Source organism: Streptomyces sp. NPDC007875, from assembly GCF_042868035.1.
In the GTDB taxonomy this organism is placed as follows: Bacteria; Actinomycetota; Actinomycetes; order Streptomycetales; family Streptomycetaceae; genus Streptomyces; species Streptomyces antimycoticus.
Window position 1 is genome coordinate 229,287 of record NZ_JBIADZ010000013.1, and the last position, 56,623, is coordinate 285,909.

The window sequence follows — 56,623 nt, forward strand, 5'->3', positions numbered from 1 at the left end:
CGGTCGTGCGCGGGAGGCCGTTGCTGGTCACGCAGCTCCGCCACGGCCGCCTCGAAGTCCTCGAGGGAGTCGAAGGCGCGGTAGACGGAGGCGAAGCGGAGGTAGGCGACGAGGTCGAGCTTCTGGAGCGGGCCGAGTATGGCGAGCCCGACGTCATGAGTGGACAGCTCGGCGCTGCCGGTGGCCCGGACCGCCTCCTCCACCTGCTGACCGAGCTTGGCGAGGGCGTCCTCGGTGACCGGACGGCCCTGGCACGCCTTGCGCACCCCGGAGATGACCTTGTCGCGACTGAAGGGCTCGGTGACCCCGCTGCGCTTGATCACCATCAGTGACGCGGTCTCCACGGTCGTGAAGCGACGCGAGCAGTCGGGGCACTGGCGGCGCCTGCGAATCGAGCAGCCGTCGTCGGTGGTGCGGCTGTCGACGACACGGCTGTCGGGGTGCCTGCAGAAGGGGCAGTGCATGACTCCGAACCCTCCCTCACCCTCAAGAACGGCGCATGCCTGAACATGCCTGACTAGCCCCGACCGGGCCGGGAGGCCCGCCGGAACGGCCACAAGCATAGGCGAAAACCTTGGCAGCGAATCCACCAGGACCACAACTTGTGGGTGGCTTGCATCCATCTAACCACTAGATCTGGTGGCTGGCACTCAACCGAGCCGGATGGCGTGTCACGACTGGGGGGCAGGCACGAGACTACGCGAGCCCCACGCGTCCCGGATTCACGGGGGTCGGGATGCAAGACTGGGGCCACCCCCACAGCGGCCGGATCAAACGGTCCATACACCTAACCCTGTGATCACGTCAGCCCATCTGCGAAATTTCACTCGAACGTGTGTTTGGCGCAACCTTTCGAAAGCAACTACCGTTGTCCAACTAGGGAGAACATCTCGAGAGGGGCCGTCGTGACCACCACCGCAGAGAGCGCCACCGTTACCGCCCAGGAGCGCTCCCAGAGCCGACTCGAACAGACACACACGATGAACCAGACCCACCCGATGAACGACGACGCCACGAATCCGGAAGGACAGAAGCCCACGCGCTCGCTACCAGGGCGACCTCCAGGCATCCGGGCGGACAGCTCAGGGCTGACCGACCGGCAGCGGCGCGTCATCGAGGTCATTCGCGACTCTGTGCAGCGGCGTGGCTACCCGCCGTCCATGCGGGAGATCGGCCAGGCGGTGGGCCTCTCCAGCACCTCGTCCGTCGCCCATCAGCTGATGGCTCTGGAGCGGAAGGGCTTTCTGCGGCGCGACCCCCATCGGCCCCGGGCCTACGAGGTCCGCGGCTCCGACCAACCCAGCGCCCAGCCCACGGACACCGCCGGCAAGCCCGCCGCCTCCTATGTGCCGCTGGTCGGCCGGATCGCGGCCGGTGGGCCGATCCTCGCCGAGGAGTCGGTCGAGGATGTTTTCCCGCTCCCCCGGCAGCTGGTCGGCGACGGTGAGCTCTTCGTGCTGAAGGTGGTCGGCGACTCCATGATCGAGGCCGCCATCTGCGACGGGGACTGGGTGACGGTGCGCCGTCAGCCCGTCGCCGAGAACGGTGACATCGTCGCCGCGATGCTCGACGGCGAGGCCACGGTGAAGCGCTTCAAGCGCGAGGACGGTCATGTGTGGCTCCTCCCGCACAACGCCGCCTACCAGCCGATTCCCGGCGACGAGGCCACCATTCTGGGCAAGGTGGTCGCGGTGCTGCGGCGCGTCTGAGCACACCGGATCGAGGTGCGCCCCGAGCGTGCCCCACGACCGGGCCCCGGGACCACTGCGCCGGTTCCGGGGCCCTGCTGTATGTGGTCACCTTCCACCATCGGGGCCCGTCGTGTGCGACGACCGTGGCGGCCCTGGGGCGCGACGCCTCGCCAGGCCGCCTGATCCTTGACCCGCTAGGCCTCCTGATCCTTGGCCCGCTAGGCCTCCTGGGCCTTGGCCGCCGCGTCGATGGCGGCCAGCGAGCGGCGCACCTGGTTGCGGTCGGTCGTGTACCAGAAGTCCGGCATGGACTTGCGGAGGAACGAGCCGTAGCGGGCCCGCTCGACCCGCGGATCCAGGACGGCGACGATGCCCCGGTCGTCCGAAGCGCGCACGAGCCGGCCCGCGCCCTGGGCCATCAGCAGCGCGGCATGGGTCGCGGCGACGGCCATGAAACCATTCCCCCCGGCCTCCTCCACTGCCTTCTGGCGGGCACTCATCAGAGGGTCGTCGGGGCGGGGGAAGGGCACCCGGTCCATCACCACCAACTGACAGCTGGGCCCCGGCACATCGACGCCCTGCCAGAGGGACAGCGTGCCGAACAGGCAGGTCCGGGCATCGGCGGCGAAGGCACGAATCAGCTCGCCCAGCGTCTCCTCGCCCTGGAGGAGGATGGGCGCATCGAGACGCCCGCGCAGCTCCTCCGCGGCCGTCTGGGCGGCGCGCATGGACGAGAACAGCCCGAGCGTGCGACCGCCCGCGGCCTCGACCAGCTCGGCGAGCTCATCGAGCATATCGGCGCGGCTGCCGTCGCGGCCGGGCTGGGCGAGATGCTTGGCGACGTAGAGGATCCCCTGCTTCGAGTAGTCGAAGGGCGAGCCGACGTCGAGGCCCTGCCAGCGCGGCGCGGTCTCCTCACCGCCCTCCGGATCCTGCGGGCTCTCGGGGGCGAGACCGAGTGAGGCCGCCACCCCGTTGAAATCCCCGCCCAGCTTGAGCGTGGCGGAGGTGAGGACGACGGACCGGTCCTCGAACAGCTTCTCCCGCAGCAGCCCCGACACGGAGAGCGGTGCGACCCGCAGCGAGGCGCCGAAGCGGTCGTGCCGCTCGTACCAGACCACGTCGTACTCGGAGCCCTCGACGATCCGCTCGGCCACTTGGTGGATGTTCTCCACGGAGCCCAGAGCCTGCTTGCGGATCGCGTCCTCGTCCTTGACCGAGGCGTCCCGCGTGGCGCCGAGCGCCGAGATCACCGTGCGGGCCGCGTCGCGCAGCGCCATCAGCACATAGCCGAGATCCTCGGGGATCTTCTCGAGGCGCCCGGGCAGGGCGAGCTCCATCAGCCGCTCGAAGCCCTCCGAGGCGGTCTGGAGGGCATCCGCCGCCTGTTGGTTGACCAGCTTCGCGGCACGCCGCACGGCGCGGTTGACCTGGCCGGGGGTGAGCTCCCCGCTGGCGACGCCGGTGACCCGGGAGACCAGCTCATGGGCCTCGTCGACGATCAGCACCTCATGGCTGGGCAGCACGGGGGCGCCCTCGATGGCGTCGATGGCGAGCAGGGCGTGATTGGTGACGACGACATCGGCGAGCTTGGCCCGCTCACGGGCGGCCTCGGCGAAGCACTCCGCGCCATAGGCGCATTTGGACGCGCCGAGGCACTCCCGGGAGGTGACCGACACCTGGGACCAGGCGCGGTCCGAGACACCGGGGCTCAGATCGTCCCGATCGCCCGTCTCGGTCTCGTCCGACCAGTCACGCAACCGCAGCAGGTCCTTGCCGAGCTTGCTGGTGGGCGTGGCGGCCTCGAACGGGTCGAAGAGGCCGGCTTCATCGGCGTCCTCCTGCGGGACGCCCTCGTGGAGCCGGTGCAGGCACAGATAGTTGGAGCGGCCCTTGAGCATGGCGAACTCGGGGCGGCGGCGCAGCAGCGGGTGCAGGGCCTCCACGGTGCGGGGCAGGTCTCGCTCGACGAGCTGCCGCTGCAGGGCGAGGGTCGCCGTGGCGACGACGACGCGCTCGCCGTGGGCGAGGGCGGGCACCAGATAGCCCAGGGACTTCCCGGTGCCGGTGCCGGCCTGAACCAGCAGGTGGGAGCTGTCGTCGATCGCCTCCGCCACGGCTTGGGCCATGGCGGTCTGACCAGGGCGCTCGGTGCCGCCGACGGTGGTTACGGCGGCGTGCAGCAGATCGGCGAGTGGAGGCGAGGACGATTCAGTCATAGGGCTGCCAGCCTACGGGGCGGCACCGACATCACTCCCGTCGGTGTGGTCGGTGACGGACGGTTTCGGCAAGCGCGGGGCAGGGGCGGATCCCCGCTTCCTGGGACGGACGGCCCCCGCTTTCGTGGGACGGCCGTCCTCGCTGCGTGGGAACCGGGACCGGGCGAGCGGTGTATCAACAGTGAAGTCTCGCATCGAAGCAGGCACATCACCGGGGGCACGGATGGTTGCGGAAATTCACAGGACGTGTCGCAGGGCACGGTCGCGCAGCATCAGCGCGACACGTTTGCCGGGGAGTTCCACTTCCGCGGAGAAGCGGAATCCGGCACCCAGGAAGGCTGCGACAGAGGGGGTGTTGCGGAGATCCGGTTCGGCCACGACCCGGGTGCAGGACGGACGGTGCTCGAGCACGAGGTCGGCGGCCGCGCGGAGCAGGATCGTCCCCAGGCCACGGCCACGATCGCCGACGCGGCCGATGAGCAAGTGGATACCCGTGTCGTGCGGCCGGGCCGGGTAGTACCGCGCGAGCGGGTCCAGATCGGCCCGGTACACCTCCCAATAGCTCATCGGGGCGCCGTCCAGGACGCCCAGACAGGGCACGCTGCGGCCGTCGCCGTCGAGCTGGTCCCCGAGGTGGCTCGCGGTGGTCTCGTCGGGGCCGTCGAGCTCCCAGAAGGCGGCGACGGAGGGGTCGTTCATCCATTGGGCGATGAGCCGCAGATCGCGCCCGATGCGGACCGGGACGAGCTGGAAGGTACCCAACGGGGTGCTGGTGGGCCGCCATTCGACGATGTGGTCGAGCAGATCCGCACGGCCGTCGGCCACCCGTCCGGTGGCGTCCAGGTCGATGAGTCGTGCGATGTCCTCTTCCTGGCGCAGCCGCATGTCGATGGTGTCGTCGGTGCTGGAGCTCGTACTGGAGTCGGTGTGCGGCACGGCGACGCTCTCCTCTCGGGGGTCTCGGCACGTCGTGAGGGACGTGAGGGTGAGGGGCGTGATCGCGGGTCGCGGAGTCAAGCCATGGGGGTAACAGCTGGGATGCCGGACGGAGCCACAGAAGTGACGAGGGGGTTGGCGATGGTCACGTAGACGGACTGGGTGTCCACCGGTCCCACGAGTTCGTCCAGGCCGCGCAGCCGCGTGAGCAGATTGGCCTTGCAGCGCAGGATGGGCGTCTCCAGGAGCCGGACGGGAAGGGGTGAGCGGGTCCTGCCGGGGCCGGACGCGGCCTCGGTGAGAAAGCGGCGGAACGCGGCCAGCAGGACGCGCTCGTCGACGAGTCGCTGGGACCCGAAGGCGCCGATCATTCCGAGGACGTTGTTGACACCCAGGTAGTAGGCGAACCGCTCGTCGGTGACCTCATCGGGGACGAAGGTGTCGCTGCGGCCGCCGATACCGGGCAGCCGGCGCTGGAGTTCGGCGTGCCGGGACGCGCGGAAGTAGTAGCCCTGGTTGTCCCGGTAACGGCCACCGATCGGCCAGCCGTCGGGGTCCAGCAGCACCAGGGTGTTCTGCTGGTGCGCCTCGAGGGCGATACCGGCTTCTCCGTCCAGCCAGAGCACGGGGCGTACGACCGTGTGCAGATAGCGCAGGAACCACTCCGCGCCGACGGCCGCGGTGGAACGGCCGGTGCGAGCGGCGAGCCGGGCGACGAGGTGGGCGAGCCGGGAGCGCATCACGGGCTGTCCGCGCCAGGGGCGCAGCGCCAGGAGTCCGGCGACGCAGACGGCGTCGTCGCCGGGGCCGAACGGGTTGTGCCGGATGACGACGTCGAGGCCGGTCACGGGTTCGCCATCCGGTCCGTCGACGGCGAGCCAGGCCGGGTCGCGGACGATGTCGAAGCCCGGGAATCCGGGGAAGGCGGCCCGCCACTGCTCGGCCAGTCCGCTGCGGAGCAGCCGGTGCACCTCGACACCGCGGCGGAGTTCCTTACGGAGGTTCTCACGACGGGAGTTGGTGATCCGCAGAGCGAGGGAGAGTTTCAGCATGGCAGGAGCGCCGGGCCGGTAGACGGTGCGGACCGAGGAGGTGGGGTGCCAGTGTCCGCCGGAGGGCCCGAGGTCGCGCAACAGGCCGGAGTCGAAGAGCGCGGCGGCTTCCGGGCGGTGCCGGATCTCGCGGGCCTGCCAGGGATGCAGCGGCAAGGGGACGGTCCCGTCAGGCAGTTGGAGGCCGCTGCCCGCCAGGGAGAGGGCGAGCCGCTCGGCGGGCACGGTCCGGCCGCGCTCCGTCCAGGCCGACTCGCAGGCCAGCACGGACCGGGCGACCGCGATCCAGTGAAGGGGGAAGGAGCCACGCGATTCCGGTGAGCAGACGGTGGATTCGCTGTCGGAGAGACCCTCGCGGCTCTTCGGCGTGGGATGCAGGGGGTGACCGAAGAGGAGGGACTGTTCCGCGTTGAGAAACGGGGTGCTCGTGCCGGGGTCGGCGGGCGCCGCGCGGCGGTGGGCGAGGAAGAGGGCGGTGCGTCGCACGGAGTCCGCGACACGGCCGACGAGTTCGGTGGCGTCCGCATCGGGGTCGTCCCGTCGTGCGCTGTACGCCGCCTCGCGGGTGAGCAGGGCCGCGAGGGTGACCGCCCCGACGGCGGGCGCGTCGTGGGGGCCGTGCTCCAGCAGCGGCGGGCCGAAGCGGTGCCAGCCGGTGGGCGACCAATAGCGCACAGGGACGAGGAGGACGGTTCCGCTGGCGGCGAGGGGGATGCGCAGGGTGTCCCCGTCAGGGCACGCGAGGCCGCTCTCGCGTACCCAGCAGCGCAGCAGGTTCTCGACGGCCGCACCGTCGGCCGAGATCTGCGGGTCGGGGTCGTCGAGCGGATCCACGCCGACCACACGGGCACGATCGGCGGGCGTTTCATGGCTGTCGCGGTCCTGCCGGGGAACGACCGTCGCGGGGAAGGGCGACCCCTGGGCGGGCAGTTGCGGCACGGGCGGCTCCTCCGCCGATGGCTCTGGCTCGGAGGGCTGGGGTGCTCTCGCTCCCGTACTCGCTGTCGCCGCGCTGACGAGCGGAGCCGTGGCGGGCGACACCGCCAGAGGCAGTGGCTCCATCGCCGGGGGCAGTGGCTCCTCCGCCAGGGGTGGCGGCACTGCCGCCTGGGATGGTGGCACCGCCGCCGGGGGAAGTGGCCCTGCCGCAGCGGGTGATGGCGCCGCCGCCGAGGGTGGCACCGCCGCCGAGGATGCCGGCGCTGCCGCCAGGGGTAGCGGCACCGCAGCGGGGGGTGTTGGCGGTGCTGAGGGCTCCGCCTGGTCTCCGGCGGCCGTCAGCGCGGTGAACGGTGCCCTGACCGTCGAGACCACCGCGGGTGGGGCGGGTGGTCTGGTCGTCCCGGCCGGGGGAGGCGCTGTGTGGGGCGGGTGTGGGAGGGGCGGCGGCGGGGGGCCGGGGCGGGCGGAGTCGCCGGAGTCGGTCAGGGCGCCGGGCACGGGCTGCGGTCGGGGAGACACGGGGGCTCCCCCGGGGGTGTGCGGCATGGTGGGTGCGGCGCGGGCATCACGGCGTTCACGTCCTGGGCCCGGCGCCTGCCTCCTTCGGTGGTGCGATGGCGGTGCGGTCGTACGGTGCGGGGCACGTCAGGGGTGGTTTCCGGCGAACGGTGGGGCGAATGGGCCAGCGGCGGGCGGGAGTCCACCGGGGCGGGAGCGGGTTCCGGAGGTGCGGATCGCCGCGTCCAAGGCGTCGGCGAGCCGGTCCAGAACGGCCTCTGTCTGCTCGTCGGTGATGGTGAGTGGAGGGAGGAGGCGGATCACCGCGTCGTGGCGTCCGCCGAGTTCGACGATGAGCCCGCGCCGCAGGCACTCCTGCTGGACGGCCGCCGCGAGCGCGGGATCGGCGGGCGGAGCCGTCGTACGCGTGACACCGGCATACGGCACTCCCCCGCCCAGGGCTTGGCGCGCGTCCCCGCCCAGGGCTCCGCGCGCGCCCTCGCCCTCGGCGCCCGTCAGCCAGGCTCCTTCGCACGGGGCCACTTGACCCGGAGCCACCTCGCTCGTGGATGCTCCGTACGGGGCTGCGCCGCCCGGGGTCCCCTCCCAGTCGGCGTCCACGACGGGCCCAACCCCCGCGCCGGGCCTGACCCGCGCTGCGGACCCGGCCTGCCCGGCCTCCGCCATGGCCCCGGCCTCCGCCATGGTCCCGGCCTCCGCGATGGCCTCCGCCTCCGCGGTGGGCCCGGCCTCCGGGGCGACCAGTTCCAGGCCGATCATGAGGCCGCGGCCGCGTACCTCCCCGATCTGCGGGCGTCCGGCGGCGAATCGGCGCAGCCGCTCCAGCATCCGTCGGCCGACGACCGCCGCCCGCTGGGAGAGGTGGTTCTCCCGGACATACGCGAGGGTGGCCGTGCCCGCGGCCATCGCCAGCTGGTTGCCGCGGAAGGTGCCCGCGTGAGCTCCGGGAGGCCAGACGTCGAGCTCCTCCCGGTAGAGCACGACGGCCAACGGCAGGCCCCCGCCGATGGCCTTCGACAGCACCATCACATCGGGCACCACCCCGCTGTGGTCGACCGCCCAGAAGGCCCCGGTGCGCCCGACGCCGGTCTGCACCTCGTCCGCGATGAGCGGGATGGAGCGGGCCGCGGTGATCTCGCGCATCCGGCGCAGCCAGCCGTCCGGTGCCGGGATCACCCCGCCCTCGCCCTGTACGGGTTCGAGGATCATCCCGGCCGGGTCGGGTGCCCCGCCCTTCGGGTCGTCGAGCAGCTTCTCGGCCCAGCGCGCCGAGAGTTCGGCACCGCGCTCCCCGCCGGCCCCGAACGGGCAGCGGTAGTCATACGGAAAGGGCAGCCGGGTCACACCGGCCGCCGGGGCCCCACCTGAGGCGGCCAGCGCACCGGCCGTCATGCCGTGGTAGGCCCCGGAGAAGGCGAGCAGGCCGTCGCGCCCCGTGGCGATCCGCACCAGCTTGAGGGCGGCCTCGACCGCGTCCGTGCCCGCCGGTCCGCAGAACTGCACCCGGGCGCTGGCGGCGAGTCCGGGCGGCAAGGTGGCGAACAGCTCGTCCGTGAAGGCGTCCTTGACCGGTGTGGCCAAATCCAGGACCTGCAGCGGCGCTTCCGAGTCCAGGACGGCCCGGATCGCTTCCAGCACCACCGGGTGGTTGTGCCCCAGGGCCAGCGCCCCGGCCCCGGCGAGACAGTCGAGATAGCGGCGGCCGTCGGCCCCTTCGACCGTCATTCCCCGGGCGCGTACCGGAACGATGGGCAGCGCTCGGGCATAGGTGCGGGCGGCCGACTCACGCAGCGCCTGGCGTCGCAGAATTCCCCGGGTGGCGCCACCGTCGTCGGAGACGGCGGACAGGGCCATCGGCGGGAGCTGGGTCACGGCCACGAGTCTCGGTCCTCCTGCTGCTGAACACCCTCCGGCTGTCCCCCGTACGTACCAACGACGCGTGAGGCTCTGGATCACGGGCTTGGCGAAGATCCTTGCGGCCGGGAACCAAGGACCCGCTCGCAGCCGTCGTAGGCGGCACCGGCATAGTGGGATACCACCCCATTGCCGGGGCGGTGCATGACAATTCCACATAGGCCGTAGAGCAGCTCAGTACCTCAGGGGGAGTTCCGCCCATGCCATCCTCACGCCGACCCGCACTGGCCGTGGCCGCCATAGCCTCGGTTCTGGCGCTCACCGCCACCGCGTGCGATTCCTCGGACGACAACACCGACGCCAGGCCGACCGCGTCGTCGGAGCAGGGCGTGGACGACATCAAGCTGCCCGACAACCTCAACGACAAGTTGAAGAACCTCGGCATCGATCTGGACCAGTGGAAGAACGGTGCCTGGAACAAGTGGGACCGGGACGACTGGCTGCGCGAGGCCGGTGACTTCATCAACCCGATCATCAAGGGTCTGTGGAAGCCGGACCGGATGCGCGACGCGCAGGAGCCCGACAAGCCGGTCGACGACAGCGACATCGCGGACGACCAGGGTGTGACCGACCCCGATCCGCAGCCTGTCCCGGCCAAGGAGGTCGCCAGCCCGTACAGCTCCAACGTCCCCTACGCGGGCAAGGTGTTCTTCGACGGCCCCGAGGGTTCGATGGTCTGCTCCGCGACCGTGGTCGAGGACCCGGCGCACCCCGGCAAGTCCAACCTGGTGTGGACGGCGGGCCACTGCGTCCACGCGGGCAAGGGCGGCGGCTGGTACAAGAACCTGATGTTCGTCCCCTCCTACAACGACGCGGGCAAGTCGCAGGCGGAGCTGGAGAACGCCACCAAGGAGGAGCTGGCTCCCAAGGGCGTCTGGTGGGCCGACTGGGCGCAGACCTCCTCGCAGTGGATCGACAGCGGCGCGGCCGTGGGCGGCAAGGGCGCCCCGTACGACTTCGCGGTGATGCATGTGAAGCCGGAGGTCAGCGGCGGCAAGTCGCTCGAGGAGATGGTGGGCGGCGCGCTGCCGGTCGACTTCAATGCCCCGGCGGTGAAGTCCATCGACGAGATCACGGCCACCGGCTACCCGGCCGCCCCGCCGTTCGACGGCCAGAAGATGAACCAGTGCGCGGACAAGCCGGGCCGGCTCTCCCTCGACGCCAAGCAGCCGACGATGTACCGCATCGGCTGCACCATGACCGCGGGTTCCTCCGGCGGTGGCTGGGTCGCCGAGGGTGCGGACGGCAAGCCCTCGCTGGTGTCCAACACCTCGATCGGCCCGTCCAACGCGACCTGGCTGGCGGGCCCGCACCTGGGCCCCGAGGCGAAGGGCGTCTACAACGCGGTCAGCAAGAAGTTCGCGAGCCAGTGACCGGCTGAGCCGGTAGCCGTCAGGCACCACACGACGAAGGGCCCGCCCCGGACTTCCGGGGGCGGGCCCTTCGTCGTATGCCTGTCGTGCCTTCGCCGTGTGCCGGTCGTGGCTAGTGCTGTCCGGCGGCCGCGGCCGGTACGAAACGCCGCAGCTCCGCCGCGAGCTCCTCGTGCACCCGCGCCTTGAGCAGCGTGCCCTCGGGGGTGTGCTCCTCGGAGAGCACCTCACCCTCGACGTGGGTGCGCGCGACCAGCTTGCCGTGGGTGTACGGCAGCAGCACCTCGATCTCGACCTGGGGCCGGGGCAGCTCCTCGTCGATCACCGCGAGCAGCTCGTCGATGCCCAGCCCGCTGCGAGCCGACACCGCCATGGCGCGCCGCTCCATGCGCAGCAACCGCTGCACCACCAGCGGATCGGCCAGATCCGCCTTGTTGATCACGACGATCTCGGGCACATCGACCGCGCCCACATCGCGGATCACCTCGCGCACGGCGGCCAGCTGCTCCTCCGGCGCCGGATGCGAGCCGTCCACCACATGGACGATCAGATCGGCATCGCCGACCTCCTCCATTGTGGAGCGGAACGCCTCCACCAGGTGGTGCGGCAGGTGCCGGACGAACCCGACGGTGTCCGCCAGGGTGTAGAGCCGCCCGCTGGGGGTCTCGGCCCGGCGCACGGTCGGGTCGAGGGTGGCGAACAGTGCGTTCTCCACCAGGACGCCCGCACCGGTGAGCCGGTTGAGCAGCGAGGACTTGCCCGCGTTGGTGTATCCGGCGATGGCGACGGAGGGGACCTTGTGGCGCCGGCGCTCCTGCCGCTTGATGTCGCGGCCAGTCTTCATCTCGGCGATCTCACGGCGCATCTTCGCCATCTTCTCGCGGATGCGGCGCCGGTCCGTCTCGATCTTGGTCTCACCGGGACCGCGGGTGGCCATACCGCCGCCCGAGGATCCGGAGCCACCGCCACCCATCTGCCGGGACAGCGACTGACCCCAGCCTCGCAGCCGCGGCAGCATGTACTGCATCTGGGCGAGCGAGACCTGCGCCTTGCCCTCTCGGGACTTGGCGTGCTGGGCGAAGATGTCGAGGATCAGGGCGGTCCTGTCGACCACCTTGACCTTGACCACGTCCTCGAGGTGGATCAGCTGGCCGGGGCTCAGCTCACCGTCGCAGACCACGGTGTCGGCACCGGACTCGACCACGATGTCGCGCAGTTCCTCGGCCTTGCCGGAGCCGATGTAGGTGGCGGGATCCGGCTTGTTGCGCCGCTGGATCACGCCGTCGAGCACCAAGGCGCCGGCGGTCTCGGCGAGCGCCGCGAGTTCCGCGAGGGAGTTCTCCGCGTCCTGCGCCGTGCCGGAGGTCCATACGCCGACCAGCACCACGCGCTCCAGGCGCAGCTGCCGGTACTCGACCTCGGTGATGTCCTCGAGCTCGGTGGACAGCCCCACCACACGCCGCAGCGCGGCACGCTCGGAGCGGTCGTACTGGTCGCCGTCACGCTCCTCGTCGATCTCGTGACTCCAGGCGACGTCCTCTTCCATCAGGGCGTCGGCCCGAAGGCTCTCGGCGGGTCGCTGCCGGTCCTGCGGAAGGGAAGAGGAGTGGGTCAAAGGAATCCTTACGTCGTGGAATACCGTCATTGTCGACAACGCGTGACGGGCCCGCGGGATTCCCCGCCGGGGCCGGCCGCGACGCCGACTCCTTGATGGTCGCACGCGGCGGCCGGGCCGTCACCCTGGTTTCACGGCCCATGGCACCGCGTAACGCACCGCATGCCGCCCCGCCCGGGCGCCCGGCAGCGCGGCGCCCTTCGTGCTCTCCTTCGCCGTCGGGCGCCAGTCGGGGTGTCCCGGCATCGGCGGCGTCTTCTTGCCGTACAGCCAGGGACGGAGGAATCCGCTCAGGTCGCGCCCCGCGACCTGGGAGGCCAGCCGGATGAAGTCGGCGGTCGAGGCCACTGCGTCGCGGTGGCGGAGCACCCATTCCCGTTCCAGCCGGTCGAAGGCGGTCCGGCCGATCCGCTGCCGCAGTGCGTACAGCACCAGCGCGCTGCCGTCGTAGACGACCGGGCGGAAGATGCCGATCTGCTGGCCGGAGTCGGCGGGCTTGGGGGCCGCGGGCGGCCCGCCCTCGGCCCGCCAGGCGTCGGACTGCTCGTACGCCTTGCGCATCCGCCGCTTCAGGCTCGCCTTACCGCGCTCCTCGGCGTACAGCGCCTCGTACCAGGTGGCGTGGCCCTCGTTGAGCCATAGATCGGACCAGCGGCGCGGGCTGACGCTGTCGCCGAACCACTGGTGCGCCAGCTCGTGCACCATGATCGATTCGATGTACCACCGCGGCAGCTCCTCGCTGGTGAACAGATCGCGCTCGAAGAGGGAGAGCGTCTGCGTCTCCAGCTCGAAGCCGGTGGTGGCGTGGGCGACCAGGACTCCGTAGTTCTCGAAGGGGTAGCGCCCGGCCTTCTTCTCCATCCAGGCCAGCTGTCCGGGAGTACGCGCGAGCCACTTCTCCAGCCGTGCGCGGTCCGCCGCCGGTACGACGTCGCGCACCGGCAGCCCATGGGGTCCGGTGCGGCGCGGCACGGCGGAGCGGCCGATGGAGATCTGCGCCAGTTCGGTGGCCATGGGGTGAGCGAGGCGGTACGTCCAGGTGGTCCGCGATCCCTTGCGGACGCGCTGCCCGGGAAGACCGCCCGCGACGACCGTGAGGCTCTTCGGGGCGGTGATCCGGAAGGTGAAGCGGGCCTTGTCGGCGGGGTGGTCGTTGCAGGGGAAGACCCGGTGGGCGGCGTTGGCCTGGTTGGCCATGACCAGCCCGTCGCTGGTGCGGACCCAGCCGCCGTTGGTGCCGCCCTGCGGATCGCTGGTGTGGTGGACGGTGACCCGGAAGGCGGCGCCCTTACGGAGCGGGGTGGTCGGCGTGACCACCAGGTCCTCACCGGCCGTCGCGAACCGGGCCCGCGCTCCGTCGACCCGCACCGAGTCCACGACGCCCTGGGCGAAGTCGAGGTTGACGGTGCGCAGGGGGGCGGTGGCGCGGGCGTCGATGGTGGTGACGGCGTCGAGCGGCCGGTCCTGGCGGCGGTAGTCGAACGCGATGTCGTACGCCGTGACGTCGTACCCGGGGTTGCCGAGCTCCGGGAAGAGGGGGTCCCCGATGCCCAGGGGCCCGGGGTGCGTGGACGATACCGGCCCCGCGGCGGAGGAGGGGCCGACCGCGAGGAAGACGGCGGCCATGGCCGCGGCCACCAGCGCGGTCCTGCGGCGCCCGGTGCGCGGCGGCCAGGGGCGGCGCCCCGAAGAAAACGTCATGCCCTACGGCTACCAGCGCCCCGGCACCGGCGCAGTCGCTCCCGGCTTTGATCCACCCGAAGGAGTTCAGGCGGCCCGGCGGCGCTCAGGAGCGCGCCGCGGCCATGCTGCGGCCCTCGCGTGTCACGTCATAGACCCCGGGGACGTTCCGCATGGCCCGCATCAGCGTCGGCAGCCTGCCCGCGTCGGGCAGCTGGAGCGTGTAGGTGTGCCGGACCCGCTGCTCACGGGGCGGTTCGACGGCGGCCGCGACCACCTCCGCGCCCTCGGCGGCAATGGCCTCGGTGAGATCCGCGAGCAGATGCGGTCTGCTGAACGCCTCCGCGAAGAGGGTCACGCGATAGTCGCCGCCTCCGTCTCCGTCGTCCTCGTCCGCCCAGCGCACCCCGACGGCCGTGCGTCCGGCCGCGATCATCCGCGCCACTCCGGGGCACCGCTCGCGGTGCACGGTGACGGCCCCGCCGCGGACCGCGAAGCCGGTGACCGCGTCGGGCGGCACGGGGGTGCAGCAGCGGGCGAGCCGTACGGTCGCGCCGGGCCGGTCGACGATGATGCCCGCCTCGGGGCGGACCGCCCCGGCCGTGGGGACGGCGGTCTCGCCACCCTGCGAGACCTGCGAGCCCTGCCCGTCCTGGCCGGAGAGGGTGGAGGCGGACTCCGCCTCCGGCTCCTGGGCCGCGTCCCGGGTCTCCTGCGGGGAAGGCTGCGGCGCCGGGTGGCCGGCCAGCCAGCGGTTGATGGCGATGCGGGCGGCCGGGGTGCGGGCGTGGTCGAGCCACTCCGGCGAGGGGCCGTGGGAGGCGGCGTCCCGGGTGTCGCCGGCCATCAGGAGCTGCAGGGTGTCGCCGTCGCGCAGCACCGTGCTCAGGGTCGCGATCCGGCCGTTGACCCGGGCGCCGATACAGGAGTGGGCGTCCTCGCCGTACAGGGCGTACGCGGCGTCCACACAGCTGGCGCCCGCGGGCAGGCCGAGCGTCCCGCCGTCGGAGCGGAAGACCGTGATCTCCCGGTCCTGGGCGAGGTCGTCGCGGAGCGAGGTCCAGAAGAGGTCGGGGTCCGGGGTGGCGCTCTGCCAGTCGAGCAGCCGGGACAGCCAGCCGGGGCGGGTCGGGTCGGCCCGCTCGCCCTCGGGGGCGTCGGCACCCTCCGTCGGGGTGTACGGATTGCCGAGGGCGATCACTCCGGCCTCCGCGACCCGGTGCATCTGCTGGGTGCGGATGAGGACCTCGGTGACCTCGCCGTCGCGCCCGGCCACGGCCGTGTGCAGCGACTGGTAGAGGTTGAACTTGGGGACAGCGATGAAGTCCTTGAACTCCGAGATCACCGGGGTGAAGCAGGTGTGCAGTTCGCCCAGGACCGCGTAGCAGTCCGCGTCGTCGGAGACGAGGACGAGGAGGCGGCCGAGGTCGGTGCCGGTCAGCTCGCCGCGCTTGAGCCCGACCCGGTGGACGGAGACGAAGTGCCGCGGCCGGACCAGGACTTCGGCGGTGATACCGGCCTCGTGGAGCACGCCCCGTACGTCCTCGGCGGCGCGGGCCAGCGGGTCGGGGCGCCCGGCGTGGGCCTGGAGGAGCTCGCGGGTCTGCGCGTACTCCTCGGGGTGGAGGATGGCGAAGACCAGGTCCTCCAGCTCGGTCTTGAGCGCCTGCACCCCGAGCCGCTCGGCGAGCGGGATCAGCACATCGCGGGTGACCTTGGCGATGCGCACCTGTTTCTCGGGGCGCATCACGCCGAGGGTGCGCATGTTGTGCAGCCGGTCGGCGAGTTTGATCGACATCACCCGGACGTCATTGCCCGTGGCCACGAGCATCTTGCGGAAGGTCTCGGGCTCGGCCGCCGCGCCGTAGTCGACCTTCTCCAACTTGGTGACGCCGTCGACGAGATAGCGGACCTCCTCGCCGAACTCCTCCCCCACCTGATCGAGGGTCACCTCGGTGTCCTCGACGGTGTCGTGGAGCAGCGAGGCGGTCAACGTCGTGGTCTCGGCGCCCAGTTCGGCGAGGATCAGCGTGACGGCCAGCGGATGGGTGATGTACGGCTCACCGCTCTTGCGCATCTGGCCGCGGTGGGAGGACTCGGCCAGGACATACGCCTTGCGGAGCACATCCAGATCGGCTCCGGGGTGATGTGCGCGGTGGACCTTGGCCACATGCTCGATCGCGTCCGGCAGCCGGCCGCGGGAGGCCGGCCCCAGCAGGGCCGCCCGGCTGAACCTGCGGAGATTGCGCAGGTCAATGCGGGGGATGCCGCGCCTGCGGCCGAACGGGGCCTGGTCGGTGGCCTCTGCGCTCATGGGCAACCTCCGGCGGCGTCGAGCGTCAACCGGCGTGGGTACTCCCCCGGAGCCGGTGCTTGATGCTATCGAGCCCATCACGCACGGCCGACCGGCTCTCGCCCAGAGTGAAACGGATCACCCATTCGAGGGAACTGTCAGCCGAGGTCCGTGCCCAGCCAAGCGGGATCCAGTTCCCCCTCGGCCACGATCACGGCAGGGCCGGTCATCTCCACCGTACCGTCCGGCCGTTCACTGATCACAAGGCGCCCTCCTGGGACGTCCACGGTGTACGTGACGGGGTCGCCGGTGACCGCCGGGTCGGCCCCGTCACGGCGCGCTGCGGCCACCATCACGGCGCAGGCGCCGGTGCCGCAGGAACGCGTCTCACCGGAGCCGCGCTCATGCACGCGCATCGCGACATGGCGCGGGCCGCGGTCGACGACGAACTCGACATTGGTGCCATGGGGGTACGCGGAGGCGGGACGCACGGCGGGCGCCGCGAGCAGATCACCGGCCTGGGCGAGGTCGTCGACGAAGGCGACCGCGTGCGGGTTGCCCATGTTCACGTTCCGCGCGGGCCAGCTGCGCTCACCGACGGTGACCGTGATCTCCGCCTCAGGGCCGGGCCCGGGCAGCGTGGCCGCGCCCATCACCACGGTGATCGGACCGTCGGGCCCCGCCGTGGCCTCGTCCGGCTGTGCGGCGTCACCGGCGTCCTTGGCGATGTGGACCCGGCGCACCCCGGCCCGGGTGGCGACCGCGAGATCGCCCGCCTCGGCGAGCCCGGCCCGCTGCAGATACCGGGCGAAGACCCGGACCCCGTTGCCGCACATCTCGGCGATGCTGCCGTCGCTGTTGCGGTAGTCCATGAACCACTCGGCCCGGTCGGCGATGGCCCGCGCCTCGGGATGTGCCGAGGACCGCACGACGCGGATCAGCCCGTCACCGCCGATACCGGCGCGGCGGTCGCAGATCCGGGCGACCGCGGCCGCGGACAGCTCCAGGCTGCCGTCCAGGTCGGGGACGATGACGAAGTCGTTCTCGGTGCCGTGACCCTTGAGGAAGGACAGCCGTGGTGCGGTGCTCATCCCTCGATCCTACGGGGGACCGCGTGCGCCGTCCCGCCGTGCCCGGGCGGTCGGCGCCGGGCGGGCCGCACGGCCGCGACGAGCGCATCGCCGCGAGGCGCCGTGCCGGGTGCCGTAAGGCCGCGAGGGTCCGCCGGAGGGGGCCTAGCGGAGGCGGGCCACCCGCCAGAAGGTGAGGGCGGCCAGCAGGGCCACGATCACCACGTAGAGGACGACGAAGCGCCAGTCCGGGCGGCGTCCGGAGCCTCTGGGCGGAAGGCCCGGCCACGTGTAGCCCACCCGGCGGGCGGCCATCAGGCCCCAGCCCGCCGCGCAGCAGCTCAGCAGCAGGCCGAGCATGGCCACGACCGCCCCTCCGTCGCCGAACTCGAAGGCGAGCGGGAAGGCGAACATCAGCGAGCCGAGGATGGCGAGGCCGACGATCGGGGCGATCTGCCAGATCCGCAGCCGACGCGGCGGGCGCAGCTCCCGGAAGGACTCCCCGGAGACGGATCCCGCGCCATCCGGGTCCTCGGAGCCGTCCTCGAGGGCCGGTGCGCCGGTCTCGTGAAGCGCTCCGGCCTCATCGGGGCCGTCGGGGGTCAGCGGTCCCGCGTCTCCGAGCGGCGATTGCTGCGATGCGTCGCGAGGGCCGGCCTCCATCGCCACACGCCCTCCCAACTCCAGACACCACGGCACGATCGGAGCTTGATGATGGCATGCCCGCCGGGGCCCGAATGACGAGCTGAGCGTCCCGATGCCATGACGTGATCAGGCTGTGACCGCCCGTTCAACCAACGCGAGCGCGCTCGCCAGGAGTTCCCCTCTGCGGTCGGCGGCTCCGCTGAGCCAGTGGACCCGGGGATCGCGGCGGAACCAGGAATCCTGGCGGCGCGCGAACCGCTTGGTGGCGCGCACGGTTTCGGCCCTCGCCTCCTCCTCGGTGCACTCCTCCGCGAGCGCGACGAGCACTTGCTGGTAGCCGAGGGCGCGGGAGGCGGTACGGCCGGAGCGCAGCCCGGCGGCCTCCAGCAGGCGGACCTCCTCGACCAGCCCGGCGTCCCACATCCGGTCCACCCGCAGGGCGATCCGCTCGTCCAGCTCGGGCCGCTCGACGTCGACGCCGATCTGGAGCGTGTCGTAGACCGCCTCATGGCCGGGCAGATTGGCGGTGAAGGGACGGCCCGTGATCTCGATGACCTCCAGCGCCCGGACCACTCTGCGGCCGTTGCTGGGCAGGATGGCGCGCGCCGCCTCGGGGTCGGCGGCGGCGAGCCGGGCGTGCAGGGCCCCGGAGCCCCGCTCCTCCAGCTCGGCCTCGAGCCGGGCCCGGACGGCGGGGTCGGTGCCCGGGAATTCGAGCGCGTCGATGGCCCCGCGGATGTAGAGGCCGGATCCGCCGACCAGGACGGGAGTGCGGCCCTCGTGGAGCAGACGGTCCATCTCGGCGCGGGCCAGCCGCTGGTACTCGGCGACGCTCGCGGTCTGGGTGACATCCCAGATGTCCAGCAGCCGGTGTGGCACCCCCTGCCGCTCGTCCTCCGTCAGCTTGGCAGTGCCGATGTCCATGCCCCGGTACAGCTGCATGGAGTCGGCGTTGACGACCTCGCCGTCGAGATGTCTGGCGAGTGCGACGCCCAGATCGGACTTTCCGGCCGCGGTGGGGCCGACGACGGCGATGACTCGCGGCGGGTGGCCTGCAGTATTCACCGGGCCAGTCTCGCAAACGCCGGGGGCCTCCTCGAATGAGCGACGTGACGGGGCACCGCCGGTTTCGTTGCCCGCTTGCGAGGTTCCGCGGGCCGGTTCAGCCAATCGGCCTCCGCGCGCGGCGCAAGGGAACGCTCCGAGCGGCACGGGATTTCGCCCGCACGAGTAAGGTATGGAGTGGATATGGGCGTGTTTTCCAGGTTTCGTCGCGATCGTCATGTGTCGAAGGAGGCGAGCCGCTCGTCCGAGAAGGCACCGTCCGCACAGGACGCCCAGGTCACGGCCGACGCCATGAGGGCGGAGGCCGCGTCCGGGACCGGCGGGGCTGAAACCGCGCGGGGCGGGAAGGAGAACCCGGCGGGTGAAGGCGCCGGGATCCCCAGGCAGCAGTCCGCGGCCGAGGCGGCCGACAGCGAGACCGGTGAGGGCGCCCGCACATAGGCAGCCGACGAGGGTAGGTGGCACATGGGCCTGATGGACAATCTCAAGGCCAAGGCCGGTCAGATGAAGGGCAAGGCCGGCAGCCTCGCGCAGCAGCACGAGGCCAGGATCGAGCGGGGCCTGGAGAAGGCGGCCAAGACGGTCGACACCAGGACCAAGGGCAAGTACAGCGCCAAGATCGAGACTGGCAGGGGCAAGGCGAAGGGCGCTCTCAACCGCCTCTCGCACATGGAAGAGGACAAGCCCAAGCGCAAGCGCGACGAATAAGGCCGGCCACCTCAAGACGGCGCCCAAGTCGGGGGCGGGCGACGCAGGGCCCAGACCGGCCGGCCCCGCCGGTACGCGGCCGTGGAGCAGACGCTCCACGGCCGCGAGCGGGCTATGACGACCAGCTCGCCACGAAATACCCCACGCCGTACGGCGCTTCGTCATACCGCAACTCCCCCTTCAGGGGCGCCCCCTCGGCCGCCCCCGCGAGCACCTGCAGCGGCGCGCGGCCCGCCGCCTTGAGCTCGTACGCCAACTCCTCGTCGAGCGCGGCCAGCGCCCCGGCATCGGCGGCCGCCAGCGCCCGCGCCACCTCGGCGTCGAACGGGGCCGCCCGCTCGTCGAGATAACCCGGCGCCTTCAGCGTGCGGCATGCGGTGCCGTCGCCCATCACCAGCAACGCGATCCGCTCCGCCCGCCCGGCGAGCTCCCTTCCAGTTTCAATACACCGCTCGGCCGCGAGAGGTTCCCCCACACCCAGCCCCTCGACGGGCACCGCCGGGTCCCACCCCGCGTGCTCCAGCAACCAGGCGGCGACCGCCAGCGACAGTGGCAGCGAGGGCTCCGGCGGTAGCGAGGGCGAGGGGCCCTGGCCCGCGGCATCGTCGCCGCCGGACGCCCCGTCCGCCGTCGGCGCGGCCAGCCGTACATCCACCTCCACGCCGAAGCCGCGGAACGATCCGGCCGCGCCCTGCGCATGCGGTCCGCGCCCGGCGCGCTCGGCGGGCCCCACCACGATCAGGCGCTCCGGACGCGCCGCCGCGAGGGCGCGGACGGCCTCGGCGCACGCCGCGCGCAGCCCGTCCAGCTCGGGAGCGGCTCCGGCGGCGACCTCGGGCACCAGCAGCGGCGGACACGGGCAGACGGCGGCGGCGATCAGCATGATCGTCAGCCTAGCCGGGCGCTCAGTCGCAGCCGCAGCCCGCGGCGGGCGCGGCCGGCAGCGACGGCGGGGCGCCCACCGTCGGCAGGCCCAGCATCACACCCGCGGGCTTCTTCTCCCCGGGTGCGTTCCGCCGCTCCCAGGCGTCTCCGGCGCGGGTGCGCCGCACGCCTCGGGCCGGGCCCTCGGCCAGCAGATGGTGCGGGGCGGCGTAGGTGATGTCGACGGTGACGACGTCGCCGGGGCGCACCGGCTCCTCGGGGCGCGCGAAGTGCACCAGGCGGTTGTCGGCGGCGCGGCCGGACAGCCGCCGCGTGGCGTCGTCCTTACGGCCTTCACCCTCGGCGACCAGCACCTCCAGCGTGCGGCCGACCTGCTTCTTGTTCTCCTCCCAGGAGATTTCCTCCTGGAGGGCGACCAGCCGTTCGTAACGCTCCTGGACGACCGCCTTGGGCACCTGGCCGTCCATCTCGGCGGCGGGCGTCCCGGGCCGCTTGGAGTACTGGAAGGTGAACGCCTGCGCGAATCGTGCCTCGCGCACCACGTGCAGCGTCTCCTCGAAGTCCTCCTCCGTCTCACCGGGGAAGCCCACGATGATGTCGGTCGAGATGGCGGCGTCCGGCATGGCGGCGCGCACCTTCTCGATGATGCCGAGGTAGCGCTCCTGCCGGTACGAGCGGCGCATTGCCTTGAGCACGGTGTCCGAGCCGGACTGCAGCGGCATGTGCAGCTGCGGCATCACGTTCTCCGTCTCGGCCATGGCGGAGATCACGTCGTCGGTGAAGTCGCGCGGATGCGGCGAGGTGAATCGGACCCGCTCCAGGCCCTCGACCTTCCCGCAGGCGCGCAGGAGCTTGCTGAACGCCTCGCGGTCGCCGATGTCGGAGCCGTAGGCGTTCACGTTCTGGCCGAGCAGGGTGATCTCGGTGACGCCCTCGGCGACCAGGGTTTCCACTTCGGCGAGGATGTCGCCGGGGCGGCGGTCCTTCTCCTTGCCGCGCAGCGCCGGGACGATGCAGAAGGTGCAGGTGTTGTTGCAGCCGACCGAGATGGAGACCCACGCGGCGTACGCGGACTCGCGCCGCGTCGGAAGGGTGGAGGGGAAGGCTTCCAGGGACTCGGCGATCTCGACCTGGGCTTCCTCCTGGACGCGGGCGCGCTCCAGCAGCACCGGCAGACTGCCGATGTTGTGGGTGCCGAAGACCACATCGACCCAGGGGGCCTTCTTGACGATGGTCTCGCGGTCCTTCTGGGCCAGACAGCCACCGACGGCGATCTGCATGCCCGGCCGCCGCGCCTTGATCGGTGCGAGCCGGCCGAGGTTGCCGTAGAGGCGATTGTCGGCGTTCTCCCGCACCGCGCAGGTGTTGAAGACGACGATGTCGGCCTCGCCCTCACCGGTGCCCTCGGGAGCGCGGACAAAGCCCGCCTCTTCCAGGAGGCCCGAGAGCCGCTCGGAGTCGTGGACATTCATCTGGCACCCGTAGGTGCGGATCTCGTAGCTCTTGGTTGCTTGAACGTCCACTGCCGGGCTCCGGTCGCTGCTGATGGTCACGCATCAAGGGTAGGCGCTCACAGAAGCCCCCCTGCCTGGCGGTGGGCGGGGCACCCCTCGGCACAATATGTTCCATGACACGGAACAGCTCCCAGGGCAATATGCTCGACAAGGCAGTGGCGGTCCTCGACTGCTTCCGGCCCGACGGCGGCGCGTTCCGTCTCACAGAACTGTCCGCATGTACGGGGCTGGCCAAGACCACCGTGTTCCGGCTCTGCGCCGATCTGGTCCGTCTCGGTCTGCTCGAACGTGACGCCGAGACCTACCGGCTCGGCGGCGCTCTGTTCGAGCTGGGCTCACTCGTCCCGCGCCGACGCGATCTGCGGGAGGCCGCGCTGCCGTTTCTGCAGGACCTCTTCGAGGCCACCCACGAGACGGTGCACCTCGGGGTGCGCGAGGGCCACGAGGTGGTCTACGTCGAGCGCATCCACGGCCACGACGCCCTTCGACTGCCGTCCCGTATCGGCGGCCGACTGCCCTTGACCTGCACCGGCGTCGGTAAGGCGCTTCTGGCGTTCTCGGGCTCCGAGCTGGTCGAGGACGTCCTGGCCACGTCTCTGCCCCGTCTCACCCCCCACTCGATCATCGATCCGGACCGGCTGCGCACGGCCATCGAGCAGGCCCAGGTCGCCGGTCTGGCCTATGAGGAGGAAGAGGCGGCTCCGGGGGTCAGCTGCATCGCCGCTCCCGTCTTCGACGGACCGACGGCGGTGGCGGCGCTGTCGGTGGCCGTGCCCCGCAGCCGCTTCCGGCCCGCGCAGCTGGCGCCGGCCGTACGGACCGCGACCCTGGGGCTGTCCAGGGCCCTGCGCTCCGGCAGGTGACCGAATGCCCGGCAGGATCCGCGGCTCGCCCCTCCCCTCCCGGAAGCGGGGCTGGCAGGATCCTCGCCATGGCCGTCACCCTTCCGCGCCTGGACCGGCGCCGTGCCCTGCAGTCCGCCGCCGCGGGCCTCGTCGCCCTGGGGCTGCTGCTGTGGTGGCTGCTGGCGACAGGCGGCGGCCCCTCGCCCAGCGGCCGGGCGACCTTCGCGACCGGGGTCTCCACCGGGGTCTACGACACCTATGGCCGGATGCTCGAGCGGGACCTCGCCCGGGACCTCCCCGATGTCGATGTGCGGCTGGAACAGACCAGGGGATCCCCCGACAACGTCGAACGGCTGGCCCGGGGCAGGGCCACCTTCGCCATCGCCGCCACCGACGCCGTCGCCGCCTACCAGGGCGAGGGCGCCGGGCGGCTGCGGGCCTGCGCCCGGCTGTACGACGACTACATGCAGCTCGTCGTACCGAGGGGCTCGTCCGTGCGATCGGCCCGCGACCTGAAGCATCTGCGGGTGGGCGTGGGCGACGACGGCTCGGGCGTGCAGCTGATCACCCGGGCGCTGATCAAGGCCGCCGGGCTCGACTTCGACCGGGACATCCGGGCCGAGCGGGTCGGTATCGACGCCATGCCGAGGCTGCTGCGGCAAGGCAAGCTCGACGCGTTCTTCTGGTCGGGCGGGCTGCCGACCACCGCGGTGCGCACCCTGGCCCACGCCTACCCCATCCGGCTCGTCCAGCTCGGCGACCTCACCGGCCCGCTGCACCGGCAGGGCGGGGTGACGCGCTACTACCGGGCGGCCACCGTGCCCGCCGACGCGTACGAGGAGATACGCAGGCCGGAGCCGGTCAAGACGATCGCCGTACCGAACCTCCTGGTCACCACGGACCGAGTGGACCCCGATCTGGCGGAGGGCGTCACCCGCACGGTGATAGAGAACCGGGACCGCATCGGGGCGAAGGTGCACGCCGCGCAGAAGGTGGACCTGCGGACCGCCGTCTTCACCGATCCGCTCGCCCTCCACAAGGGCGCGGCACGCTATTACCGCTCGGTCAAGCCGTAGCCGGACTACGTCCGAGGTCGGCCGAGAAACGGCCGAGGCCCCGCCGGAGGTCCGGCAGGATCCTCATATGACAGTGAAGAACGGCAGGCGGTGGAACAACAACATCCACTACCACCCCCGTATCCTCGGCGCGGTCCCCGACGGCGCCCAGCGCGCCCTCGACGTCGGCTGCGGCGAGGGCATGCTCGCCCACGAACTGCGGCGGGCCGTGCCGCACGTCACCGCCATCGACCTCGACGCGGCCAGCATCGAGCTGGGACGCGCGTACCGGGACGATGTCGACTACATCCTCGGCGACTTCCTGAGCCATCCCTTCGAGCCCGCCTCGTTCGACGTCATCTCGTCGGTGGCCGCCCTGCACCACATGGACGGCGCCACCGGGCTGGCCCGGATGCGCGACCTGCTGCGGCCCGGCGGTGTCCTGGCCGTCGTCGGCCTCGCCCGTAACACCCTGCCCAAAGACCTGCCGCACATCCTCGCCGGTGTGGCCGTCGGTACCGTCCACCGCGCCAGGAAAGGGCTGTGGCACCACCCGTCGCCGATCGTGTGGCCGCCGCCGGTGACATACCCGGAGATGCGGGCGATGGCCGCCGAGATCCTGCCCGGCTCGCTGTACCGCCGTCATCTCCTGTGGCGCTACAGCATCATCTGGCGCAAGCCGCGGGGCTGAGCTGCCTTCTGGGATGCTGCGCCGCCCGTCCTTACGGTCCCCCTCACGGCCTTACGGTCTTCACGTTCTCACCGGGCCCGGTCCCTCCACCTGTTCACTCGGCCCGGTGCGCGGGACGGTGATGGTCACGCGCAGCCCGCGAGGCTCGTTGGGGGCGTAATCGATCGTGCCCCCGCCCGCCGCGAGCAGAGCGCGGGTGATGGACAGGCCCAGGCCCGAGCCCGAGATGTTCTGGTGACGGCTGCTGCGCCAGAAGCGGTCGCCGACCCGGGCGAGTTCGTCCTCGGTGAGGCCCGGGCCGCCGTCGGCGACGACGATCGCGACGGTGTCGCCGTCCGTGCGCGCCGAGACCTCCACATGCGCCCCCTCGGGCGTGAACTTCAGGGCGTTGTCGACGACGGCGTCCAGCGCGCTGGACAGGGCCACCGGGTCGGCCCAGCCGGTGATGGCCGCGGGGCCCGTGTAGGCGAGCCCGACCTCCTCCCGCTCGGCCACCAGAAGCCAGGCGTCCACCCGGTCGGTCGCCAGCTCCGCGATGTCGGTGAGCCGCAGATCGGCGGCGGAGTGCTCGGCCAGCGCGAGGTCGAGCAGATCGTCCAGGACGCTGGCCAGGCGCTTGCCCTCCGCGCGCACCGAAGCGATCTCCTCATGGCCGTCCGGCAGCTCCAGCGCCAGCAGCTCGATGCGCAGCAACAACGCGGAGAGGGGATTGCGCAGCTGGTGGGAGGCGTCGGCGACGAACGCCCGCTGCTGCTCCAGGACTTGTTCGACGTTGTCGGCCATCTCGTTGAACGAGCGGGCGAGCCGCCGCAGTTCCGGGGGCCCCGAGGCGGCCGCGACACGTGACTGCATCCGCCCGGTCGCGATGTCGTGGGTGGCGGTGTCCAGGACGCGCACGGGCCGCAGCACCCATCCGGTCAGCCGGAAGGCGGCCCCCACGGCCAGCAGCATCGCGGCGCCTTCGCCCGCGCCGATGACCAGCCAACCGTGCAGGGTCCGCGACCGCATCTGGCCGGTGGGCGAGTCGGTGACGACGACGGCCACCACGTCCCCGTCGCGGACGACGGGGGAGGCGACGGTGAGCCTGCCCCGCTGCCAGGGCCACACCTGGGGCGGATCGTGGCTGCGGCGCCCGGCGAGGGCCTCGTCGAACGCCCGGGCGCTCTCGCCCGTGTCCGGCAGCCGCCAGCTGCCGGGCGCCTCGGCCATGGGCGGCGCGTCCCGGTCCCGGTAGAAGACCCCGGCCCGGATGCCGTACAGATCGTGGTAGCGCTTCAGCTCGGCGCGCAGGGTGTCCAGCCGTTCGTCCCCCTCGGCGCCGACCGCCCCCGTCGGCCCGGCGGTGACGAACTGGGCGAGCGCGGCGAAGCGCGCGGTGTCGTCGATCCGGTCGACGACCACCCGCTGCTGCTCCCGGGCGGCCACGCTCCCGGCGAGCGGGAAGCCGAGCGCGAGCAGCACGCCCGCCATAAGGACGATGAGAAGCGGGAGGAGTCGGGTGCGCACCTAGGGAGTCCCGGTCGCTCAGGGGGCCGGGGCGACGAGGCGGTAGCCCACCCCGCGCACCGTCTCGATCAGGGCGGGCATCCGCAGTTTGGAGCGCAGGGAGGCGACATGGACCTCCAGGGTGCGCCCCGTCCCCTCCCAACTGGTGCGCCAGACCTCGCTGATGATCTGCTCCCGGCGGAAGACGACACCGGGGCGCTGGGCGAGCAGGGCGAGCAGATCGAACTCCTTACGGGTGAGCGAGACGGTCGTGCCGTTGACCGAGACCTGGCGGGTGGGCAGCTCGATGGTCACCGGGCCGAGCCGCAGCGGCGGATGGGGTCCGTCCGGGCCCTCGTCGGCACCATGGCCCGTGTCCTGGGCGGCGGTGCGGCGGCTGACGGCGTGGATGCGGGCGAGCAGCTCCATGGTGTCGTACGGCTTGACCACATAGTCGTCGGCGCCGAGGTTGAGCCCGTGTATGCGCGAGCGCACATCAGCACGCGCGGTCACCATGATCACAGGTGTGGCGGTGCGCTTGCGGATCTTGCCGCACACCTCGAAACCGTCCTGGTCGGGCAGGCCGAGGTCGAGGAGTACGACGCCGAAGGGGGCGCCGGAGTCGGGCAGCAGCGCCTGTAGCGCCTCCTCGCCGCTGCGGGCGTGGGTGACCTCGAAACCGTGCCGGGAGAGGATGGCGGACAGGGCCGCGGCGACGTGGTTGTCGTCCTCGACGAGCAGCAATCTCACCAGCCCCTCCGCCACCTTCCCGTACCAGCGGAGACGCGCCTCGTACGCGCCCCCGTCACCATGGCTTCGAATTCGGCCACGAACATGGCCACACGGCATCCACCCCGATCGAGGGGCACCCGTCAAGACGCATTCGGTCACACACCGGTTTCCGTTATGCAGCCGGTACGGCGCGCGTCGTCTCGTTCACGCAGCGTGTCACGCCGCAGCCATATCGTTATCCTCAATTTCAGCTCAGATGTAATGACGCTGGTCGCAGCAGGTCACTACTGTCCTCCCAACCGAGGAGGACGGAGCGAGACGCCGATGAGCGAAGTATCGGTGACCAAGGACGCCGCACCAGTGGCGAACGCGTTGGTTGCGCTGTCAGGAGTCAACAAGCACTTCGGCGCGCTGCATGTGCTCCAGGACATCGACCTGACCATCAGCCGGGGCGAAGTGGTCGTCGTCATCGGGCCGTCCGGGTCCGGAAAGTCGACGCTGTGCCGCACGGTCAACCGGCTGGAGACGATCGACGCCGGGTCCATCACGATCGACGGCAAGCCGCTGCCCCAGGAGGGCAAGGAGCTCGCCCGGCTGCGCGCCGACGTCGGCATGGTCTTCCAGTCCTTCAACCTCTTCGCGCACAAGACGGTGCTCGAGAACGTGATGCTGGGCCAGGTCAAGGTCCGTAAGACGGACAAGAAGGCCGCCGAGGAGAAGGCCCGCACGCTGCTCGACCGGGTGGGCGTCGGCGCCCAGGCGGACAAGTACCCCGCCCAGCTCTCCGGCGGCCAGCAGCAGCGCGTGGCGATCGCGCGCGCCCTGGCCATGGACCCGAAGGTGATGCTCTTCGACGAGCCGACCTCGGCGCTGGACCCGGAGATGATCAACGAGGTGCTGGAGGTCATGCAGCAGCTCGCCAGGGACGGCATGACCATGGTCGTCGTCACCCACGAGATGGGCTTCGCCCGCTCCGCCGCGAACCGGGTGGTCTTCATGGCCGACGGCCGGATCGTCGAAGAGGCCGAGCCGGAGCAGTTCTTCAGCAACCCCCGCAGCGACCGGGCCAAGGACTTCCTGTCGAAGATCCTTCACCACTGAGTCCACGCCGGCCCGGCAGACCGCCGGCACGTTCGCCACTGCGTATCTGGACCACGTACTGAACACAGAGGGATGGGCACCATGAGGATTCGTAAGACGGCCGCGGCGGCCACGGTGGTTCTCGCGCTGGCCGCGACGGCGACCGCCTGTGGCGGCGAGAAGGGCACCGCCGGCGACAAGCCGAAGGGCGGCGAGGTCTTCAGCGGCGACTACACGGTCGCGAAGGACGTGAAGATCGACTCGTCGACCCTGAAGGCGGCGCAGAAGCGCGGCAAGATCGTCATCGGCGCCAAGGCCGACCAGCCCTTCCTCGGGTTCCAGGACACCGAGGGCAAGCGCTCCGGCTTCGACATCGAGATCGCCAAGATGGTCGCGGCCGACCTCGGCTTCTCCGCGGACAAGATCACCTTCAAGACGGTGGACTCCAACGTCCGCGAGACCTCGATCTCCAAGGGCCAGGTCGACTACTACGTCGGCACCTACACCATCAACGACGAGCGCAAGAAGCAGGTCGGCTTCGCGGGCCCGTACTACCAGGCCGGCGCCGACCTCCTGGTCCGCATGGAGGACAAGGGCAAGATCACCGGCCCGGACAGCATCAAGGGCAAGAAGGTCTGCTCGATCGTCGGCTCCACCCCGCTCCAGGAGATCAAGAAGCCGAAGTACGGCGCCAAGACCACCGAGCTGAGCAAGTACTCGCTCTGCGTCAAGCAGCTGCTCGACGGCCAGGTCGACGCGGTCACCACCGACGACGCGATCCTCAAGGGTTACGCCGCCCAGCGCTCGACCAAGCTGCACGTGGTCGGCAAGCCGTTCACCGAGGAGCCGTACGGCATCGGCATGAACAAGAACGACAAGGCGCTCCGCGACGCGATCAGCGACTCGCTCGAGAAGCACATCAAGAACGGCGACTACAAGAAGGCGTACGAAGGCACGCTCGGCAAGTCCGGCTCCTCCTACGTCGCCCCGAAGACCCCCCTGCCCCGCTACTGAGCAGGATTCCCCGTTCGCCTGGAAGCCGGTGCGCTCCGCACGCCGCTGACCTGACCGCTACCGCGGAGAATCGATGAACGTACTCCTCGATCATTTGCCCCAGTTCCGTGAGGGGTTCCTGGGAACCCTCTCCATCACGGCGGCCAGTGCGGCGCTGGCTCTCGTCCTGGGCATTGTCATAGCCGGCTTCCGGGTGTCGCCCATACCGCCGCTGCGGGCCTTCGGGACGGCGTGGGTCACCCTGCTGCGCAACACCCCGCTGACCCTGCTGTTCCTGATCGCGTTCTTCGTGATCCCGCAGATCTTCTTCCCCGGAACGAGCCCGTTCGTTCTCGCCATGGGGGCGCTGGGCTGCTACACGTCGTCCTTCGTCTGCGAGGCCGTGCGGTCCGGTATCAACACCGTGCCGCTCGGCCAGGCGGAGGCCGCCCGCAGCCTGGGAATGACCTTCTTCCAGACCCTCCGGCTGATCGTGCTCCCCCAGGCCACCCGGTCCGTGATTCCCCCCATGAGCAGCATCTTCATCGCGCTCACCAAGAACTCGGCCATCGCCGGGGCGTTCAGCAACACCGAACTGTTCAATGTCTCGAAGCTGCTGAGCGACAAGGGCTTCGCGATCGGCTGGATCTTCCTGTGGATCGCGCTGTGCTACCTGGTCATCACCTTCGCCATCAGCGGTCTCTTCCGACTGCTGGAGAGCCGCCTGGAGGTGGCCCGATGAGCTCGAGCGTCCTGTACGACGCCCCCGGCCCCAAGGCCCGCGTCCGGAACCGCATCTTCTCCATCGTCGGCGGCCTGGCCGTCCTCGGGCTGATCGCCTTCGCCGCGGTGCGGCTGAACGACAAGGGTCAGTTCGCGCCCGAGATGTGGGACATCTTCAACTACGCGGGCGTGCGGACCAGCATCCGCGACGGCGTGGTCACCACCTTGAAGGTGTTCGCGGTCGCGGCGGTCCTCTCGCTGGCCCTCGGTGTCCTGCTCGCCGTCGGCCGGCTCTCGGACCACAAGGCCGTCCGCTGGTTCGCGACCGGTTTCATCGAGCTCTTCCGGGCCGTCCCGCTGCTGATCACCATCTACGTGCTGTGGGTGCTCTTCCTGACCTACCGGTCGGACCTGGGCCTCAGCGGTGACAACACCGGCTTCTGGGCCCTGGTCATCGGCCTGACCGTCTACAACGGCTCGGTCCAGGCCGAGGTGTTGCGGGCGGGCATCAACTCGGTGCCCAGGGGCCAGCGCGAGGCCGCCTACGCCCTGGGCATGCGCAAGACCCAGGTCATGATGACGGTCCTGGTGCCGCAGGCCGTACGGGCGATGCTGCCGACCATCATCAGCCAGCTGGTGGTGACGCTGAAGGACACCTCCCTCGGCTATGTCATCACCTACCAGGAGCTGCTGTTCCAGCTTCAGCAGCTGGCCGGCAACATCGTCGTCAACGACGACAACCCCTACGTTCCGGTGATCATCGTCGGCGGCGCCATCTACATCGCGATGTGTCTGGCCCTCTCCGCCCTCGCCACCTGGATCGAGCGGCGCGGCCGGCGCGCCAAGACCGGCATCCGGGTCGCGGACGCGGGCCAGCCGCTGGCGGCCGCCGACGCGCTCGACGTCGTCGACCACTCCGCGGTCGCCGCCCCGGACGCGCCCACCGGCAAGACGAACTGAGGGGTCGTCCGGGAGGACCGGGCGGACGAGCGACCGGGCGACCGGGCGGAGGTCCGTCCGGGGGCCGGGCGGACGGGTGAAACCCTTACCAGGGCGGTGGCGCACGCGCCACCGCCCTTCGTCGCTTGACGCGGGCAGCGGCAGTGGGTTGCATGCTTTCTGTGATCGCTCACCGGGTTTCAACTGCCAATTTCCGTACGTCACGTACGACCCGCAGGGCCACAGGAACCGCACCGTGGACCCGGTGATCGTCGCCGGGGCGGGCCCGGTCGGCCTCACCCTGGCCCTCGCCCTGGCGCGCCTCGAGGTGCCCGTCATCCTGCTGGACGAGTCCACGGGCGGTGAGGAGAGCCGGCTGGCCCGCACCGTCGTGCTGCGCCCGGACGCCGCCGCCCTGCTGGAGCGGCTGGGCTGCCGGGTCACCGCCCGGACGCGGCCGTGGACCGGATGGCGCACGATGCGGCGGCGGCAGCTGGTACGGCAGATGGCCCTCACGCCCGGCAGCCTCTTCGGCGGCGAGCGCGACGCCGGCGGTCTCTTCGGCGGCGAGCGCGGCACCGGCGGCTGGGACGGCGGCCTTACGAAGGCCATGGACTCCCCCGGCGGTGACGGGCCGGAGGACGAGGCGGCACCGGCGCCGATGCCATCACCGGTGCATCTGCCCCAGCATGAGCTCACCCGGGCGCTGCGGGGCTCACTGGCCGCCATCGGCGACGAGGACCTCGTCCGCATCGTCTCCGGAAGCCGGATCGACAGCCTCGAGCAGGACGACCACGGGGTCGGGGTGCGCACCCGCGGCGCCCAGGCCACCTGGTGGCGGGGCAGCTATCTGGTGGGCTGCGACGGGCCGCGGTCCACCGTCCGCAAGCTCCTGGGCGTGCGCTTCCCGGGCCGTACGGCGGTGGAGCGGCACGCCGTCGCGGCGCTGCGCGCCGAACTCCCCTGGCCCGGCGAGGCCGTGCTGCACCGCTCGCCGCCCTGGCGCAGCATCGACGCGGAAGTGACCGCCCGGCCGCTGCCGCACAGCCTGTGGCGGGTCGACTGGCTGCTGCCGCCCGGCCGCGATCTCGTCACCCCCGATGCCCTGCTGGTGCGGGTGCGCGACACCCTCACGGGGTGGTGCGGGGATTCCGAGCCCCCCTATGAGCTCCTGGACACCGGCGTGCACACCGTGCACCACCGGCTCGCGCTGCGCTGGCGCGTGGGGCGCGCCTTCCTGGCCGGGGACGCCGCCCATCTGCTGGGCGCGCTCGGCACCCAGGGGCTCGAAGAAGGGCTGCGGGACGTCGACAACCTCGCCTGGAAATTGTCCCTGGCCTGGCACCACGGGGCCTCGGAGGCCCTGCTGGACAGCTATCAGGCGGAGCGGCGGGGAGCCGTGGGGGCCCGGCTGCGCGCCGCGGACCAGGCGCTGCCGCTGGTGCGGGCGGCCGGCGGCTGGCACGCGGTCCGGCGCACCGTGCGGCCCGGTGGGGCGCGCGGGCACGATGCGCTGCTCACCGACGGTCACCTCGGGCAGGGTCCGCTGGGCGCGCCGCCGGTCTACGACCGTTCGCCGCTGGCCCCGGCGGCACCGCCGGATGGCTCGATCACGGTGGGCACGCCGCCCGGGGCGCCGGTCGCCGATGTGCCGGTGACCGCGCCGGACGGCTCGGTCGTACGGCTGCGGGAGCGGCTCGGCCGGGAGCTGCTGGTGGTCCTGGTCGCCCCCGGCACCGGCGTGTGGGACCGCCGCCACTGGATGCGGGCCGGGCTGATGCCGCGGCTGGCGGCGGCCGTCGCGGCGCTGCCCTTGCGCACCGAGCTGCTGGTCGCCGAGGCGTATCCGGGGGCCCCGGCGCACACCGTGCTGCTGGTGCGGCCGGACGGCCATCTCGCCGCCGCGCTGTCCGGGGTGCGGCCGAGCGCGCTGTACGCGTGCGCGGACGCGGCCCGGGGCGGGAATGCGGCCAGGGGCGTACCGGCGGAGGCGAGCGCGCGGCAGTAGTGCGGGATCGACCGACGAGGCCGCGCCGGGGCGTGCCCGGGCGCGCGGTCGGGTTGTCTCCGGGCGCGCGGTCAGTCCCGGGGCGCGCGGTCCACGGCCGGGCGCGCGGTCCACGGCGGCGCGCGGTCCACGGCCGGGCGCGCGGCCCGCGGCCGGGCGCGCGGCCCGCGGCCGGGCGCGCGGCCCGCGGCCGGGCGCGCGGCCCGCGGCCGGGCGCGCGGCCCGCGGCCGGGCGCGCGGTCCGTGCCAGGGCGTGCGTGGTCCGGGCGCGAGCCGGTGAGGTTGACCTTCCTTTCCGGCGCATGATTCACTTCGCAGCGTGACTGACACCTGCTTGCCTCGCTTCTGGCGGAGGGTCCATCTGGACCTGGTCCGCTATGCGGGCTGTGTCTGTCGTCCGTCCTATTGATCCGCTTCTTTCCCGCGCGGTGCGGCCGCGCCCCTTTTGCGATCACTCAGGACGGTTCTCTGTGCCCGACGTACGCACTTCCACCCCCGGTCCCGTGCGCCCTTCCACGGACGTCATCACGGGCCCGGCATACGCCCCGGCCGCTCCGCCCAGCGCCGCGGAGCTGCTCGATTTCGCCCGCCGGACCGCCGCCGACGCCGAGCTCGTCGCCTCCCTTCCGCTCGACCCGGAGGGCCGCACCTGGCTACGCCTCGACGGGCCGGGCGGCAGCGAAGCCTGGCTGATCGGCTGGCCTCCGGGCACCGGCACCGGCTGGCACGACCACGGCGGCTCCCATGGCGCCTTCGTCGCGGCGGCGGGTGCGCTCAACGAGCAGTCACTCGCCGCGCGTCTGCCCACCGAGGGCTGGAAGACCCTTGAGCTGGCCGACGATGTGGACCGCGAGCGGCGGTTGCCCGCCGGGCAGGGCCGGGCTTTTGGACCGCATCATGTGCATGAGGTGATCAATCCGTCCGACACCGAGCACGCGGTGTCGGTGCACGCCTACTATCCGCCGCTGCCACTCATGCGGCGCTACAGCCGCACCGGTCAGACGCTGCGGCTGGAGCAGGTCGAGCGGCCCGAGGAGTGGGGATAACGCGATGGGCACGACCAAGCGGAGCGTGGACGAGCTGCTGGCCGAGGCCCGCGAGGAACTCGACCGGCTGGAGCCGCTCGATGCGGCGGCGGCGCAGGTCCAAGGCGCGCTGCTGGTGGACATACGGTACGCGGCGCTGCGGGAGCGCGACGGCACCATCCCGGGGGCGCTGATCGTCGAGCGGAACGAGCTGGAGTGGCGGCTCGACCCGCAGTGCGACCACCGGCTGCCCGAGGCCACCCATCACGATCTGCGGGTCGTGGTGGTGTGCAACGAGGGCTACGCGTCCAGCTTCGCCGCGGTCTCGCTGCGCCAGCTGGGCCTGGAGCGGGCGACCGATCTCATCGGCGGCTTCCAGGCATGGCGCGCGGCGGGGCTCCCGGTGCGCTAGCGCCAGCGCGGCTCGGAGGTCACACGGCTCTGGTGTCGCGTGACTCGGGTATAGCGCGGTCGTTTGTCTCGGATGCCGCGGCCGGACATCGCTCGTTCTCGGTAACCGGCTTCACCCGATTGACCCCCAGGGCCGTCACAGCCCACAGCCCCGCCGCGACGGGGCCGCTGGGGCTCAGAGGTCCGGGAGGTGGTGCTCCAGGAGGTCCGGGTCCTCTCCCTCCTCCTCCAGTGCGCGCCGCACCACCCGCAGCGCCAGCCCCTCGGAGTAGCCCTTGCGGGCCAGCATCCCGGCGAGACGGCGGATCCGCTTCTCCCGGTCGAGGCCACGGGTGGCCCTCAGCTTGCGCTCGACCAGCTCCTGCGCCGTCCGCTCCTCCTGATCGGCGTCGAGCTGTCCCACGGCGTCGTCGATCAGGGCTGAGTCCACGCCCTTGGTGCGCAGCTCACGGGCGAGCGCCCGCCGGGCGAGCCCCCGGCTGTGGTGCCGGGACTCCACCCATGCCTCGGCGAACGCCGCGTCGTCGATCAGACCGACGCCCTCGAACCGGGACAGCACCTCCTGCGCCGCGTCATCGGGGATGCCCCGGGTGCGCAGCGCGTCCGCGAGCTGCTTACGGGTGCGTGGGGTCCCGGTGAGCAGGCGCAGGCAGATCGCCCGCGCCTGCTCCTCCGGGCCGGGCGGCGGCCCCTGCTCGGCCCTCGACAAGGAGGGGGCGCCGCTGTCCGGACGGTCCGGGCGCTCCGGACGGCCTGGGCCGTCCGGCCATTCGGTCCGCCGTGTCATGGATCAGCTCTTGGCCGCGGCGGTCTTGGCCGCCTTCGCCCCGGACTTGGCCGCCGGGGCGGCCACGGCCTTCGCCGGTGCGGCGTCGGTCACGGCCGTGGCACCAGCCGCGTCCGTGGTGGGTGCCGCGGCCGCCGGGTCCTGGGGCCTCACCCCGATGCCGAGCTTTTCCTTGATCTTCTTCTCGATCTCATTGGCGAGATCGGGGTTGTCCTTCAGGAAGTTGCGGGCGTTCTCCTTGCCCTGGCCGAGCTGGTCGCCCTCGTAGGTGTACCAGGCACCGGACTTGCGGACGAAGCCATGCTCGACGCCCATGTCGATCAGACCGCCCTCGCGGCTGATGCCCTGGCCGTAGAGAATGTCGAACTCGGCCTGCTTGAAGGGCGGCGCGACCTTGTTCTTGACGACCTTGACGCGGGTGCGGTTGCCGACCGCGTCGGTGCCGTCCTTGAGGGTCTCGATGCGGCGGATGTCGATGCGCACCGACGCGTAGAACTTCAGCGCCCGGCCACCGGTCGTGGTCTCCGGGGAGCCGAACATCACGCCGATCTTCTCGCGGAGCTGGTTGATGAAGATCGCGGTGGTCTTGGACTGGTTGAGCGCGCTGGTGATCTTGCGGAGCGCCTGGCTCATCAGCCGGGCCTGGAGGCCGACGTGGGAGTCACCCATCTCGCCCTCGATCTCCGCGCGCGGCACCAGGGCGGCGACGGAGTCGATGACGATGAGGTCCAGGGCGCCGGAGCGGACCAGCATGTCCACGATCTCGAGCGCCTGCTCGCCGTTGTCCGGCTGGGACAGGATCAGGGAGTCGGTGTCCACGCCCAGCTTCTGCGCGTAGTCGGGGTCGAGGGCGTGCTCGGCGTCCACGAAGGCGACGGTGCCGCCGGCCCGCTGGGCATTGGCCACCGCGTGGAGGGTCAGGGTCGTCTTACCGGAGGACTCGGGGCCGTAGACCTCGACCACCCGGCCGCGCGGCAGACCGCCGACGCCGAGGGCGACGTCGAGAGCGGTCGACCCGGTGGGGATGACCTCGACCGGCTCGTTTGGCCGATCGCCCATGCGCATCACGGCGCCCTTGCCGAATTGCCGTTCAATCTGTGCGAGCGCGGCGTCGAGCGCCTTCTCGCGGTCGGTTCCTGCCATGGGTCCCACCCGGTTTGCTTGAGTCGATCGCTTCACGTCCATGACGCTAGCGCCTGCCACTGACAAGCGGCCCTGACGTCCTCGGCCTGTGGATAACCTGTCGGATCCCCATCAGAATGGATGTTCGATTTTTGTGTCAACTACGCCGCACCAACGCGGCGCGCATCCGCGCGAGGGCCGACATGCCGCGCCGCCGCGTGCGCCCGTGCACCCGCAGATCGTCGGTCACGTCATAGCGCTTGATGTACGCGCCGAGGAACGCCTGCAGCGTCGCGGTCGCCGGAATCGCGATCAGCGCGCCCACCGCGCCCAGCAGCGCGGTGCCCGCTATCACCGATCCGAAGGAGACGGCCGGGTGGATGTCCACCGTCCTGGCGGTGATCCTCGGCTGCAGCAGATAGTTCTCGAACTGCTGGTAGATCACGACGAAGATCAGGACCCACAGCGCGTACCAGGGGTCGATGGTGAACGCGATCAGCATCGGCAGCGCCCCGGCCAAATAGGTGCCGATGGTCGGGATGAACTGCGAGATCAGCCCCACCCAGACGGCGAGCGCCGGGGCGTAGGGCACGCCCAGGGCCTCCAGCAGGATGTAGTGGGCGATACCGGAGATCAGCGCCATCAGCCCGCGGGAGTAGATGTAGCCGCCGGTCTTGGCGACCGCGATCTCCCAGGCGCGCAACACCTCGACCTGCCGGGTCGGCGGCAGCACCGAGCACAGCGCGCGGCGCAGCCGGGGCCCGTCGGCGGCGAAGTAGAAGGCGAACAGGGTCACCGTCAGCGTCTTGAACAACCCGCCGAGCACCTGTGCGGAGACGTCCAGCACATTGTCGGCGCTGTTCTTGACGTAGCTCTGCAGCCAGTCGGAGTGCACCAGGCTGTCCTGGATCTCCAGCCGCGACAGATGCGTGTGGAACGTGTCGTTGATCCACTTGACGACATTGTCGAGGTACTGCGGGAAGTCCTGGACCATGGTGATGATCTGATCGGCGAGCATCGAGCCGAGCAGGGTGAAGAAGCCCGCGGTGCCGATGAGGATGGCGAGAAAGACCAGCCCCGTGGCCAGCCCCCGGCGCATGCCGCGGGCGGCCATCCGGTCCACGGCCGGTTCGATCGCGAGCGCCAGGAAGAACGCGATCAGGATGTTCAGCAGAAGCCCGGTCAGCTGATCGAAGGCCCAGGTCGCAAGGCGGTAACAGGCCACCAGCGCGAGTGCGAGCACCATGGCGCGTGGCAGCCAGCGCGGCATGCGCGCGGCGGATTGCGGGGAGTCCGAGGAGGCCCGAGCGGCGCTCGGGGTGTCGTCGGCGTCGGAGGAGAGGGTCTCTTCGGTCGGGGCCACGGAGCCAGTGTGGCCTACACCGGACGAAGAAATCCGGCCACCCCGGGAAGCTGGTGCCCCCGGAGCAGCCGGAGGGCCGCTCAGCGGCTGCTCTCGGGGATCTCCATCGCGGCGCAGACCGCGCGCCAGACGTCCTTGGCCTCCCAGCCGTCCGTCAGTGCCTCGTGCACCGTCCGGCCGCCGAGTTGCGACATCACATGATCGCGCGCGAAGGAGTCGGCGTACGCCTCGCCGAAGTGGTCCGCCATTCGCTGCCAGAAGTCCGTCAACCGCATGTGACCAGTATCGCGCTCCCGGGGTGCACCCAGGCGTGAGCCCCCTACCGACCGTCTCTCGCGGCCTACGGTCTGTCCATGGATCGATCCGCAAGCCTCTCCTCCTCGCTCTCCCTTCCCACGCCCGGGCCCGCCGAGCCGCCGCAGTCGGCCGTGTCCTCCGCGCTCTCCCGCGCCGAGCGGTTCGTCTGGCTGACCGCCCGCGTGCTGGAGCAGCGCAGATTCGCGTATCACTTCCTGGGCGGCGGCGCCGAGGCGGTCGAGACCGCGCTGGCCGCGTATCTGGGGACCGACGGGGGCTACGGCCATGCGCTGGAGCCGGATCTGCGCGGCCCGGTGAGCCAGCCACTGCATGCCGTGCACGCCTTACGCGTGCTCGACGGGATCGGGCGCTGCGGCGGGCAGCGGGTGGAGCGCCTGTGCCGCTATCTGACGTCCGTGTCCACCCCAGACGGCGCGCTGCCCGCCTGCCACCCCTCGCTGCGCGGCTATCCGGCGGCCCCCTGGGTCCCGTCGGCGGACGATCCGCGCAGTGATCTGCTGACCACCGGGCCGGTGGTGGGGCTGCTGCACCGCAACGAGGTGTGGCATGCGTGGCTCTTCCGGGCCACGGACTTCTGCTGGGCGGCGGTCGCCGCCCTGGGGGAGGGCGGCGCGACGACGCGTCCGTACGAGGTCGCGGCGGCCGTCGCCTTCCTCGACGGGGCGCCGGACCGGGCACGCGCCGAGGCGGCGGCCGAGCGGCTCGGCCGCCGGGTGCGGGAGGAGCGGCTGATCGTGCCGCCGACGGCCCCCGAGGGCGCCGAGGACCGCCCCCTGCCGCCGGGGCAGGGCCCCGGTGAGCCCCTCCAGGTGCACGACATCGCCCGTACGCCCGGCTCGCTGGCGCGCCGGTGGTTCACCGACGCCGAGGTGGAGCGGTCCCTGGACGTGCTCGTGGCCGCGCAGCAGGAGGACGGCGGCTGGCCGCCGCACCGGCGCCCATGGACGCCCGGGGCCACGCTGGAGTGGCGGTCGGTGACGACCATCGAGGCGCTGCTGACGCTGCGGGCTTACGGACGGCGGATCTGAGCGCGGGCGTCCGCCGCGGTCACAGGGCCCGGACGCCGGCCGTGACGACGACGGCCACGGCGACCACCACGAGGAAGGGGGCGCGGAGCACCAGCGCGAGCGCCGCCGCCCCCACGCCGGCCGCCCTCGCGTCCAGGAGGAGATGTTGGCCGTCGCTGAAGGTCTGCTGGGCGGTGAGGGCGGCCAGCAGGGCCACGGGCAGCAGCGCGGCCAGACGCCTGACGAGCGGGCGCTCCAGGACTCCGGCGGGCACCGAGAGGCCCAGCAGCTTGACGAGATAGCAGCCCGCCGCGGTGACGCCGATGGCGATCCAGATGGTCATCGGCGCTCACCCGGCTCCGTGCCTCGCGTCATGCGCCCGTGCACCGTAAGGACGGCGGGGGCGGCGAGCGCCGCCACCAGGACCGGGACCCCGGCGGGCAGCACCGGCTGGCACAGGAGCACCAGCAGGACGCCGAGACCGGCCACGGCCCGTTCGACGGTGCCGCTGAGCATGGGGGCCAGCAGGGCGAGGAAGACGGCGGGCCCGGCGGCGTCCAGGCCCCAGGCGTCGGTGTCGCCGAGCGCGGACGCCCCCAGGGCACCGATCAACGTGGTGAGGTTCCACAGGACGTACAGCGTCAGCCCGGTGACGGTGAAGCCGAGACGCGCGGTGCGCCGGTCGGGCTGGGCGAGGGCGACGGCGGAGGTCTCGTCGATGACCCAGTGGGCCGCCAGGGGGCGCACCGCGCGCGGCAGCCCGAGGAGTCCGGACAGCCGCAGCCCGTAGAAGGCGTTGCGCACCCCGAGGAAGAACGCCCCGGCGGCGGCGGTGAACGGATTGCCGCCCGCGGCCAGCGCGCCCACGAGGGCGAACTGCGACGCCCCGGTGAAGACGAGCAGGCTGAGCGCGCAGGTCTGCAGCAGGCCGAGCCCGGCGCCCGCAGACGTCACCCCGAAGGCGAAGCCGGAGAGCCCCACGGCGACACCGACGCCCAGGGCGTCGCGGACAACGGCCGAGTCCGCCGGAGGCGCGGCGGGATCGGTTCGTATCTCTATCTGTTCTGACACACCGCGCACGTTACGAGAGCGCTTCGGATCCGGTCTTGTACGTTCTTGCGCGCTCCCGCCGGTAGGCGCCCGGTGGCACCCCCACGATGCGGGTGAAGTGACGGTTCAGATGGGACTGGTCGGTGAAGCCGACGGCCACAGCCACCTCGGCGGGCGCGGTCCCGGCGTCCAGCAGCAGTCGGGCCCGGCGGACCCGGGCGTCGGTGAGCCAGGTGTGCGGCGGCATCCCGTAGACGGCGCGGAAGGCGCGCAGCAGGGCGAAGGGACCGGTGTCCAGCTCGGCCGCCAGCCGTTCCAGGGACGGCGGGTCGGCCATGCGCTCCTGGAGGATCGCGCGGGCGCGCGCCGCCCTTCGCGCACCCGCGGTGCGCGCCGTGCGCTCGGGGAGCGGGCCGCCATGGTCGCGCAGCAGCCGGGCGAGGGCGATGCGCAGCAGGCTGTCGGCGGCCAGCGCGTTGCCCTCCTCGGCGGCCCGGTGCACCGCGGTGACCAGCCGCGCGCCCTGGGGGTCGTCGACGGAGGGGATCCGGAATCCGGCCGTGCCACGGAGTGTGGTCGTCTCGGCGGCGACACCGGCGACCAGGTCCACGGCCGGATACAGCACGCTGTACGCCCACCCCTCGGGCGCCCCCGCCCGTCCGGTGTGCGGTACCTCCGGGTTGATGAGCGCGAGCCCGCCGGGCCCGGTGCGCTCGACGGCGCCGCGGTGGTGGAACTCCTCGACACCCTCAGTGATCGCGGCGATCACGAAGGCCTCATGGGTGTGCCATACGAAGGTCTTGTGGATGTAGCGGGCCCGCAGCAGATCGACGTCCGGAAGCTGGGGGTACCGCCAGTGCCGCGCGCTCTCCCGGTTGACCATGGCACCATTGTGCGCCCCGCCCGGGCCTCCTCTGACCTGCGACTCCGTCCATTGTCAGTGGTCCGGTGCACGATGGAGGGCATGGCAGGCTCGGCGCTCGACGCATTCTCCCCGGCCACCCGCGGGTGGTTCACGGGCGCCTTCACCGCGCCCACACCCGCGCAGGAGGGCGCGTGGCGGGCGATCGGCGAGGGCTCGGACGTCCTGGTGGTCGCCCCCACCGGCTCGGGCAAGACCCTGGCCGCCTTCCTGGCGGCCCTGGACAAGCTGGCCGGCGAGCCGCCGCCCGCCGAGGCGAAGAAGCGCTGCCGGGTGCTGTATGTCTCCCCGTTGAAGGCCCTGGCGGTGGACGTCGAGCGCAATCTCCGCAGCCCGCTGACCGGCATCCGCCAGGAGTCGGTGCGGCTGGGCAGGCCCGAGCCGGAGATCCGGGTGGGCACCCGCTCGGGCGACACCCCGGCCGCCGAGCGCCGCGCTCTGGCCACCCGCCCGCCGGACATCCTCATCACCACCCCCGAGTCACTGTTCCTGATGCTCACCTCCGCCACCCGGGAGGCGCTGCGCGGGGTGGAGACCGTGATCCTGGACGAGGTCCACGCCGTCGCGGGGACGAAGCGGGGCGCCCATCTCGCGCTGTCCCTGGAGCGCCTCGACGAGCTGCTCGATCGCCCCGCCCGGCGCATCGGCCTGTCCGCGACCGTGCGGCCGGTGGACGAGGTGGCGCGGTTCCTGTCGCCGCGGCGCAGGGTGGAGATCGTCCAGCCGCCGTCGGGCAAGGAGTTCGACCTGTCGGTGGTCGTGCCCGTGGAGGACCTGGGCGAGTTGGGCGGCTCCCCCGCCCAGGAGGGCGAGGCGGGCGAGCGGCCGTCGATCTGGCCCCATGTGGAGGAGCGGATCACCGATCTCGTCCAGGCCCATCGCTCCACCATCGTCTTCGCCAACTCCCGCCGGCTGGCCGAGCGGCTGTGCAACCGGCTGAACGAGATCGCCTACGAGCGGGCCACCGGTGAGGCCCTGCCCGAGGACCACTCCCCCGCCGAGCTGATGGCCGAGTCCGGTGCTGCCCGCGGCGCGCCCGCGCTGCTGGCCCGCGCGCACCACGGCTCGGTGTCCAAGGAGCAGCGGGCGCTGGTCGAGGAGGACCTCAAGGCCGGCCGTCTGCCCGCCGTCGTGGCCACCTCCAGCCTCGAGCTCGGCATCGACATGGGCGCGGTCGACCTGGTCGTCCAGGTCGAGTCACCGCCCTCGGTGGCCTCTGGTCTGCAGCGGGTGGGACGGGCCGGCCACCAGGTGGGCGCGGTCTCCACCGGCGTCGTCTTCCCGAAGTACCGCGGGGACCTGGTGCAGGCCGCGGTGGTCACCGAGCGGATGCGCGAGGGGGCCATCGAATCGCTGCGGGTGCCCGCCAACCCGCTGGACGTGCTCGCCCAGCAGCTGATCGCCATCACCGCCATGGACACCTGGGACGTGGACGAGCTCCTGGCCCTGATCCGCCGCGCCGCGCCGTTCGCCTCGCTCCCGGAGTCGGCGTACACCTCGGTCCTCGACATGCTCGCGGGCCGCTACCCCTCCGACGCCTTCGCGGAGCTGCGGCCGCGCCTGGTGTGGGACCGCGTCGCCCATACGGTCACGGGCCGCCCCGGGGCGCAGCGGCTCGCGGTGACCTCCGGCGGCACCATCCCCGACCGCGGGCTCTTCGGCGTCTTCCTGGCGGGAGCCGACCCCAAGAAGGGCGGCGGCAGGGTCGGCGAGCTCGACGAGGAGATGGTCTACGAGTCGCGGGTGGGCGATGTGTTCACCCTGGGCACCACCTCCTGGCGGATCGAGGACATCACCCGCGACCGGGTCCTGGTCTCCCCCGCCCCCGGCGTCCCCGGCCGGCTGCCGTTCTGGAAGGGCGACCAGCTCGGCCGCCCCCTGGAGCTGGGCCGCGCCCTGGGCGTGTTCCTGCGCGAGGTCGGCGCGCTGCAGCCCGAGGACGCCCGCCTGCGGTTGCTGGCCGCCGGTCTGGACGCCTGGGCCGCCGAGAACGTCATCGGGTATCTGGACGAGCAGCGCCGTGCCTGCGGGCATGTGCCGGACGACCGCACGATCGTGGTGGAGCGGTTCCGCGACGAGCTGGGAGACTGGCGGGTGGTGGTCCACTCCCCCTTCGGTGCGCAGGTCCACGCCCCCTGGGCGCTCGCCCTGGGCTCCCGTCTGTCCGAGCGGTACGGCATCGACGCCCAGGTCATGCACGCCGACGACGGCATCGTGCTGCGGCTGCCCGACGCCGATCTGATGGGTGTCGACCTCCTCGACGCCGACCCGATGCGCCAGGGCGTGGAGTACGACACCGACCAATCCCCGGTGGGTGCGGCCGATGTCGCGTTCGACAAGGGCGAGATCAACCAGATCGTCACCGACCAGGTCGGCGGCTCGGCGCTGTTCGCCTCCCGGTTCCGCGAATGTGCCGCCCGCGCGCTGCTGCTGCCCCGCCGCGACCCCGGCAAGCGCACTCCGCTGTGGCAGCAGCGCCAGCGCGCCGCCCAGCTCCTCCAGGTGGCGAGCGAGTTCGGTTCCTTCCCGATCGTCCTCGAAGCCGTCCGCGAATGCCTCCAGGACGTCTTCGACGTCCCCGGCCTCACCGAGCTGATGGGCGACATCGAGGCCCGCCGGGTCCGGCTGGTGGAGGTGACCACCCCCGAGCCGTCCCCCTTCGCCCGCTCGCTGCTCTTCGGCTATGTGGCGCAGTTCCTCTACGAGGGCGACTCCCCGCTCGCCGAGCGCCGCGCCGCAGCCCTCTCCCTCGACGCGCGGCTGCTGGCCGAGCTCCTGGGCCAGGCCGAGCTGCGCGAGCTGCTCGACGCCGACGTCCTGGCCGAGCTGGAGCACGAGCTGCAGTGGCTCACCGAGGACCGCCGGATCAAGGACGCCGAGGGCGTCGCCGACGTCCTAAGGCTGCTCGGCCCGCTCACCGCCGCCGAGTTGGCCCACCGCGGTGCCGAGCCCGGGTGGGCCGAAGACCTGGCCGGGGCCCGGCGCGCCATCCGGGTCCGGATCGCGGGCGAGGACCACTGGGCCGCGGTGGAGGACGCGGGGCGGCTGCGAGACGCACTCGGCACGGCGCTGCCGGTCGGCGTCCCCGAGGCGTTCACCGAACCGGTCAAGGACCCCCTGGGCGATCTGCTGGCCCGCTATGCCCGCACCCACGGCCCGTTCACCTCGACGCAGGCCGCCGCCCGCTTCGGCCTCGGCGCGGCCGTCACGGAGGGCGCCCTGCACCGCCTGGCCGCCGACGGCCGCGTCGTCCAGGGCGAATTCCATCCCTCGGGCATCGGCCAGGAATGGTGCGACGCCGCCGTGCTGCGCCGGCTGCGGCGCCGCTCCCTGGCCGCGCTGCGCCATGAGCTGGAGCCCGTCCCGCCCTCGGCGCTCGCCGCCTTCCTCCCGCAGTGGCAGCATCTGGGCACCCACAGCCTGCGCGGAATCGACGGGCTGGTGCGCGCGATCGAGCAGCTCCAGGGCGCTCCCGTGCCCGCCTCCGCCCTGGAGAAGCTGGTTCTGCCGTCCCGGGTGAGCGATTACTCTCCCACGATGCTGGACGAGCTCGCCGCCTCCGGGGAGGTCGTCTGGGCCGGGGCGGGAGCGCTGCCGGGGAAGGACGGCTGGGTCACCCTGCACCTGGCCGACACCGCCCCGCTGCTGCTCCACACCCCGCACCCCCTTGAGGCGGGCCCCCTCCACCAGGCCGTCCTCGACTCCCTGGCCGGGGGATACGGGCTGTTCTTCCGCCAAATCGCCGAGCAGGCCCGCGCCGCCGGGCACGAGTTCCAGGACCCCCAGCTCGCCGAGGCCCTGTGGGACCTGGTCTGGTCCGGCCGGGTCACCGGTGACACCCTCGCCCCGCTGCGCTCCCTGCTGGGTTCGGGCCGTACGGCGGGCTCCACCGCCCACCGCGCCAAGCGCACGGTCCCCCGAGGGCGCTACGGCGGCCTTACGGGCCGCACCGGCCGACCCGCGGCATCGCGCAACGGCCCGCCCACCGTCGCCGGGCGCTGGTCCCTGCTGCCGGAGCGCGAGCCCGAGCCCACCCACCGTGCCCACGCCCTGGCCCGCACCCTTCTCGACCGGCACGGCGTGGTCACCCGCGGAGCGGTCGCCGCCGAGGGGGTCGAGGGCGGCTTCTCCGCCGCCTATCGGGTGCTGTCCGCGTTCGAGGAGACCGGCCAGGCGCGCCGCGGCTATGTGGTCGAGGGGCTCGGCGCCGCCCAGTTCGCGATGGACGGCGCGGTGGACCGGCTGCGCGCGGTCAGCACGGCCCGCGACCGCACGGCGGCCCCCGCCTTCGACGGACAGCGGGGGCAGTCCCGGCGCGCGTTCGTGCTCGCCTCGGCCGACCCCGCCAATGCCTACGGCGCCGCGCTCCCCTGGCCCGATCCGCCCGCGGACGCGGGCCACCGGCCGGGCCGTAAGGCGGGAGCGATGGTGGTGCTCGTCGACGGAGAGCTGACGCTCTACATGGAGCGGGGCGGCAAGACCCTGCTCGCCTGGCCCTCGGGCGAGGCCGAGGCCGCCTCTCCCGAGGACGACGTCCGGCTGTGGACGGCGGTGGAGTCGCTGGCCGAGTCCGCCCGCGCGGGTACGCTCGGCTCCGTCACCGTCGAGCGCGTCAACGGCGTCCAGGCGCTCTCGTCCCCGATCGGCAAGCTCCTGGAATCGGCGGGCTTCCATCCGACCCCGCGGGGCTTCCGGCTGCGTCCCTGACCGAAAGCGCCCTCGGCTCCAGATGGCTCCCCCGCCCCACATGGCGTTCTCACCGCACGTGGCGCCCTCGCTCCCCTGGCGCCCTTGATCCGAAGGGGGCTCCGCACCGGACGGAGACGGAGCGCTCCCACCTGCCTGCTCTCACGGGCATCATGGATGCCATGCCCGAAGGAGACACCGTCTGGCAGACCGCACAGCGCCTACACCAGGCCCTCGCCGGTTCTCCGCTCACCCGCAGTGACCTGCGCGTCCCCCGCCTGGCGACCGCCGACCTCACCGGCCGCCAAGTCCTTGAGGTCGTCCCGCGCGGCAAACATCTGCTGACCCGTATCGAGGGCGGGCTGACCCTCCACTCCCATCTGCGGATGGACGGATCCTGGCAGGTGTACGGGCCGGACGAGCGATGGCGTGGCGGCCCGCACCACCAGATCCGGGCCATCCTCGCCACCGCCGCCCACACCGCCGTCGGCTACCGCCTCCCCGTCCTCGAACTGCTCCGCACCGGCGACGAGGACCGGGCCGTCGGCCATCTCGGCCCCGATCTCCTCGGCCCCGACTGGGATCCGGACGAGGCGCTGCGACGGCTGCTCGCCGACCCGTCCCGGCCCCTGGGCGAAGCGCTGCTGGACCAGCGGAACCTCGCCGGGATCGGCAATGTCTACAAGTCCGAGCTGTGCTTCGTGCTGCGTGTCTCACCCTGGCTGCCGATCGGCGAGGTGTCCTCCCCTGAGCGCCTGGTGGCCCACGCCAAGAAGCTTCTGGAGGCCAACAGGAACCGGCGCGCCCGAGTCACCACGGCGGAGCCGCGCCCCGACCGCCGACTGTGGGTGTACGGGCGCCCGGGACGGCCCTGCCTGCGCTGCGGTACGCCGGTGCGCGCCGCCGACCAGGGCCGTGCGGGTCAGGAGCGCTCGACCTTCTGGTGCCCGAGCTGCCAGGCGGGACCGCAGGGGCCCGCCCCGTCCTGACGCGGAGGGCCTCCCCTGCGGGCGCCGCCCCTTCTGGGCGAGGGACCGCAGTGCACCGGCAGCAGGCTCAGCCCCCAGCCGCCGACCGCTAACGCCCCCTCCACCGGCCCGGCCTCTCCCGGCTGTATCGCCAGCCGCAGCACGGACCACCACCAGACACCACCCAGAGCGAGCGCGAGCACCCACCGGACCGGCCTGAGGCCCTGGGCGTCGGCCCCTCCGACGGCTGCCATGACTGCCTCCTTCGGCGACGCTAGACGCCTGTTCGCATACGGCGGGAGGGCGCACAGGAAGCACGTCGGCGCGTGTCGGACACTCGCGATCCCCCCAGTGTGCCCAGCCGGGCCAAACCACGCACCCAGAGCGGGCTGCCGAGTCGAAACACCAGGTCGAAGGGGCAGAAAAGAAAATCGCCCGGCGTCGGGGCGGGCCGACCACCACGGTCGCCCACCCCGAAGCCAGGCTGTCATCCGCCCCGGCGCCCAGTCGGCCTCAACTCATCCGAGGCCCGGCTCGGCGCCTCGACCAGCGTCTCAGCCGACGCCTCAGGCCCGCCCGGCCCGGGTCAGCGCCTCAGGCTCGATGGCCGCCGTTCTCGGCCTGGAACATCCAGTGGTGCTTCTCCAGGTCACGGGTGAGCTCGATGAGAATGTCCTGGGTCACCGGGTCCGGTTCATCGGTCGCGCGGATCCGCTCCCGCATCCGCGCGATCACCGCTCCAAGGGCGTCCACGAGCGTGCGGATGGCCTGGGTGTCATCGGTCCAGCCGTCCTTGACCGTGTCGACACCGCTGGTCGCGGCGACCGTCTGAGCCCGTCCGTCCGGCGCCACCCCGAGCGCCGAGGCCCGCTCCGCCACCGTGTCGGCATGATCCCTGGTCGTCGCCACGACCTCGTCGAGCTGCAAATGGATCGTGCGGAATCGCGGGCCCACGACCGTCCAGTGGATCTGCTTGCCCACCAGATGGAGGTCGACGAGATCGACGAGGGCGCCTTGCAGCGCGTCAGCGACGACCTTGAGGTGTTCCTCCGGCAGCGGGCTCCTCACCACAGACATCCGGTTCCTCCTGTTCGACCGTTTGGCCCCTCTTGATTACCTCTCTTCATGTGGGGTGACCCGAATCCGGCCGGACAAACATCGAGGCCCCGGCCGGTATGGCTACCGGCCGGGGCCTCGAAGAGCTCTGGGCCCGCCCCTATGGACTCTGGGCCCGTCCGTAGGGATCGCGTATGCGTCCCAGGCCCGGTTGTGGGGCCTTCGCGGGCTCCGCGCGGGGCTCTCGCCCCGTCTGTGGCGTCAGGGCCCTCAGGCCGCCACCACGTCCACGGCTTCCTTGGGCGACTTGATGGTCACCCGCTCCTCCGGAACGCCCGTCACGGACGTCACAGAGACGGGATTGAGCACGGGCCGCATGGGCGCCGGGACCTTCTCGGTGGTGGACGCGGCCGACTCGGCCAGTTCGGCGAGCGACAGCTCGTCGCTGACCTCGCGCATGACCTGCGACATCCGCACCTCAAGGGCGTCGCAGATCGCCGACAGCAGCTCGGACGAGGCTTCCTTCTGGCCGCGCTCGACCTCTGACAGATAGCCGAGCGACACCCGGGCGGAGGAGGAAACCTCGCGCAGAGTACGGCCCTGGCGCTGGCGCTGCCGGCGCAGCACGTCACCCAGCAGGCGACGGAGCAGAATCATCGCTGGCTCCCTCCTCGGACCTCGGATCCGGATCCTTCACGCCCCACCGTACCGCCTCGGGCTGCGCCCGTGCGGGGAGCGATGTCGTGTTCACTCAGGGCTGCAAACATCAAAACTCGTCGTGTTGTTCCGTATCCTTTGCCCCTGCTGTCGCGATCAATTCGCTGAACAGCAGGTTGACTGCGGCACGGACGGTCTGTCCGCGAATTCCGGCACGGTCTCCTTCGAGCCGCAGCGGTGCCGCGGCCACCGCCTCCGAGGGCCCCGCGACCGCCACATGAACGGTGCCCACGGGCTGGCCGTCCTGCGGTGTGGGACCGGCCACACCGGTGGTGGCCACGCCCCAGTCCGCGCCCAGCGCACGCCGTACGCCGCGGGCCATCTGCCGGGCCACCTCGGCGTCGACCGCACCGCGCTCGGCCAGCAGCGCCCGGTCCACGCCCAGCACCTCGTGCTTGAGGTCGGTGGCGTACGCCGTCACCGAGCCGCGGAAGGAACGGGAGGCGCCGTCCACCGCGGTCAGCTCGGCCGCCACCAGACCCCCGGTGAGCGATTCGGCGACGGCCAGGGTCTGCCCGCGCCGCTCCAGCAGCGCCAGCACCTCGGCCGCCGTCCCGTCGCCGCTCACCTCGTGGCCTCCTCCGCCGCCCGGCCCGCCCGGCGCAGCACGATCGCCTGCCGGACGTAGTCGAGGCCGGTGGCCACGGTAAGGATCACGGCCACGGCCATCACCCAGAACCGCAGCGTGGCCAGCGGTCCGGTGAGCGCCAGGATGTACATCCCGACGGCGGTGCCCTGCGCGAGCGTCTTCAGCTTTCCGCCCCGGCTGGCCGGAATGACCCCGATCCGGATCACCCAGAACCGCATGAGTGTGATTCCGATCTCACGGAAGAGGATCACCCCCGTCACCCACCAGGGGAGGTCGGACAGGGCCGACAGGCAGATCAGGGCCGCGCCCATGATCGCCTTGTCCGCGATCGGATCGGCGATCTTCCCGAAGTCGGTGACCAGGTTGTACCGGCGGGCCAGATGACCGTCGAAGAGATCGGTGATCATGGCGATGGCGAACGCCGCCCACGCGACGGAGCGCCACGCCGGGTCGTACCCACCATTGTGCAGCATCAACAACACAAACCCGGGCACCAGGAGCAGCCGCACCATGGTGAGGATATTGGCGATGTTCCACAAACCGGCGGGCCTGACAGCGGCCGCCGGACGGCGGTGACCTCCCGCGGCGGAGGCCGGGACACCCGTCATCTGTCCGCCTTCCCGGTGGGCTCGCCGTCACCCTGACGCTCCAGCGGCTCAAGCGGCTCCGCGACGAGGTCCACTCCCTCCGTCGCGATCACCTTCGCTTCGACCATACGGCCCACCTCCGGCTCCCCGTCGGTGCGCAGCAGCGTCTGGCCGTCGGTCTCCGGCGCCTGGTGGGCGCCACGGCCCAGGACTGCCCCGGTGTCGTCGATCTCCTCCACCAGCACCTCGACGACCTCGCCGAGCCGCTCCTCCGCCCGCTGGGCGGTCAGCTCCTCCGCGAGCCGCGAGACGCGCTCCAGGCGCTCCGCGACCACCTCGGGGTCGACCTTGTTCTCGTAACCGGCGGCCTCGGTGCCGTCCTCGTCCGAATATCCGAAGACGCCGATGGCGTCCAGCCGCGCCTCGCTGAGGAAGCGCTCCAGCTCCGCCAGGTCGTCCTCGGTCTCGCCGGGGAAACCGACGATGAAGTTCGACCGGGCACCGGCCTGCGGCGCCTTGCCTCTGATCGTCTCGAGCAGCTCCAGGAACCGGTCGGTGTCGCCGAAGCGGCGCATGGCGCGCAGCACCCCGGGCGCCGAGTGCTGGAAGGACAGATCGAAGTACGGCGCGACCTTCTCGGTCGAGGTGAGCACGTCGATCAGCCCGGGACGCATCTCGGCGGGCTGCAGATAGCTGACCCGGATCCGCTCGATGCCATCCACCGCGGCCAGCTCCGGCAGCAGCGTCTCCAGCAGCCGGATGTCCCCGAGGTCCTTGCCGTACGAGGTGTTGTTCTCGGAGACCAGCATGATCTCCTTCACCCCCTGCTCGGCCAGCCAGCGGGTCTCGCCCAGCACATCGGAGGGGCGGCGCGAGATGAAGGAGCCGCGGAAGGACGGGATGGCGCAGAACGAGCAGCGCCGGTCGCAGCCGGAGGCCAACTTCACCGAGGCGACCGGGCTGCTGTCCAGTCTGCGGCGCAGCGGGGCCCGCGGCCCGGAGGCCGGGGCCACCCCCTCCGGCAGGTCCTCGGGCGCGGTGTCCTGGGCGTGGCCGGGCAGCGCCACCGAGGCGGCGTCCTGCCGCTCGGCCGGGCTGATCGGCAGCAGCTTGCGGCGGTCGCGAGGGGTGTGGGAGGCGTGGACGCCGCCGGCGAGGATGGTCCGCAGGCGGTCGGAGATGTCGGCGTAGTCGTCGAAGCCGAGCACCCCGTCGGCCTCGGGCAGCGCCTCCGCGAGCTCCTTGCCGTATCGCTCGGCCATGCAGCCGACGGCCACCACGGCCTGGGTGCGGCCGTGGTCCTTCAGGTCGTTCGCCTCCAGCAGGGCGTCGACCGAGTCCTTCTTGGCGGCCTCCACGAAGCCACAGGTGTTGACGACGGCGACGTCCGCCTCGGTGGCTTCCTCGACGAGCTCCCAGCCGTCCGCCGCCAAGCGGCCTGCGAGCTCCTCCGAGTCCACCTCGTTACGGGCGCAGCCAAGGGTGACAAGGGCGACGGTGCGGCGTTCGGGCATGGGGTCAGACTACTTCGTCCCCACGACAGCCCCCGCTGGCAGGGCTCCCGATCTTGCTGTGGCTCAGCCCGCTTCGGGGTCTCCCTTGGTGTAGCTCAGCCGCTGGACGGCCCCGCTGGTGCCCACGTTCTTCACTTCCTTGCCGTTCACGAACAGCTTGATCGCCCCGGCGTTGCCCAGCACCAGGTCGATGCGCCTGCTGTCGCTGAAGGTCTTGGAGTCGCCCTCGCGCAGCACGCCCTCCTCGATCAGCCGACCGTTGTGATTCTGGGCGGAGATCCAGCTCTGGCCGCCCTCGGCGGTCAGCTTGACGGTGACCTTGTCCGCCGGGACGCCCGCGATGGCGCTGTCGGACGGGTCGGGCTTGTTCGGGGTGGCGGGCTTGGAGGGGGCGGCGCTGTTGGTGGGCGCGGAGGCGCTGGGCTTGGGCGAGGCGGTGTCCTCGGCGACCGTCGAGCCGTCGCCGTTGCCGCCCCTGAAAAGAGTGAAGCCCACGAATCCGACGACGGCGACGATCGCCGCGACCATCGCGGCCGTCCAGTTGGGGCGCCGGGGCTCGGGGCGGATCCGCTCGGCCTCGAACAGCGGCGCCGGCGCGGTCGGCGTGGGCCGGCCGCCGTGTTCGGCGTCGAACTGTGCGATCAGGGACTCCGGATCGCAGCCCACGGCGCGCGCGAGCACACGGATGTGTCCGCGGGCGTAGACATCGCCGCCACAGCGCGAGAAATCGTCCTGCTCGATGCCCCGCACGATAGGGGTGCGCACCCGGGTGGAGGAGCTGACCTCTTCGACGGTCAGCCCCGCGGAGATACGGGCCTGCTGGAGGGCGCGACCGATGGAAACCCGGTCGTCTTCGGGGAAGTTGCCGTCTTCGGGAAGGTTGCCGATGGACACGGGGGCGCCTTTCGAGCGTGAGCCACCTGCTGGGGGTTCAGTCTAGGGGTGGGGCGAAAGGGTCGGGCAAGCGGGAGGACGGAGTTTGTCCGCCATCGGGATTGCCGTTCGATCACGATTCTGGGGTCTCACTCCGCCACCTCCCTCAACTTGACGTTTCGGTAGGGGAAACGGTTGCCCGCCAAACCCTTATGAGTGAGCCTTACCGCGGATCACGTCGAGCACGCCATCCAATTCATCCGGCTTGACGAGCACATCGCGCGCCTTGGATCCCTCGCTCGGGCCGACGACGCCCCGCGACTCCATGAGATCCATCAGCCGCCCCGCCTTGGCGAAACCCACCCGCAGCTTGCGCTGCAGCATCGAGGTCGAGCCGAACTGGGTGGAAACCACCAGCTCAGCGGCCTGGCAGAGCAGATCGAGATCATCGCCGATCTCCTCGTCGATCTCCTTCTTCTTCGACGAGCCGACCGTCACGTCGTCGCGGAAGACCGGTGCCATCTGCGCCTTGCAGTGCGCGACGACCGCCTCGACCTCGGCCTCGGTGACATAGGCGCCCTGCATCCGGGTGGGTTTGTTCGCGCCCATCGGCAGAAAGAGGCCATCGCCCTTGCCGATCAGCTTCTCGGCGCCGGGCTGGTCCAGGATGACGCGGCTGTCGGCCAGCGAGGACGTGGCGAAGGCGAGCCGTGAGGGCACATTGGCCTTGATCAGACCGGTGACGACGTCCACGGAGGGCCGCTGGGTGGCCAGCACCAGGTGGATACCGGCCGCGCGCGCCAGCTGCGTGATCCGCACGATCGAGTCCTCGACATCCCGCGGTGCGACCATCATCAAATCGGCCAGCTCGTCGACGATCACCAGCAGATACGGATAGGGCTTGAGCTCCCGCTCGCTCCCCTCGGGCTCCTTCACCTTCCCCTTGCGGACCGCCGCGTTGAAGTCGTCGATATGGCGGAAGCCGTACGCCGCGAGGTCGTCATAGCGAAGATCCATCTCGCGCACGACCCACTGGAGCGCCTCGGCGGCGCGCTTGGGGTTGGTGATGATCGGTGTGATCAGATGCGGAATGCCCTCGTAAGCGGTCAGCTCCACGCGCTTGGGGTCGACCAGCACCATCCGCACATCGTCCGGGGTGGCACGGGCCATGACCGACGTGATCAGGCAGTTGATGCAGGACGACTTGCCGGAACCGGTCGCGCCCGCCACCAGCACATGCGGCATGGTGGCCAGATTGGCCGCCACATAGCCGCCCTCGACGTCCTTGCCCAGCCCGACGAGCATCGGATGGTCGTCGCCGACGGAGTCCGCCGAGCGCAGCACATCGCCCAGGTTGACCATCTCGCGGTCGCTGTTGGGGATTTCGATGCCGACGGCCGACTTGCCGGGGATCGGGCTGATGATCCGCACATCGGGGCTGGCGACCGCGTAGGCGATGTTCTTGGTCAGCGCGGTGATCCGCTCGACCTTGACGGCCGGGCCCAGTTCCACCACGTAGCGGGTGACCGTCGGGCCGCGGGTGAAGCCGGTCACGGCGGCGTCCACCTTGAACTCCGTGAACACCTTCGTCAGCGAGTCCACGACCGCGTCGTTGGCCGCGCTGCGGGTCTTGCCGGGACCGCCGCGCTCCAGCAGCTCGAGCGAGGGCAGGGAGTAGGTGATGTCGCCGGAGAGCTGCAGCTGCTCGGCGCGCGGCGGCAGTGGCTCGCTCGTCTCGGTCACGGGCCGGGTGAGGTCGGGGACCTGGGCCGGGTCCGCCTCGCCGGCTCCGTCCGTACGGCCCTTCCCGCCCGCCGCCTTGCCCCTGGCGCCGCTCTTCCCGGCGGCGTTCCCGGCCTCCTTGTCGGCGTCGCGCGCGACCGGCGCCCCACCGCTCGCGGCACCGTCCTCACGCTCGCCCGAAATCCCGCTGCTGAGCCCGGCGACGAGCGGCGAGGGCTGCACACCGTGCAGCACGGCCCCGTCCAGCGAGGCGGCGGCCGCGGCCGCCACGTCCACCGCGTCCATGGGCCGGTCGAGCGGCGGCCCCGCGGACGACGAGCGGCGCGAGCGCCGGCGCTTGCGCAGCGCCTCCTCCTCGGCCCGCTCCGGGCCTCCGGCACCGTCCGGGTCCCCTTTGGCGAGCGAGGTCCTGCGAGCCCCTCTGGCGGGCGTCTCGCGCCATTCGTCGGCGTACTCCCCCGCGCCGTACCCGGCCTCCGACGCGTACGCGTCCTCGTCGTCCCGCACCAGGCCGAGCCGGACGCCCAACTGCCGCAGCCGCTGCGGAATGGCGGCGACCGGCGTCGCGGTGACCACCAGCAGCCCGAAGACGGTGAGCAGCATCAGCAGCGGTACGGCCAGCACGTCGCCCATCAGGTAGATCAGCGGCCGGGACACCGCCCAGCCGATCAGGCCGCCCGCGTCCTGTATCGCCTCGGTTCCCTGGCCGCGCCCCGGGGCGCCGCAGGCGATGTGGACCTGCCCCAGGATGCCGATGACGAGCGCCGAGAGCCCGATGACGATTCGCCCGTTGGCCTCCGGCCGCTCCGGGTGGAGGATCAGCCGGGCGGCGATGGTGCCCAGCAGTATCGGCACCACCAGGTCGAGACGGCCGAAGGCGCCGGTGACCAGCATCTCGACCAGGCTGCCGACCGGCCCGTCCAGATCTGACCAGGTGCCCGCCGCGACGATCAGGGCGAGGGCGAGCAGCAGCAGGGCACTGCCGTCCTTACGGTGGGCGGGGTCGAGTCCCTTGGCGCCGCGTCCTATGCCGCGGAACATCGCCGCGACGGCGCGCGCCATGCCCATCCACACGGCGCGCACCGCGCGGTACACGCCGCTGGTGGGATTTGGTGCGGGAGGCGGCGCCACCTTCTTCGCCGCGGCCTTCTTCGCGGGCGCGGCGGCCTTCTTGGCGGGTGCCTTCTTCGCGGGCGCCTTCTTGGCGGCCGCCTTCTTCGCAGCGCCTCCGGACTGCCCGGCGCGCTTCTTCGAGGTGCCCGCCGTGCTCTGGGAACCCTTGCCGGACGTACGAGAGGCCATGGAGGCGAGATTACCCGCGTCCGCCGTACGGAGCACGCATGGCGGGGGTATCAGGCGCCGCGGACGTCACACCGGTGCCACTGCACCATCGCGACGGTGAGGCAGCCGTGACGGCGCGTCAAAGTGCGGGTGACCGGTCGGCGATGACCGACCGACGATGACGGTGGGGTGACCGCTCAGTTCTGCGAGGGGACCTGGCCGGCCCCGCTGCCCGCACCCGGCTCCAGCGCGTCCAGCGCCCGCCGCAGACCGGTCAGCTTGCGCTCCAGATGGGCCGCGGTGGCCACGGCGGCGGCATCGGCCGACTCGTCCAGCTGCTTGGAGAGCGCCTCGGCCTGCTCCTCGACGGCGGCGAGCCGCGCGGACAGCTCAGCGAGCAGCCCCGCCGACTCCTTGGCCTCACCGGCGGCGGGCTGACCGCCCTCCAACTGCAGCCGCAGCAGCGACGCCTGCTCCCGCAGCTGGCAGTTCTTCATGTACAGATCCACGAAGACCGAGACCTTGGCTCTGAGCACCCAGGGGTCGAAGGGCTTGGAGATGTAGTCCACCGCGCCGGCCGCATAGCCCCGGAAGGTGTGATGGGGGCCGTGGTTGATCGCCGTGAGGAAAATGATCGGGATGTCGCGGGTCCGCTCCCGGCGCTTGATGTGCGCCGCGGTCTCGAATCCGTCCATGCCCGGCATCTGGACGTCCAGCAGAATCACCGCGAAGTCGTCCGTCAGCAGCGCCTTGAGCGCTTCCTCCCCTGACGATGCCCGCACCAGGGTCTGATCGAGCGCGGAGAGAATGGCCTCCAGCGCCAGCAGATTCTCCGGCCGGTCATCGACCAGGAGGATCTTGGCCTTCTGCACCATGCCCCGTCCTCCTCGTCCCGGCTTGGGGTCTCCCCAGCTCGAAGAGCTGGGGGAAGCACCGGGCGCCGCCCCAGGGGACGACTCCCTTGCGCCGCCCGTCCTTGTGCCGGTCATGGTAGCCGCACCCCGCTGTTCGCCACACCCTGTCACCGCGATGTCACTGTGCACGTAGCAGAAACGCGGTGGGAGACCAGAAGGTTCCCCGAATACCGCGTTCCCACACGTGTTCGGCGACACTCAGTCAACACCACGGCCGCCCCGAGCGTGCCGCGGGTCACTCAGTCGACATCCAGTGCTCCATCACCGTAAGAAGATGATCGGTGTCGACCGGCTTGGTGACGTAGTCCGACGCGCCCGCTTCGATGCTCTTCTCCCGGTCGCCCTTCATCGCCTTCGCGGTGAGGGCGATGATCGGCAGTCCGGCGAACTGGGGCATCCTGCGGATCGCGGCCGTCGTGGCGTAGCCGTCCATCTCCGGCATCATGATGTCCATCAGGACGAGCACGACGTCGTCGTGCTGCTCCAGGACCTCGATGCCCTCCCGGCCGTTCTCCGCGTAGAGGACCTGCAGCCCGTGCTGCTCCAGCACGCTGGTCAGCGCGAAGACATTACGGATGTCGTCGTCGACGATCAGCACCTTCTCGCCGTGGAAGCCACCCACCGGCTCCGGGGCCACCAGGTCCTGGCCGCCCAGCAGCCACGGCTCGGGGGCCTGCGACTGCCGTCCCGGGCGGCGGCCGGACGACCGGGCGCTCAGCTCCGCCTGCGGCCGTGCCTGCTCCTCGGCCCGCGACGCCTCCTGCTCGGCCCGCTGACGCCGCCGGAACAGCCCGGAGCCGCCACGGCCGCGCGCCGCCGAGGAAGCGCCGGAGGCGTCCTGTGCGCCCTCCTGCTCCGCCCCGGCCCCGTCCTCCGCGGTCTCCTCCGCGCCACTGGGGAGCGCCGCGATCGCCAGCGGGCCCGGCCCCGAGCTGCTCGGGGCGAGCTGCGGATAGCCCTGCGGGGGCAGCTCGCTGGGGTGCAGCGGCAGATAGAGCGTGAAGGTCGAGCCGCGGCC

50 protein-coding genes (2 of these 50 only partly in view) are annotated in these 56,623 nt (G+C 71.8%); 18 read left to right on the forward strand and 32 right to left on the reverse strand.

Features of this window, described 5'->3' with window-relative positions:
- On the reverse strand, positions 1-464 hold the 5' portion of the coding sequence (nrdR, locus tag ACFYOY_RS26875) for a transcriptional regulator NrdR (RefSeq protein ID WP_351879388.1). The gene continues 58 nt to the left of window position 1, outside the view; the window shows 464 of its 522 coding nt (coding positions 1-464); its start codon is at positions 462-464; its stop codon lies beyond the left edge, outside the window.
- Positions 465-905: 441 nt separating this feature from the next.
- Here nrdR and lexA point away from each other — a divergent pair, with 441 nt between their 5' ends.
- Positions 906-1,709, forward strand: coding sequence for a transcriptional repressor LexA (lexA, locus tag ACFYOY_RS26880; RefSeq protein WP_351879390.1), 804 nt, complete (start codon positions 906-908; stop codon positions 1,707-1,709).
- A gap of 200 nt (positions 1,710-1,909) precedes the next feature.
- Here the strand turns inward: lexA and ACFYOY_RS26885 are convergent, their stop codons facing one another.
- The 4 genes from ACFYOY_RS26885 to ACFYOY_RS26900 all read right to left on the reverse strand — a co-directional run bounded on the left by ACFYOY_RS26885 (position 1,910) and on the right by ACFYOY_RS26900 (position 9,213).
- A complete protein-coding gene (locus ACFYOY_RS26885) occupies positions 1,910-3,910 on the reverse strand; it encodes an ATP-dependent DNA helicase (RefSeq protein WP_388590117.1) in 2,001 nt (666 codons plus the stop codon).
- A 237-nt stretch (positions 3,911-4,147) separates the two neighbouring features.
- A complete protein-coding gene (locus tag ACFYOY_RS26890; protein WP_351879396.1) occupies positions 4,148-4,846 on the reverse strand; it encodes a GNAT family N-acetyltransferase in 699 nt (232 codons plus the stop codon).
- Positions 4,847-4,923: 77 nt separating this feature from the next.
- Positions 4,924-6,837, reverse strand: a complete 1,914-nt coding sequence (locus tag ACFYOY_RS26895; RefSeq protein WP_351879398.1) for an IucA/IucC family protein — start codon at positions 6,835-6,837, stop codon at positions 4,924-4,926.
- A gap of 648 nt (positions 6,838-7,485) precedes the next feature.
- Positions 7,486-9,213 carry a diaminobutyrate--2-oxoglutarate transaminase family protein gene (locus tag ACFYOY_RS26900; RefSeq protein WP_388590170.1) on the reverse strand — a complete coding sequence of 576 codons (1,728 nt, stop codon included), beginning with the start codon at positions 9,211-9,213 and terminating at the stop codon, positions 7,486-7,488.
- A gap of 260 nt (positions 9,214-9,473) precedes the next feature.
- Here ACFYOY_RS26900 and ACFYOY_RS26905 point away from each other — a divergent pair, with 260 nt between their 5' ends.
- Positions 9,474-10,646 (forward strand): hypothetical protein, encoded by a 1,173-nt coding sequence (locus ACFYOY_RS26905; protein WP_351879401.1) that lies wholly within the window; start codon positions 9,474-9,476, stop codon positions 10,644-10,646.
- A gap of 112 nt (positions 10,647-10,758) precedes the next feature.
- On the opposite strand, the gene hflX is transcribed toward ACFYOY_RS26905, so the two are convergent.
- The 6 genes from hflX to miaA all read right to left on the reverse strand — a co-directional run bounded on the left by hflX (position 10,759) and on the right by miaA (position 19,014).
- The gene (gene hflX / locus ACFYOY_RS26910) at positions 10,759-12,261 is read right to left on the reverse strand and encodes a GTPase HflX (protein WP_351879404.1); all 1,503 of its coding nucleotides are present in this window, start codon (positions 12,259-12,261) and stop codon (positions 10,759-10,761) included.
- A gap of 120 nt (positions 12,262-12,381) precedes the next feature.
- On the reverse strand, positions 12,382-13,962 hold the full coding sequence (locus tag ACFYOY_RS26915; protein ID WP_351879407.1) for a M1 family metallopeptidase: 1,581 nt from the start codon (positions 13,960-13,962) through the stop codon (positions 12,382-12,384).
- 85 nt (positions 13,963-14,047) lie between these two features.
- On the reverse strand, positions 14,048-16,255 hold the full coding sequence (locus ACFYOY_RS26920) for a RelA/SpoT family protein (protein WP_388590122.1): 2,208 nt from the start codon (positions 16,253-16,255) through the stop codon (positions 14,048-14,050).
- 137 nt (positions 16,256-16,392) lie between these two features.
- The gene (gene dapF / locus ACFYOY_RS26925) at positions 16,393-17,325 is read right to left on the reverse strand and encodes a diaminopimelate epimerase (RefSeq protein ID WP_351879413.1); all 933 of its coding nucleotides are present in this window, start codon (positions 17,323-17,325) and stop codon (positions 16,393-16,395) included.
- 144 nt (positions 17,326-17,469) lie between these two features.
- A complete protein-coding gene (locus tag ACFYOY_RS26930) occupies positions 17,470-17,967 on the reverse strand; it encodes a hypothetical protein (RefSeq protein ID WP_351879415.1) in 498 nt (165 codons plus the stop codon).
- A 108-nt stretch (positions 17,968-18,075) separates the two neighbouring features.
- The gene (gene miaA, locus ACFYOY_RS26935; RefSeq protein WP_351879418.1) at positions 18,076-19,014 is read right to left on the reverse strand and encodes a tRNA (adenosine(37)-N6)-dimethylallyltransferase MiaA; all 939 of its coding nucleotides are present in this window, start codon (positions 19,012-19,014) and stop codon (positions 18,076-18,078) included.
- A gap of 219 nt (positions 19,015-19,233) precedes the next feature.
- Here miaA and ACFYOY_RS26940 point away from each other — a divergent pair, with 219 nt between their 5' ends.
- Together ACFYOY_RS26940 and ACFYOY_RS26945 are read left to right on the forward strand one after the other, a co-directional pair.
- Positions 19,234-19,455, forward strand: coding sequence for a hypothetical protein (locus tag ACFYOY_RS26940; protein WP_388590127.1), 222 nt, complete (start codon positions 19,234-19,236; stop codon positions 19,453-19,455).
- 24 nt (positions 19,456-19,479) lie between these two features.
- Positions 19,480-19,722 carry an antitoxin gene (locus ACFYOY_RS26945; RefSeq protein ID WP_093465147.1) on the forward strand — a complete coding sequence of 81 codons (243 nt, stop codon included), beginning with the start codon at positions 19,480-19,482 and terminating at the stop codon, positions 19,720-19,722.
- 112 nt (positions 19,723-19,834) lie between these two features.
- On the opposite strand, the gene ACFYOY_RS26950 is transcribed toward ACFYOY_RS26945, so the two are convergent.
- Together ACFYOY_RS26950 and miaB are read right to left on the reverse strand one after the other, a co-directional pair.
- On the reverse strand, positions 19,835-20,605 hold the full coding sequence (locus tag ACFYOY_RS26950; RefSeq protein ID WP_351879424.1) for a class III extradiol dioxygenase subunit B-like domain-containing protein: 771 nt from the start codon (positions 20,603-20,605) through the stop codon (positions 19,835-19,837).
- Between the two features lie 22 nt (positions 20,606-20,627).
- Positions 20,628-22,079, reverse strand: coding sequence for a tRNA (N6-isopentenyl adenosine(37)-C2)-methylthiotransferase MiaB (gene miaB, locus ACFYOY_RS26955; protein ID WP_351879601.1), 1,452 nt, complete (start codon positions 22,077-22,079; stop codon positions 20,628-20,630).
- 182 nt (positions 22,080-22,261) lie between these two features.
- On the opposite strand from miaB, the gene ACFYOY_RS26960 reads away from it, so the two are divergent.
- The 3 genes from ACFYOY_RS26960 to ACFYOY_RS26970 all read left to right on the forward strand — a co-directional run bounded on the left by ACFYOY_RS26960 (position 22,262) and on the right by ACFYOY_RS26970 (position 24,712).
- On the forward strand, positions 22,262-22,984 hold the full coding sequence (locus ACFYOY_RS26960) for an IclR family transcriptional regulator (protein WP_388590172.1): 723 nt from the start codon (positions 22,262-22,264) through the stop codon (positions 22,982-22,984).
- Between the two features lie 68 nt (positions 22,985-23,052).
- Positions 23,053-24,042 (forward strand): TAXI family TRAP transporter solute-binding subunit, encoded by a 990-nt coding sequence (locus ACFYOY_RS26965; RefSeq protein WP_351879427.1) that lies wholly within the window; start codon positions 23,053-23,055, stop codon positions 24,040-24,042.
- Positions 24,043-24,109: 67 nt separating this feature from the next.
- Positions 24,110-24,712: a class I SAM-dependent methyltransferase gene (locus ACFYOY_RS26970; RefSeq protein ID WP_388590132.1), complete on the forward strand. Its 603-nt coding sequence runs from the start codon at positions 24,110-24,112 to the stop codon at positions 24,710-24,712.
- Between the two features lie 60 nt (positions 24,713-24,772).
- Here the strand turns inward: ACFYOY_RS26970 and ACFYOY_RS26975 are convergent, their stop codons facing one another.
- Positions 24,773-26,218, reverse strand: coding sequence for a HAMP domain-containing sensor histidine kinase (locus ACFYOY_RS26975; protein ID WP_351879433.1), 1,446 nt, complete (start codon positions 26,216-26,218; stop codon positions 24,773-24,775).
- An 18-nt stretch (positions 26,219-26,236) separates the two neighbouring features.
- Positions 26,237-26,947, reverse strand: a complete 711-nt coding sequence (locus ACFYOY_RS26980; RefSeq protein WP_351879436.1) for a response regulator transcription factor — start codon at positions 26,945-26,947, stop codon at positions 26,237-26,239.
- A 306-nt stretch (positions 26,948-27,253) separates the two neighbouring features.
- Here ACFYOY_RS26980 and ACFYOY_RS26985 point away from each other — a divergent pair, with 306 nt between their 5' ends.
- The 8 genes from ACFYOY_RS26985 to ACFYOY_RS27020 all read left to right on the forward strand — a co-directional run bounded on the left by ACFYOY_RS26985 (position 27,254) and on the right by ACFYOY_RS27020 (position 34,109).
- Positions 27,254-28,030 carry an amino acid ABC transporter ATP-binding protein gene (locus ACFYOY_RS26985; protein WP_059146743.1) on the forward strand — a complete coding sequence of 259 codons (777 nt, stop codon included), beginning with the start codon at positions 27,254-27,256 and terminating at the stop codon, positions 28,028-28,030.
- An 81-nt stretch (positions 28,031-28,111) separates the two neighbouring features.
- Entirely contained in the window at positions 28,112-29,023 is a 912-nt protein-coding gene (locus ACFYOY_RS26990; RefSeq protein WP_093470538.1) for a glutamate ABC transporter substrate-binding protein, read from the forward strand.
- A 73-nt stretch (positions 29,024-29,096) separates the two neighbouring features.
- The gene (locus tag ACFYOY_RS26995) at positions 29,097-29,744 is read left to right on the forward strand and encodes an amino acid ABC transporter permease (protein ID WP_059146744.1); all 648 of its coding nucleotides are present in this window, start codon (positions 29,097-29,099) and stop codon (positions 29,742-29,744) included.
- The gene (locus ACFYOY_RS27000; protein ID WP_351879441.1) at positions 29,741-30,685 is read left to right on the forward strand and encodes an amino acid ABC transporter permease; all 945 of its coding nucleotides are present in this window, start codon (positions 29,741-29,743) and stop codon (positions 30,683-30,685) included. Before ACFYOY_RS26995 ends, ACFYOY_RS27000 begins: the two co-directional genes overlap by 4 nt.
- A 235-nt stretch (positions 30,686-30,920) precedes the next feature.
- Complete coding sequence (locus ACFYOY_RS27005) at positions 30,921-32,672, forward strand: FAD-dependent monooxygenase (protein WP_388590137.1); 1,752 nt, start codon at positions 30,921-30,923, stop codon at positions 32,670-32,672.
- Between the two features lie 319 nt (positions 32,673-32,991).
- Positions 32,992-33,081, forward strand: coding sequence for a putative leader peptide (locus ACFYOY_RS27010; RefSeq protein WP_351879447.1), 90 nt, complete (start codon positions 32,992-32,994; stop codon positions 33,079-33,081).
- Positions 33,082-33,175: 94 nt separating this feature from the next.
- The gene (locus ACFYOY_RS27015) at positions 33,176-33,718 is read left to right on the forward strand and encodes a cysteine dioxygenase (RefSeq protein ID WP_388590141.1); all 543 of its coding nucleotides are present in this window, start codon (positions 33,176-33,178) and stop codon (positions 33,716-33,718) included.
- Between the two features lie 4 nt (positions 33,719-33,722).
- Positions 33,723-34,109, forward strand: a complete 387-nt coding sequence (locus tag ACFYOY_RS27020) for a rhodanese-like domain-containing protein (protein ID WP_078644152.1) — start codon at positions 33,723-33,725, stop codon at positions 34,107-34,109.
- A 174-nt stretch (positions 34,110-34,283) separates the two neighbouring features.
- Here the strand turns inward: ACFYOY_RS27020 and recX are convergent, their stop codons facing one another.
- The 4 genes from recX to ACFYOY_RS27040 form a co-directional block, all read right to left on the reverse strand.
- On the reverse strand, positions 34,284-34,895 hold the full coding sequence (recX, locus tag ACFYOY_RS27025) for a recombination regulator RecX (RefSeq protein WP_351879456.1): 612 nt from the start codon (positions 34,893-34,895) through the stop codon (positions 34,284-34,286).
- Between the two features lie 3 nt (positions 34,896-34,898).
- Positions 34,899-36,038 carry a recombinase RecA gene (gene recA, locus ACFYOY_RS27030; protein ID WP_351879459.1) on the reverse strand — a complete coding sequence of 380 codons (1,140 nt, stop codon included), beginning with the start codon at positions 36,036-36,038 and terminating at the stop codon, positions 34,899-34,901.
- 136 nt (positions 36,039-36,174) lie between these two features.
- The gene (locus ACFYOY_RS27035) at positions 36,175-37,380 is read right to left on the reverse strand and encodes an AI-2E family transporter (protein WP_351879462.1); all 1,206 of its coding nucleotides are present in this window, start codon (positions 37,378-37,380) and stop codon (positions 36,175-36,177) included.
- Between the two features lie 80 nt (positions 37,381-37,460).
- The gene (locus tag ACFYOY_RS27040) at positions 37,461-37,655 is read right to left on the reverse strand and encodes a DUF3046 domain-containing protein (RefSeq protein ID WP_351879465.1); all 195 of its coding nucleotides are present in this window, start codon (positions 37,653-37,655) and stop codon (positions 37,461-37,463) included.
- 78 nt (positions 37,656-37,733) lie between these two features.
- Here ACFYOY_RS27040 and ACFYOY_RS27045 point away from each other — a divergent pair, with 78 nt between their 5' ends.
- The gene (locus tag ACFYOY_RS27045) at positions 37,734-38,726 is read left to right on the forward strand and encodes a hypothetical protein (protein WP_388590147.1); all 993 of its coding nucleotides are present in this window, start codon (positions 37,734-37,736) and stop codon (positions 38,724-38,726) included.
- 19 nt (positions 38,727-38,745) lie between these two features.
- On the opposite strand, the gene ACFYOY_RS27050 is transcribed toward ACFYOY_RS27045, so the two are convergent.
- Genes ACFYOY_RS27050 through ACFYOY_RS27060 form a run of 3 tightly spaced genes read right to left on the reverse strand, consistent with a single transcriptional unit; the run spans position 38,746 to position 40,638 of the window.
- Entirely contained in the window at positions 38,746-39,048 is a 303-nt protein-coding gene (locus tag ACFYOY_RS27050) for an AzlD domain-containing protein (protein ID WP_059146753.1), read from the reverse strand.
- Positions 39,045-39,785, reverse strand: coding sequence for an AzlC family ABC transporter permease (locus ACFYOY_RS27055; RefSeq protein WP_388590150.1), 741 nt, complete (start codon positions 39,783-39,785; stop codon positions 39,045-39,047). Before ACFYOY_RS27055 ends, ACFYOY_RS27050 begins: the two co-directional genes overlap by 4 nt.
- A 1-nt stretch (position 39,786) precedes the next feature.
- Positions 39,787-40,638, reverse strand: a complete 852-nt coding sequence (locus tag ACFYOY_RS27060) for an AraC family transcriptional regulator (protein ID WP_388590153.1) — start codon at positions 40,636-40,638, stop codon at positions 39,787-39,789.
- A gap of 81 nt (positions 40,639-40,719) precedes the next feature.
- On the opposite strand from ACFYOY_RS27060, the gene ACFYOY_RS27065 reads away from it, so the two are divergent.
- Together ACFYOY_RS27065 and ACFYOY_RS27070 are read left to right on the forward strand one after the other, a co-directional pair.
- On the forward strand, positions 40,720-45,384 hold the full coding sequence (locus tag ACFYOY_RS27065) for an ATP-dependent helicase (RefSeq protein ID WP_351879477.1): 4,665 nt from the start codon (positions 40,720-40,722) through the stop codon (positions 45,382-45,384).
- Positions 45,385-45,545: 161 nt separating this feature from the next.
- Positions 45,546-46,352, forward strand: coding sequence for a DNA-formamidopyrimidine glycosylase family protein (locus ACFYOY_RS27070; RefSeq protein ID WP_351879480.1), 807 nt, complete (start codon positions 45,546-45,548; stop codon positions 46,350-46,352).
- On the opposite strand, the gene ACFYOY_RS27075 is transcribed toward ACFYOY_RS27070, so the two are convergent.
- The 10 genes from ACFYOY_RS27075 to ACFYOY_RS27120 all read right to left on the reverse strand — a co-directional run.
- Positions 46,286-46,585, reverse strand: a complete 300-nt coding sequence (locus tag ACFYOY_RS27075; RefSeq protein ID WP_014055329.1) for a hypothetical protein — start codon at positions 46,583-46,585, stop codon at positions 46,286-46,288. The two genes, ACFYOY_RS27070 and ACFYOY_RS27075, sit on opposite strands and share 67 nt — an antisense overlap.
- A gap of 340 nt (positions 46,586-46,925) precedes the next feature.
- On the reverse strand, positions 46,926-47,408 hold the full coding sequence (locus ACFYOY_RS27080; protein WP_351879483.1) for a DNA starvation/stationary phase protection protein: 483 nt from the start codon (positions 47,406-47,408) through the stop codon (positions 46,926-46,928).
- A 249-nt stretch (positions 47,409-47,657) separates the two neighbouring features.
- A complete protein-coding gene (locus tag ACFYOY_RS27085; RefSeq protein WP_014055327.1) occupies positions 47,658-48,044 on the reverse strand; it encodes a helix-turn-helix domain-containing protein in 387 nt (128 codons plus the stop codon).
- A gap of 109 nt (positions 48,045-48,153) precedes the next feature.
- Positions 48,154-48,672, reverse strand: coding sequence for a CinA family protein (locus ACFYOY_RS27090; protein WP_351879486.1), 519 nt, complete (start codon positions 48,670-48,672; stop codon positions 48,154-48,156).
- A complete protein-coding gene (gene pgsA, locus ACFYOY_RS27095) occupies positions 48,669-49,301 on the reverse strand; it encodes a CDP-diacylglycerol--glycerol-3-phosphate 3-phosphatidyltransferase (protein WP_351879488.1) in 633 nt (210 codons plus the stop codon). Before pgsA ends, ACFYOY_RS27090 begins: the two co-directional genes overlap by 4 nt.
- Complete coding sequence (gene rimO / locus ACFYOY_RS27100) at positions 49,298-50,794, reverse strand: 30S ribosomal protein S12 methylthiotransferase RimO (RefSeq protein ID WP_351879490.1); 1,497 nt, start codon at positions 50,792-50,794, stop codon at positions 49,298-49,300. Before rimO ends, pgsA begins: the two co-directional genes overlap by 4 nt.
- 63 nt (positions 50,795-50,857) lie before the next feature.
- On the reverse strand, positions 50,858-51,688 hold the full coding sequence (locus ACFYOY_RS27105) for a RodZ domain-containing protein (RefSeq protein ID WP_351879492.1): 831 nt from the start codon (positions 51,686-51,688) through the stop codon (positions 50,858-50,860).
- Positions 51,689-51,877: 189 nt separating this feature from the next.
- The gene (locus tag ACFYOY_RS27110; protein ID WP_351879495.1) at positions 51,878-54,712 is read right to left on the reverse strand and encodes a DNA translocase FtsK; all 2,835 of its coding nucleotides are present in this window, start codon (positions 54,710-54,712) and stop codon (positions 51,878-51,880) included.
- Between the two features lie 176 nt (positions 54,713-54,888).
- The gene (locus tag ACFYOY_RS27115; RefSeq protein ID WP_020868040.1) at positions 54,889-55,566 is read right to left on the reverse strand and encodes a two-component system response regulator; all 678 of its coding nucleotides are present in this window, start codon (positions 55,564-55,566) and stop codon (positions 54,889-54,891) included.
- Between the two features lie 274 nt (positions 55,567-55,840).
- On the reverse strand, positions 55,841-56,623 hold the 3' portion of the coding sequence (locus ACFYOY_RS27120; protein WP_351879498.1) for a HAMP domain-containing protein. The gene runs 4,770 nt beyond the window's last position; only the last 783 of its 5,553 coding nucleotides appear in the window; its start codon lies beyond the right edge, outside the window — the gene reads right to left on this strand; the stop codon is at positions 55,841-55,843.

What these genes read in the sequence shown, in the direction of transcription:
- ACFYOY_RS27080 (WP_351879483.1), bottom strand. Translation starts at nt 47,408, where the DNA reads ATGTCTGTGGTGAGGAGCCCGCTGCCGGAGGAACACCTCAAGGTCGTC.
- ACFYOY_RS26985 (WP_059146743.1), top strand. Translation starts at nt 27,254, where the DNA reads ATGAGCGAAGTATCGGTGACCAAGGACGCCGCACCAGTGGCGAACGCG.
- ACFYOY_RS26995 (WP_059146744.1), top strand. Translation starts at nt 29,097, where the DNA reads ATGAACGTACTCCTCGATCATTTGCCCCAGTTCCGTGAGGGGTTCCTG.
- dapF (WP_351879413.1), bottom strand. Translation starts at nt 17,325, where the DNA reads ATGAGCACCGCACCACGGCTGTCCTTCCTCAAGGGTCACGGCACCGAG.
- pgsA (WP_351879488.1), bottom strand. Translation starts at nt 49,301, where the DNA reads ATGACGGGTGTCCCGGCCTCCGCCGCGGGAGGTCACCGCCGTCCGGCG.
- ACFYOY_RS27075 (WP_014055329.1), bottom strand. Translation starts at nt 46,585, where the DNA reads ATGGCAGCCGTCGGAGGGGCCGACGCCCAGGGCCTCAGGCCGGTCCGG.
- ACFYOY_RS26900 (WP_388590170.1), bottom strand. Translation starts at nt 9,213, where the DNA reads ATGGCCCTGTCCGCCGTCTCCGACGACGGTGGCGCCACCCGGGGAATT.
- recA (WP_351879459.1), bottom strand. Translation starts at nt 36,038, where the DNA reads ATGGCAGGAACCGACCGCGAGAAGGCGCTCGACGCCGCGCTCGCACAG.
- ACFYOY_RS26930 (WP_351879415.1), bottom strand. Translation starts at nt 17,967, where the DNA reads ATGGAGGCCGGCCCTCGCGACGCATCGCAGCAATCGCCGCTCGGAGAC.
- ACFYOY_RS26950 (WP_351879424.1), bottom strand. Translation starts at nt 20,605, where the DNA reads ATGCTGATCGCCGCCGCCGTCTGCCCGTGTCCGCCGCTGCTGGTGCCC.
- ACFYOY_RS27070 (WP_351879480.1), top strand. Translation starts at nt 45,546, where the DNA reads ATGCCCGAAGGAGACACCGTCTGGCAGACCGCACAGCGCCTACACCAG.
- ACFYOY_RS26960 (WP_388590172.1), top strand. Translation starts at nt 22,262, where the DNA reads ATGCTCGACAAGGCAGTGGCGGTCCTCGACTGCTTCCGGCCCGACGGC.
- ACFYOY_RS26920 (WP_388590122.1), bottom strand. Translation starts at nt 16,255, where the DNA reads ATGAGCGCAGAGGCCACCGACCAGGCCCCGTTCGGCCGCAGGCGCGGC.
- ACFYOY_RS27110 (WP_351879495.1), bottom strand. Translation starts at nt 54,712, where the DNA reads ATGGCCTCTCGTACGTCCGGCAAGGGTTCCCAGAGCACGGCGGGCACC.
- ACFYOY_RS27050 (WP_059146753.1), bottom strand. Translation starts at nt 39,048, where the DNA reads ATGACCATCTGGATCGCCATCGGCGTCACCGCGGCGGGCTGCTATCTC.
- miaB (WP_351879601.1), bottom strand. Translation starts at nt 22,079, where the DNA reads ATGAATGTCCACGACTCCGAGCGGCTCTCGGGCCTCCTGGAAGAGGCG.
- ACFYOY_RS26990 (WP_093470538.1), top strand. Translation starts at nt 28,112, where the DNA reads ATGAGGATTCGTAAGACGGCCGCGGCGGCCACGGTGGTTCTCGCGCTG.
- ACFYOY_RS26970 (WP_388590132.1), top strand. Translation starts at nt 24,110, where the DNA reads ATGACAGTGAAGAACGGCAGGCGGTGGAACAACAACATCCACTACCAC.
- ACFYOY_RS27065 (WP_351879477.1), top strand. Translation starts at nt 40,720, where the DNA reads ATGGCAGGCTCGGCGCTCGACGCATTCTCCCCGGCCACCCGCGGGTGG.
- recX (WP_351879456.1), bottom strand. Translation starts at nt 34,895, where the DNA reads ATGACACGGCGGACCGAATGGCCGGACGGCCCAGGCCGTCCGGAGCGC.
- ACFYOY_RS27060 (WP_388590153.1), bottom strand. Translation starts at nt 40,638, where the DNA reads ATGGTCAACCGGGAGAGCGCGCGGCACTGGCGGTACCCCCAGCTTCCG.
- ACFYOY_RS27000 (WP_351879441.1), top strand. Translation starts at nt 29,741, where the DNA reads ATGAGCTCGAGCGTCCTGTACGACGCCCCCGGCCCCAAGGCCCGCGTC.
- ACFYOY_RS26905 (WP_351879401.1), top strand. Translation starts at nt 9,474, where the DNA reads ATGCCATCCTCACGCCGACCCGCACTGGCCGTGGCCGCCATAGCCTCG.
- ACFYOY_RS26945 (WP_093465147.1), top strand. Translation starts at nt 19,480, where the DNA reads ATGGGCCTGATGGACAATCTCAAGGCCAAGGCCGGTCAGATGAAGGGC.
- ACFYOY_RS27040 (WP_351879465.1), bottom strand. Translation starts at nt 37,655, where the DNA reads ATGCGGTTGACGGACTTCTGGCAGCGAATGGCGGACCACTTCGGCGAG.
- ACFYOY_RS27115 (WP_020868040.1), bottom strand. Translation starts at nt 55,566, where the DNA reads ATGGTGCAGAAGGCCAAGATCCTCCTGGTCGATGACCGGCCGGAGAAT.
- ACFYOY_RS27085 (WP_014055327.1), bottom strand. Translation starts at nt 48,044, where the DNA reads ATGATTCTGCTCCGTCGCCTGCTGGGTGACGTGCTGCGCCGGCAGCGC.
- rimO (WP_351879490.1), bottom strand. Translation starts at nt 50,794, where the DNA reads ATGCCCGAACGCCGCACCGTCGCCCTTGTCACCCTTGGCTGCGCCCGT.
- ACFYOY_RS27045 (WP_388590147.1), top strand. Translation starts at nt 37,734, where the DNA reads ATGGATCGATCCGCAAGCCTCTCCTCCTCGCTCTCCCTTCCCACGCCC.
- ACFYOY_RS26885 (WP_388590117.1), bottom strand. Translation starts at nt 3,910, where the DNA reads ATGACTGAATCGTCCTCGCCTCCACTCGCCGATCTGCTGCACGCCGCC.
- ACFYOY_RS27020 (WP_078644152.1), top strand. Translation starts at nt 33,723, where the DNA reads ATGGGCACGACCAAGCGGAGCGTGGACGAGCTGCTGGCCGAGGCCCGC.
- ACFYOY_RS26915 (WP_351879407.1), bottom strand. Translation starts at nt 13,962, where the DNA reads ATGACGTTTTCTTCGGGGCGCCGCCCCTGGCCGCCGCGCACCGGGCGC.
- ACFYOY_RS26965 (WP_351879427.1), top strand. Translation starts at nt 23,053, where the DNA reads ATGGCCGTCACCCTTCCGCGCCTGGACCGGCGCCGTGCCCTGCAGTCC.